Below are 57,269 nucleotides of genomic sequence, written 5' to 3'. Positions count from 1 at the left end.
GCGCCGACAGATGAGGGCGGGTTGATCGACATCAGCCGATCGAGGCCGGACGCCTCCGGCGGAAGTGCGAGCGAGCCGCCACCATTCACGACGCACTCTGTTGGAGACTCACCACCGTTCCTATGGTGGAGGAATGGCAAATGGGGTGTGGCACACCGGATATGGCATAGAGATCAATCTGTCCCTGCCTGACCTCGGTCACCCGGGGCGTCCTGATCTGTTGCGGCAGATCACCGCGAGGGTTGCTGACCGCGACCCGCAGTTGCTCGAATGCCTTGCGCACCATGACGGGCGGGACTGTCTATCGGAGTCGGGCGGCAAGTCCCCGTGGATGTTCGTCCGCCGAGGGCGCGTTGGGGGCCGACGGCCGCTCGTCGCATCGCACCTGCCGGTCACGCACAAAGCCACACCGGCGGAGAGTGAGCAGCACAAGGCCACGAAGGAGCGGATCGTCGTGACCGCTTCGCGCTACGGCCTGGAGGCCGATGCCGAGGTGCCCACGGCAAACCGCCGGAGCGTCTCAGACGCCCTCGTCACCGGTCCTGGAGGTATACGGATCGGGTGGGAGGTCCAGTATCACCATCTCAGTCCGAGCAGTGTGCATCGTCGCTCGGTCAACGCTGTGCAGCAGGACATCACACCGTTGTGGGTCGCGAAGGACCGCACAGCTTCCTTGATCGACCGGGCGCCCTGGGCGCGCGTGGACGACATGCCCTGGAGGGATATCGCTGGCGGGAAGGAGATGGTGATCCGCGGTGGCTACCGCCACCTTCAGGTCTGGAGATGTGTGGCCAGCAGCGACCGTCACTGTCTGCTGACCGATGGCGCCGGTCACTGTGGCGAGGTTCACTCGGACTGGTTCCTGCCCGCCCTGTGCCTGCCGGAGAAGAAGGCCGTGCACCTCGAAGACCTCGTGTTGTCGAGTGCGACAGGGGAAAGCGTGCCGGTCTACGTGCCCAATCGGGGAAGCGGTCGGGCAGGACGGCACATGTGGGTTTCGGCGGCCGACTGCGAGCGCTGGCGGGAGATGGTCGGCGAGAAGACTCCTCTCCCCGAGGTACCGGGGCAGGAGGAGGGCGACGAGATCACCTTCGCCGGGCAGGAGATCGACAGAAACTGCCGCGCGGGTGAGGAGGGCTGGTTCGTCAGCGACGCACGGCCCATCCGAGACCTTGGCCAGCCGACCGGCGGATTCACCCTGCCGCGCATGCCGGCGCAACGGTCTGGCAGGTCCACGCTGATCTTGCCCGTCGAGCGGGCTGCCGCCTCTGCGGCTCTGGGCTGCCCGCCATGGGAGCTGGGGCCGTGTGCCGAGTGTGGCCAGCTGATGCGCCGGTACGGGCGCGACACGGCTATGTTCTGCGGCGTGTGCCGCGAGGCGCTGAACGGCCGGTAGGTGCCAGCAGCCCGTTGGCGACAACTGCAACCAGAACTGCAACCACGAACGTCGAAGGCCCCCGCAGCAAGCTGCGGGGGCCTTCGACGTATTGCCCGGTGAGAGCAATGGCGGAGGATACGAGATTCGAACTCGTGAGGGGTTGCCCCCAACACGCTTTCCAACTGTCCGCGCGGCCGTACAGGGGCGTTCACAGGGGTCCGCGCGGCAGGTCAGATGGGGTGCGCGTACGACGGTGAACTGGGGCGGCCGTCAGCGCACTGGACAAAGATCAGGACAACGAGTGGGGTGGGGGAGCCTGGCCCACACGCGGCCTGCAAAGCCCGGTTTTCGCGCTCTGCGGGCCGCGCTGGCGCGGGAACCAGGCAGTACTTGCGGAAAGGAGAGCATGGCAGGCTTGAGACAACTACGACGGAGAGAGGGAAGACGCGTGTCGCAGCAGGCCAGCCCCCGCGGGACCTTCCTGAAGATCGCTGATGTTGTCAGAGCTCAGATTGAAGCCGACGAAGAGATGACCGAGCTGCCGTCGGCTGCGGAACTGATGCGCGACCACGGTGTGTCCCGCGGCGTCGCGCTCCGGGTCTTCGGCGCTCTCCAGAAGGAGGGGGCCGCAGAACCGGTGCCTGGTGGGCGCTGGCGGGTGGTGCGGCGTGGGGAGTCCATTGACCGCCGGCCACTGGCCGAACGTCTCGCCGACGTGATCACGGATGACAAGCTCTCCGTGGGGGCGACCTTCCCCAGCACGTCGGCCTTGTCCGCGCGCTTCAACGTCTCGCGGCCGACGGTGAGCAAGGCACTCGACAAGCTGCAAGCTGCCGGACTGGTATCGGAAGGAAAGCAGGGAAAGCAGCGTACGGTGCTGGCCCTGCCGGGAGAGGAGAGTGTGAAACCTTGAGTTCCACGACGTTGACCGACTGGGCCTACCCCCTCGCCGAATCGCTGCTCTCGGAGACCCTGCCCCGCCGTTGGGCCCACTCACAGGGGGTGGCGGAGCGGGCCCGCACGATCGCCTCGATCCTGGGCTCGGACGCAGACCTCACGGAGGCGGCCGCAGTTCTGCACGACATCGGCTACTCGCCCGACCTCGCCAAGACCGGCTTCCACCCGCTGGACGGGGCGCGATATCTCCGAGACGTCGCCCACGCCGACGAACGCCTGGTGCGCCTTGTCGCGCACCATTCCTGTGCGTGGATGGAGGCAGAGGCGCGCGGCATGCGTGACGAGCTGGAGAGCGAGTTTCCTCGGGAGGAACCTCACCTTGCGGACGCTCTCTGCTACTGCGACATGAACACCACGCCGGACGGCACCCCGACAAACCCTGTGGACCGCGTGAACGAGATCGCAGGCCGCTACGGTCCGGACAGCTTGATCGGGAAGTTCATCAGGCGTGCCGAGCCCGAGATCCTTGCCAGCACAGCACGCGTCGTAGAGAAGCTTTCCGCCGCGAAGCGTCAGCCGATGTAGGGCGCGGTGCGTGTCCGGTCCATCGCGTGCTCGATCCTGAGCCGCATGGTGGGGTGAATGTCGAATTCTGTGAGGTCCGCCGGGGAGACCCAGCGGACCTGCGTGGTTTCGTCGCTCGTACGGACCGCACCACCGACCGGGCGGGCCCGGAAGCAGATGCTGAACTGCTGCCGGGCTTCGCCGTCGTCGTACAGCATCACGTGGCCGGGGTCGGTGTAGATCCCCGACATGTCGACGACCTCAGCTTTGATCCCGGTCTCTTCCCAGACCTCGCGCACAACCGTGTCGCTGATGGACTCGCCCACGTCGTGGCCGCCTCCGGGCAACGCCCAGCGTCCGTTGTCCGAGCGTTGGATGAGCAGGACGTCTCCGACGTCGTTCTGCACGAAGGCGACGACAGAGGGCACGACCGAGTTGGCCGGCGGGGCGTCGGGGTCGTGCAGATAGTCGATGCGTCCCATGCTCAAGCTCCTGTGATGTCGTGATCAGTGACCGGGCGTGCGCCGCCCCACGCCTGTTCGATGCTATTCGCGTAGGTGTCGAAGAGCCCACCGCCGGGCAGTCGCCGCAGGTGCAGGACAGGCGCCATGTACGCCCCGATTCCATACACGTGGGTGTTCACGAGTAGCTCGTCATCGGAGCGAAAGAGCGAGTTGTAGAGGGTTCCGTCGTGCAGACGGAAGCCGATGCCCGGGTGGCTCGTGAAGAGCGGCCGGTAATTCACCAGGGCGTTGCGAATCTTGCCGTCCATGATGCGGTGGCCTTCGTCTATCCCGCGCTGATGCACCGCAGCGCAGTCAGGGTCACCGAGCAGGATTCGTACCTGGGTCGCCCCCACCTTCCTCCTCAGGAGGTCGTGAAAGAGAGGGTCTTCCGACAGCCAAAGTCCGGAGTAGACGAGAACGTCGATGTGCGATTCGGCTCGTTCGTAGAACTCGCGCCACAGGGTGTTGGGCACCATGTGGCGGTGCGGATAGATCGTGACGATCTCCGCCTTGCTCAAGTCGGCCGCCGTATCGACGGCACGCGAGTCGTTCCACAGCGTCGTCACGTCGACGCCGAGCTCGGACGCCGCGGCGTACTGGTGCCTTCGGTATGGAACCTTGCCCTGGGTGATCCAGCGCTCGATGGTCTTCGGGTTGACCTCGATCGCGTCAGCCAGGTCCTGCACGGTCATGCCCTGCGCCAGCAGAGCCGACCGGAGGCGTTCGTTGGACATCTCAACCCCCGGGGACGTCTTGGGACCTCTTGAAGGTATCCAGATGACTTCAAGGTGTCCACGTATGGGGTAACCAACGCCCCTGACCAGCAGCGATGCTGATGGTGCGCCAGGAAATCCCCGGCGCGAACCCAAGAAGTTCCGACGCCCCGCTTGACGGACACCCGATGTAGGACCTGTAATACAGGTATCGCATCAGCCGTGAGGCGGAAGCGACGAGAGGGCCCTTCTTTGGGCTGCTTCGAGTTGCACGACCGCAGAGCGCCCGGCGGGTCTCGTGAGGACGAGAGCCCCTCTGACCAGGGGTTACCGCGCTTGTCGGGGAGGACCTGCTGTTTGAAAACTGAAGATCTGCTGTGTCCCGCTGGTGACGACCCCACAGGTGATGTGGGAGGTGACAGCGGTTGAGCTGGTCGGTGCGCTAGGTCGCGCTGGGAGCGAGCAGGGCAGGTCGTAGCGGCTACCGGGAAGGCCGGAGATTTCCCGGGAGCAGCGTGGCGCGTGGTGGTCTCTGGGTGAAACCGGGGCCGCCGGGCTGAGTGAGCGGACCATCCCCGTACCCGCAAGGGCAGACGGGCGCGATGACCGAGGCGAGCGGGCCACGCTGCCGAAAGGGCGGCACACGGGCACCTGGAGAGGGCCTGTCGGGATGCCGCACCTGCGAAAGGCGATCCCCGCGTGATGAGCACCGGATCGCCCTCGTCATGCAGGCAGGAAGGCACCCCTGCCGGGGCTGCTGGCCCTGCCTGCTTGATGAGGCACCACTACCAAACCTGAACACCGGAGGGGAACGTCCATGGAGATTGCTGCTGCTGTTGTCGCGGTCGTCGGCACCGTGCTGGGGGCCGCCGTGGTCGGCGTCCAGCAGTACTACACGGTCAGGGCCCAGCGCCGGCAGGCGCTGCGGGACCGGGCCATGACCGCCCTGGGTGACCTGAGCGCCCGGCTCGCGGATCACCGCCGCGCAATGTGGACGCGGGAGGACCTGCGCCTGTCCGGCGCAACCCCGGGTGAGGTGGCCGAGGCCCGCGAGGCGAGCCACGTCACCCGCTCCGCCGTCACCGCCCCGCAGGTCGCCCTCACGGTGCTCCTGCCGACACTTCGGCTCGACATCGACGCGGCCGTCCGCGCCACGTACGACATGCGCAATGCCGAGACTGCCGAGGTTCTGGGCTCGTGTCGCGAGGCGGCCGTAGCTGCGGCTGACGCGCTGACCGCCACGGCAGCGCGTGTTTTGTCCCGCCCCTGATCAGGAGGACCTATGGACCCCGTCGACGAAGCAATCGCCTGGGCCGCTCAGCGGCGGCAGGAACTGGACGAGATGAACGCCGCCTACGAAGAGATCGACGCCCGCGAGTACGAGGAGTTCAACCGCGAGATGGACGTCCGCGACGCCGACCTCTCCGAGCGCTACCCGAGCTGATCACCACCGCCCCGGCATCCACGCCGTGAGGGCGCCGGATCGAATCCGGCCCGGGGCACCACGGCCACCGCTGGTGGCCGGACCGCTCGCAACGTCGGGCGGAACCACTGAACGGCCCGCGGCCCCGGTGCTGACACACCGGGGCCGCCTTTCGGGCCGTCCCACCGTCTAGGAGAAAACGACCCATGAAGAACATCGTTGCTGGTCGCGAGCCCGTTACCGCGACCGAGTTCACCGAGCTGGCCCTGGGCATCGACCTGGAACTGTTCACCGGCCCGGCTGTCGAGTCCGCCATGGAGCGGGCGGCGCGGCTGGACGTGGCGCACGAGGTCCTCGCGGAGCTGCGCGAGAGTGACCCGGAGACCGCCGCCTACGCCGAGTCCCTGCTCCGCACCCTGCCCATGAAGACGCAGCGGCCGGACGGCCGGCGCCCGCGCCGCACGGTCCGCCGCCCGCTCAAGGCCCTCGCGGCCGGTTCGGCGGTGGCCGCGTGAGGGGGCACACCGCGCAGATCTCCAACCGTGGCGGCCGGTGGCGCCTGTACGTCGTGCTGATGGGTGACCTGGTCTCCGAATGGCCGGAGCACCACTTCGGTCCCACGCCCACCGTGCCGACGGCGGCCGAGCGCTCACGGGTGCTCACCGCGCTCGGGTTCGTGGCCGTCGACGGGGCCGAGTGGGGGTGGACGGAGGGCAACGAGACGTACGGCGACGACACGTCGCCGGTCCTGCTGCTGGCCTCCATCCCGGTCCGCCCGGCGGGCCCGGCCGACGGGGGTGCGGCGTGAAGCGCATCAACCCCCGCGTGCTCCTGGTCGTCGCGCTGGTCGCCGTGGTCGGCATGGCGTTCCGGGTGTCCTGGAACGCCATGCGTGACATCGCCCGTGCGGTCGGTGCTGATCCGGCCGCGGCGACCCTCTACCCGTTCGTCGTGGACGGCCTGATGGCTCTCGCCCTGATCGCCACCCTGATCCTGGTCGACAAGGACCGGCAGTTCGCCCTCAAGGTTCTGGGCGGGTACACGGTCGCGTCGCTGGTCCTCAACTACGTGCACGGCCTGGTCCCCGCGCTGCACCAGCCGGACGCGGGTATGGTCCGCCTCGCTCACTGGGACAGCGCGCACTACGCACTCGTCCTCGTCGCGACGTCACTGCCGGTCGGTGCGATCTTCTTCGGGTCGGATCTGGTCGCGAAGGTGCTGCACCAACGCACCGCCGCCGAGGCCGTGCGGGTGCCGGACGGGCAGGAATCCGCACCCGCCGCGCATACCCCCGCACACCCCGCGCAGACACCCGCCGCCGAGGCGGCCGAATCACCTGCCCCGCTGCCCGTCATGGAGCCGTCTGCGCAGGTCGCGGCCCATGCGGACGCTGTGCAGGCGCCTGATCCGTACACCCCGCACACCGACCGCACCCCGGAGGAAGAGACCACCGATGCGGCCCTGTCCCGGGACCAGTTCGAGGAAGCGGAACTGGAGAGGATGCGGCAGGACGCCCGCCGTGCGTACGGCGAATCCGTACAGGCGGGCCGCCCGCTCAGTGCCCGTGCGCTGGGCGAGGCGTTCGGGATGAGCGAGTCGTGGGGACGCAAGCAGATCCTCGCCGTCCGCGACGACGAGGAGCCGTCCCGCCCGCGCCTGCGGGCCGTCGAAGCCGAGGCCATGTGATGACGATTCGCTCGATCAGTTATGGCGGCGGTGTCCAGTCGACGGCGCTGCTGGTGCTGGCCGCGCAGGGCCGCATCGACTTCCGTACCTTCCTGATGGCCAATGTCGGGGATGACTCGGAGCATCCGGGGACGCTGCGCTACCTGGACGAGTACGCCCGGCCGTTCGCGGCTGAGCATGGGATTGACCTTGTGCTGTTGGACCGTGTCATGGTCCGCAGCGGTGAGACCCGGACGCTGTATGGCCAGCTCACCAAGGAGGGAAGCCGGTCCCTCGCCATCCCCGTACGGATGTCGAACGGGGCACCCGGTACCCGCTCCTGCACCGCTGATTTCAAGATCAAGGTCATCGGCCGGGAGCTGAAGCGGCGGGGCGCCACCAAGGAGGCCCCGGCCACGATCGGCATCGGGATCAGCCTGGACGAGATCCACCGCGCGAACAACCGACGCTGTGAGTCGCATGAGCAGATCGTCTACCCGCTGCTCGAACTGGGGCTGAGGCGCATCGACTGTGCCCGGATCATCCGGGATGCCGGTCTTCCTGTCCCGCCCAAATCGTCGTGCTGGTTCTGCCCGTTCCACCGGCCCGAGACCTGGCACGACATGCGCCGTCGCGAGCCCGACCTCTTCGAGAGGTCGTGCCAGCTCGAAGAGCTCCTCAACGCCCGGCGCGACGCTCTCGGCAAGGACCACGTCTACCTCACCCGGTTCGGCAGGCCCCTGCGCGACGCCATCCCCGACGGCGTGGACGTACTGCCGGGATTCGACGAGGTCGACGGCCTGTGCGACTCCGGCTGGTGCATGACATGACGCGGCCCGCCACCGCGCACCGCTGCCGCTGAACCCGTTCTCGCTGGTACGGGGATGCCCGGCCCTGAGAAGCAGGCCGGGCATCCCCGCCCTTTTCACTCCAGACAAGGAGCCCGACCAGTGTCTACCACTGAGGCGAGCACGAAAGCCCCGCCCGACACAACCAGCCCGCAGCCCGAACCCGCAGCGTCAACGGTGGTCGACGGCCCGGACGGGCAGTCCCTCCCGATCGAGATCACCCTCAACCAGGGCCCGGACGACACCGGGTCTTCTTCGACCCCGCGGGGGCCGCGCAGTTCGCTGCGTGCGTGGCCGCTGGCTCTGTTCGGCACCGAGGCTGCGTCGACCGGGGCGTCCGCTCTGTATGCGTCGGCCGGGACGGTCGGTGTTCTGACCGCGGCCAGTGTGGCCGCCGGGGGTGGCCTGGTCGCTGCCGGTGTCGCCGCCCGGAAGGCACGCAAGTCCCAGACCACGGGTTCTGGTGGGCGGGTCCTGCGGTCCTCCGGGCACCGGTCGACGCTCGGCAGTACCGGCACCGGCCGCAGTGGTGGCCGTTCCGGGGGCGGCGGGTCGGGCCCGGGTTCCGCGGGCCGGGGTGGCCGGTCCGGCGGCCAGGGTCGCTCCTCCACGCTCGGCGCGGTGAGCTCCGGAGCGTCCACTCCTCGCACCAGTGCCCGCCACTCTCCGACCTCGCGGAACGGGGCATCCGTGCCGAAGAAGCCCACCCAGTCCGGCAACACCACGTCCGCGGGGGGTGGTTCTGCCGGCCGGGGCTCGCTGTTCGGGAAGTCCGGGGCCGGGGCCGGGTCCCGGGGTCGGGACGCTGCTGGTGGGCGGGGCGGCATATTGCGCCGTCTCAGCCAGCGCCGCGGCGGCACCGGGCCGTCCGGCACCGGCACCCAGAACGGACCGCATGGCAAGGGGCCGAGCAGCCCGAACTCCCCCGGCGCCAAGGGTGGCGGGCGCGGGCGGTCGACGGTCAGGGCTTGGGTGCGCAAGGCTGCCCGGTCCGGGATGCGCGGCGTCGCCCTGGCCCGCCGTCTGGGCCGTCAGATGGCCGAGTCTCCGGCCGGTCAGGCGTTGCGGGAGCGGATCAGGTCCGCACGTCGTGCCCTGGCCAAGAAGGCCGCGGCGGGGGCCCGGTATGTGCTGCGCAGTGCCGTGGCGAAGGTCGCGGCGGGTGCGGTCGGGGCCGTGGTCCTGATCCCCGGCCTGCTGCTGCGCGCGCTCGCGGCTACGGCGGGTGGTGTCTTGCGGTTCCTGCACCTGGCGCCCCGCAACGGGGCCAAGTGGGGCGCGTACTTCACCCGCTGGTCCAGGCTCGCGGCCACCGCCGTGCACCGGCGCCTGATGCGCCGCGCCAAGGACGGCTGGGACAAGGCCACCCGGCCGGATGTCCTGACCGACTTCGATGAACCCGGCCACATCCGGCCCGCCGCCGATGAGTTCGGCACCGACCACTTCGGAGGAAACCTCGTGTCCGTGTTCAAGCAGGAGACCGAGGCCGTGCGCGACGCGTACGCCACCTACGACCCGCCGATGATGCTCGCCGTCGCCGCCGAGTACTGGGGCCTGCCCGAGGGTGTGGCGTCGGCCGCCGAGGCGGTGCGGCAGCTCGCGGTCAACACCGCCGACAAGTACCCGGCCGACGCGGCGATGGCCGATCTGGTCGCCCAGGTCTACGCCCTGCTCCACCAGGCCGTTCAGAAGGCGCAGGAGATCGGGCCGCTGTTCGCCAAGGTCCACGAGAACGACCTGCGCCGCTACGAGGAGCCGAGGCCGGGCGAGCACATGTGGAACATCCTGGAGCGCCGCCAGGACGGCCAGGGCTTCGACCAGCGTCAGCCGTCGCAGTTCGTCGCGGTCGCGCAGGATGTCGCGCACGTCTACTCCCGCTACGAGCCCGGTCACATGAGCCAGGTCGCCGCCGAGTACGAGGGCATCCCGGACGGGATCGAGAACATCGCCGCCGCGATCAACCTCCTTCAGGTCCGTTCCAACGACCGCTACCCCGTCGACAAGGCCGTCGTAGACGCGATCGCGGACGTGCATCAGCTCCTGATGTCCGCCGCGTCCGCCGCGCAGGAACTGATGCCGAACTTCCGGCGCCTGCACGCCCCGGACATCTCCCGCCACGAGGCCCCTCGCAACGGCGAGGAGTCCGAGGCCATGTGGGACGTCTGACCGAAGAAACCACAGCTCATCCCCGCCGTGGGGCCGCACACAGGATCGGTGTGCGGCCCCACGGCGCTCCACCCTGCCCTTGCTCGCGTTCCTGAAGGAGCCCTTGATGGCTGCCAAGTCCGATGCCCCGTCCCTGGACTGGAGCTGGAACCACTCCGCCGCTACCTCTGCTGCTCTGGTCGCGGGCGGCGCCTACACCGTCGCGACCGTCGGGTCGGTCGCCGGTCTGCCCGCCTCGCACGCCCTGCTGGTCGCCGGGGCCGGGGCCGTCGCCCAGGCCGGGGCCGACCTCTACCAGCACCGCCCCGCCGGCCACACCGTCGCCCGGTGCGCGGCCTGGCTCGCCGCCGGGGGCTGGACCGCGTCCGCCCTGGCCGATCACACCGCCCTGACCTGGTCGTCCGCCGGGTGGTGGGCGGCCGGGACCGCGGCCGGGATGACCCTGGCCCGCGGCCTGGTCCAAGCTGAGGAAACCGCCCGCACCGAACGCCACCAAAGGCGGCTGCAGAAGTGGGCGAACAAGCAGGCCGGTGAATGGCACGACCGCCTGGAACGGCTCTTCCGCCTCGAAGGACACGAGGTCGAAGGGGTCCGGCCGTGGAAGGGCGACGTCGGCTACACCGTCCGCGTCCGCATGCCCTCCGACACCCCGGAACTCCCCGCCGACGCGGTACGGAAGCTGGCCGTGGACCTGCGGCTGCCCAAGGGGGGTGGCATCCAGATCCTCGACGGCGAGGTCTACGGACAGACCCTCATCCGCGTCACTGCCGTTGACGTCCTCGCCAAGGACCTCGACCTCCCCGACACCTCGGACGAGACCACCGTCACCAGCATCTACGACGGCATCCCCCTCGGACTCAAGCCCGACGCCGAAGAAGCCCGGATCGCCGTCGTCGACGAATGCGCCCTGGTCGTCGGCCAGACCGGCTCCGGCAAGACCAACACCATCAACGTCGCCAACGCCGGGGCCCTGCGCACGAACAACACGGTGGTGATGCACATCGACGTCACCGGCGCCGGGATCAGCCTTCCGTGGCTGCACGCGTGGGCGGTCGACGGGACCGCGGCCGTGCCGCTGATCGACTGGACCGCCGACACCGTCGAAGAGGCCCACATCCTGTGTGACACGGTCATCGCCGGGATCGGCGCCCGCAAGACGGGGCATCAGGACCGGCTCACCGAGGACGACAAGCTCACCGTCACCCACGAGCTGCCCGAAGTCCTGGTCGTGGTCGATGAGATCGCCGAGCTGCCGCCCGTCCTGCTTCGCAAGCTGGACACCATCGTCAACACCGGCCGCGCTGTGCGGGTCCGGGTGGTGATCTGCGGGTTGCGCGCCACCCAGGATGTCATCACCGCCGCCATGAAGAAGCAGAGCAGGGTACGGGTCGGGATGCGCGTCTCCGACCCCGAGGAGCTCAGCCACTTGTTCCCGACCGGCGGGGCCCGCATCAACCCCAAGTCGGCGCCGTACAGGGGCTGCGGGTTCTACTCCTCGCCCGACGAGGAGGACGTCGTGTCCGAACCGACCGCGTTCAAGGCGTACCGGATCAAGCCCAAGCAGATCAGGGCCCTGAGTACCGTCTACGCCGACCGCCGGCCGAAGCTCGAAGCGGTGTTCCTCGACAGCGAGCCGGGCGAGTACTACGAGAGCCGGTGGGGCCGCATCCTGCCCCGCCTCTACAAGGCCAAGCAGCTTGCTCCGACCACCATCCCCTACACCGACATGGACACCCTCTACCCCCCGATCAACCAGCTCACCGGCATCCCGATGACCGGAGCTGCCGACCCCGAGGACGACAACGCTCCCGCCCCCCGCATCGTCGCCGCGACCGGGCAGGCACCGGCCCGGCCCGAACCGCGGGTGGGCAGCGATCTGCTGTCGACCATGCTCAACGCCGCCCGCACCACCACCGGCCAGGCCGCGCCGAGCGGCGGGAACGACGCTACGGTCATCCAAGCTGACTTCGGCCGCGTCATCCAGCAGGCCGGAACCCCCGAGAACCGGCCCAGCCCCATCCCGCAGCTCCTCGCCGAGGCCCATCAGCACGTCGTCGCCGCGGGCGGACGGATGTGGAGCAGTGACTTGGCCGCCGCCCATGGCCTCGACCCCCGCGTCTTCGGCACGGAGCTGAACCGCCTGCTGCGCGAGGTCGGCGTTGAGCGCCCCGGGGCCGGAACAGTGCGCATCGGCGACGAGTCCAAGAGCGGCTATCTCGCCGAGACCCTCGCCGAAGCCATCGAGTGCTACCGCGACACAAAGTGACAGTCGACGCCTTCTCGACCCACACAGCCGACCCACACAGACCCACACACGCCGACCCACACAGCCTGTGTGCGTCACACATCCGCGTGTAGGTCTCTGACCTGCCCGTGTGGGGCGTGTGCGTCACACAGAACGCCCCGTGAAGAAGCCCCGGAACCCGCTCTCTGGCGGCGGTTCCGGGGCCTTCCAGCGGCATGTGTGGCCCCACACCCCACACATCACCCCAGGTAACCGAAATCAACGTGAGGACGCCCCATGGCCCTGACCGTTTCCGCCGTCGTCCTGCTCCTGGTCATCGTCCTGATCCTGGTGCGCACCGGCTACCTCCGCTTCGGCCCCGCGCTCGCCGCCATCCTGCTCGGCTTCTTCCTCGCCTCGACCGGCATCGCCCCCGCCATCAACAGCGCGCTCAGCAGCATCGCCGCCGCCCTCGCCCAGATAACCACCTGACCCGCCACCCCGCCGCCCGGTTCAAAGGAGCCCCGTCGTGCATGACACCACGTACACGATCACCGCCCAAGCACCTCGCCCCACCGACAGGCCCGCCTACCTTCCCGACCCGGTCGGCCCGGTGATGCTGCCCTCCGAGATCCCGCCCGGCGTCCAGATGGTCACCCTCCCCGGTGGCATCCGCACCCTCGCCTACACCCCGCAGCAGGCCCCGCCGGCGCCGCCGGTGCCGGTCGCGCAGCCGATCCCGGCATGGGCCAAGACCACCGCCCTCCTCGTCCCCACGGTCGGCGGCGGTGTCGCCGCCGCCGGTATCGGACTCTCCTACGCAGCCCCGGGACTGATCGCCATGAGCCAAGCCCTCTGGGCGACCGTCGCCCTCATCGCCGCCGGAGCCATCGGCCTGCCCGTCCTCCTGCGCCTCGCCCGCAACGGCACCGGCACCGGCACCGGCACCTGGCGGTCGACCACCCACATCACCCAGAACATCACCGCCACCGGCCTCTTCGGCAAGGCCACCGGCACCATCAACCACCGCTAAGGAATTCAGATGCTCGACAGCCCACAGTCCGAGTCGATGCCGTGCGGTGAGTCCGGCTGCTACTGCGACAGCTTCGGTCCCGAACACGAGCAGTGCGCGTGCGGCTGCGACTGCCCCCGCTGCTGGGACTGCCTCCAGAAATCCGACAACTGCGACTGCTGACCCGAAGGGACGGCCTTGATCCGTCTGCGTATCCAGCGCGCCGCCTGGCCCCGGCCCGCGCTGATCCTCACAGCCCGCACCCCGAAGGAGCACCGACATGGACATTGACCCCAACGAGATCCTGACCATCGAACTCGACTACGCCGACTGGCCCGCCCCGTACGCCCGGGACATCACGCGTCGTCAGCTGGGCGAGCTGCTGCTCAGGCTCGACGAGATGGCAGACGACACCGCCGACGCCAACCCGTAGCTACGCCAAGGGCGGCCCCCGCCTCACCAAAGTCCGGGGCCGCCCTTGCCTGCCAGCACCTTCTACAGAACTGGAGACACCCAGCATGACCCAATCCACCCCCACCCGGCGAGCACCCGGCCTCATCGGCGTCGCCCTCGATCTCGCGCAGCAAGGTGTTCCCGTCCTGCCGTTGCGGGCGGGAAAGCTCCCGGTCGGGAACTGCGCGGCCTGCCGGGACAACGCCTGCAGCGGCCGACCGAACATGAAGAACCCTGGTTCCTGCGACTGCCCGGCACCGTGCCACGCGTGGGCCGCCGCTACCACCGACCCCGCGACCCTCACCAGCCCCGCATGGGCACCGGCCTGGAAGCAAGCCGCCGCGGTGGCCTACCACCCCGGCGGTATCGGGCTGACCGTCGTCGACCTCGACCACGCCGACGCCATCGCCTGGGCCCGCCGTACGCTGCCCGCCACCCGCACCGTGCCGACCACGCGCGGCGAGCACTGGCTGTACCGGGGCACGGTGCAGTCCGCGAACGCGGTCCGTGACGGCGTCGACATCAAGTCCACGATGGTCTACGCCCGGTGGCTCGGCCCCGGCACCGGCACCATGACCGCGCTGCCGGACACGGTGCGCGCGCTGGTCATCAAGGAGCCGTCGCCGCCACGACCCGCACCGCGCGTCGTGGCGGTGCCTGTGCCGGCCGCTGGCGGGGACTGCCCTCACCGTAGGCCCGCCTACCTGGAGCGCGGCGTCGCCATGGGCGAGCAGCGCATCACCGAGGCGAGTAGTGCCGTGCACGCCATCGTCTACCAGACGTTCCTCGCGGTGCTGTCCGCGCACGGGCGGTGTGGCTGCCTGACCGATGTCCACATGGCGCGGCTGTTCGCCGCTGCCCAGTCCAAGGGTGAGTCCGTCCGGCACTGCTCGGACGCGTGGGCCAATGCCCTCACCCGGTTGGGGCTGTGACCGTGGCTGACGACGAGAAGAACCCGGCGCGCGAGGTCATCACCGACTACGCGCAGGCGCACTTCCGGTACTTCCGCACCGCCGACGGGACCGTGTACGCGCAGAAGAACGGGCACCCCGTGGCCCGTCCGATCCGCTCGCAGGGCACGACGGGCAGCCACCGGCAGGAACTCATGGTCGGCCTGTACAAGGACGGACACGGCATGTTCAACGGCACCGCCCTCAAGGAAGCTCTGGACCTGATCGAGGCACTCGCGCTGACCGAGGACACCCAAGCCGTCCACATCCGCGTCGCCCCCGGCTTCGACGGAGCGACGTGGCTGGACCTCGGGCGCAGCGACGGGCAGTCCGTTCGTATCCACCCCACCGGCTGGGACATCGCCGTCCCCGACCCGCGCGAGGTGTGCTGGCGGCGCACCCAGCTCACCGGGGAACTCCCCCTGCCCGTCAAGGACACCGACGGCAAGGGCATCGACCTCCTGATGCGGTTGTGCAACTTCGCGGGTGCCGAGACCGAGTGCCTGGCCATCGCCTGGCTCATCGGCTGCCTCGGACCGTCCGTCCCCGTCCCGGCCCCGTTCCTCACCGGGCCGCAGGGCGCGGGCAAGTCCACCGGCGGGCGGATGCTCGTGCGGATCGTCGAGGGGATGAGCGGTGACCTGCGGCGGGCCCCGAAGGATGAGGAGAACCTGATCGCGGCCGTCGCGGCCGGGTGGGTCACCGCCCTGGACAACCTGTCCCACATGACGCCGGACCTGTCCGACGCCATGTGCTGCATCGTCACCGGAGCCGAGAACGTCAAACGCGCCCTGTTCACCGACGGCGACGTCTTCCGCGCCCGCTACCGCCGCCCCCTGCTCCTGACCGGCATCGACGTCGGAGTCATCCGGCCCGACCTCGCGGAACGGCTCCTGCCCCTGCGCCTGGAGCGGCCCCGCGTCCGGCGCACCGAAGCGGAGCTGTGGGCGGAGTACGAAGAGGTCCTGCCCATCGCCCTCGGGTCTCTGCTCGACCTCACGGTCAAGGTCCGCGCCGCCGAGGCCGAGACGCCAACCGATCTGAGGATGGCGGACTTCGCACACCTGTGCGCGCAGCTCGACGCGGCCACCGGTCTCGGAGCCCTCGCCGCCTACCGGGCCCGCCTGGACGACCTCAACGACGACGTGATCGAGGGCGACCTTCTCGCCCAGACCGTCCTCCAGCACGCGGACACCATCGACCCCAGCGGCGAGCAGCGCATGACCTCCACGCAGTGGCTCCACCTCCTCAGCCGCCTCTACAGCGGCGACGAACTACGCCCCCTGCCCAAGGGCTGGCCGACCACCGGGAAAGTCCTCTCCGACCGCCTCAAGCGCCTCCAACCCACCCTCGCCGCCCGCGGCGTCCTCATCGACACCGGCCGCACCAGCGAAGGCCGCTACCTCGAAATGACCCGCCAGGCCACCCCAAGGCCACACCAGCAGACCGGCGCGTTCTGACCCGCACGGCCCGCTCGCTTGGACAAGCAAGAAGAGCACCCGGCGCGGCGTGCTCTTCTTGCTGTTCGGCGGAACGCCGCCCAAAGGTCGCGCCGCGCAGCGGCTCCCTCTTCACGCTCTGAGGGCCACCGCACCACAACAGACGCCCCCTCTTTTGTCCTAAGAGGGAAGACCCTGCGTCATCTGCGTCATACACACCGCGAAACAGCCCCTGACCTGCGGACACGAGCATGACGCAGACAGCAGCCTCTGCGTCATCCTGCGTCATCTGCGTCACGCCGTGACGCAGCCCATGACACACCGATGACGCACCACCAAACCGCTGCGTCACACAAAACCCCAGCTCAGGCCCCCTGCATGACGCTGATGACGCAATGACGCAGAAATCCGCACCTCGGACAGACACGCCCCCGGAAAGCCTTCAGCCCTATGCCTCCGTCATCAAAGCGATGGACGACAAAAGGAGCGTCACATGGAGACCGCCCAAATCGCTGACAGCACCCTCGTTCTCCTCACCGTTGAGGAAGCCGCGCGCCGCCTCCAGATCGGCCGCACCACCTGCTTCACCCTCATCCGCTCGGGGGCTCTGGAATCCCTGATGATCGGCCGACTCCGCCGGGTGCCTGCCGACGCCCCGGCCGCGTACATCGCGCGCCGCCGCGCTGAGGGCTTCGCAGCCTGACCTGCTCAACACCGGAGCGCCGCCCCCGCTGGGGCGGCGCTCCGGTCGTTCTGCCCCACCGATTTAAGGAGATCCCGCCCGTGGCGGAGAAGAAGCGAACTCGCCGGGCCAATGGCGAAACGGCCATCTACTTTGGCAAGGACGGCCGTTGGCACGCCCGGGTGCCGATGGGTTACAAGGACAATGGCGAGCCCTACCGCAGGCACATCACCCGCACCTCTGAAGACGCCCTGACCGCAGAGGTCAAGCGGCTGGAAAAGCAGCGCGACCAGGGAACCGCACAGCAGCCCGGCAAGCTGTGGACGGTCGAGAAGTGGCTGTGGCACTGGGTCGAGAACATCGCCAAGGACGTCGTCAGCGAGAACACCTATGACGGCTACGAGGTTGCGGTTCGCGTGCACCTCGTTCCCGGCATCGGTAGGCACCGCATCGACCGCCTGGAGCCGGAGCACCTGGAGAGCCTGTATCGCCGGATGCAGAAGAACGGCAGCAAGCCTGCTACGGCCCACCAGGCGCACCGCACCGCTCGTACTGCCCTTGGTGAGGCGGTGCGACGTGGCCACGCCGCGAAGAACGCCGCCGCGCTGGCCAAACCGCCGCGAGTGGAGGAACCGGAGGAGGAGATCGATCCCTACTCGGTCGAAGAGGTGCAGAGTCTGCTGATCGAGGTGAACAAGCGACGCAACAGCGCCCGTTGGATGCTGGCACTGGCGCTCGGTCTGCGGCAGGGGGAGACGCTGGGGCTGCGCTGGTCCGACGTGGACCTGAACCACGAGTACCTGAAGCTCCGCCGGAACCGACTACGCCCGAAGTACGAGCACGGGTGCAAGGAGGCAGATACATGCGGCCGGAAGGCCGGGTACTGCCCGGACCGCAAGCAGGTGCGGCGCGAGACGAAGAACACAAAGTCGCGCGCCGGCCGCCGTGCGGTTCCCCTGCCGGGCCCCCTGGTCGTGATGCTGCGAACGCACAGGGAAGCCCAGGCCCGGGAGCGCAAGACTGCCGGAAACCTGTGGACCGAGTCGGACTACGTGTTCACGAAACCGCTCGGCGGACCGCTGAGCCCGAACACGGACTACCACGATTGGAAAAGGCTGCTGAACGATGCGGGGGTACGCGACGCGCGCCTGCACGACGCCCGGCACACCGCCGCGACCGTCCTCATGCTGCTTGGCGTCCCGGACCGTGTGATTGACCAGATCATGGGGTGGGAGGCGGGCACGTCTGCCCGGATGCGCGCGCGGTACCTGCATGTGCCCGACGCCATGCTGAAGGACGTGGCGCGGAAGCTCGCGGACGCCATCTGGGGGCCCTCACCGAACGGCCTTGTGGACAAAGACCAGAACAACGAGGGCTGAGAGAACGTCGAAGGACCCCACCGCGAACGATGGGGCCCTTCGACGTATTGCCCGGTGAGAGCAATGGCGGAGGATACGAGATTCGAACTCGTGAGGGGTTGCCCCCAACACGCTTTCCAAGCGTGCGCCCTAGGCCACTAGGCGAATCCTCCGCGGCAAACAATACAAGACGTTGAGGAGTGCTCGCGAACCCGTTCCCTTCCGGCTCCCCTCCCGCTCCCCTCCGGCTCGTCCGGGGCGGTTGTGGAAGGCGGGGGAGTGGACTGGCAGGGGTGGGGATCGGCTAAGGTGGGCTTCAGCCCCTCACGTGGCGCTATCTGACTGAACTCCCCCAGGGCCGGAAGGCAGCAAGGGTAGGTTGGCTCTGGCGGGTGCGTGAGGGGCCCTTGTGTTTCCAGGGGGCGGGGCGGCGCTTCGCCGGTCCGGGGCCGGTTGTCGGTCCGCCCGGATAACCTCGTATGTGTGTCGTCCCTTGCGCTGTATCGCCGCTATCGCCCCGAGTCGTTCGCCGAGGTCATCGGGCAGGAGCATGTCACTGACCCGCTGCAGCAGGCCCTGCGGAACAACCGGGTCAATCACGCGTACCTGTTCAGTGGTCCGCGCGGCTGCGGCAAGACGACCAGCGCGCGCATCCTCGCCCGCTGTCTGAACTGCGAGCAGGGGCCGACGCCCACGCCGTGCGGGGAGTGCCAGTCCTGCCGCGACCTCGCACGCAACGGGCCGGGATCGATCGACGTCATCGAGATCGACGCCGCATCGCACGGGGGCGTGGACGACGCCCGCGATCTGCGGGAGAAGGCGTTCTTCGGGCCCGCGTCGAGTCGTTACAAGATCTACATCATCGACGAGGCGCACATGGTCACATCGGCGGGGTTCAACGCCCTGCTGAAGGTGGTCGAGGAGCCGCCCGAGCACCTCAAGTTCATCTTCGCGACCACCGAGCCCGAGAAGGTCATCGGCACCATCCGGTCGCGTACACACCACTACCCGTTCCGTCTTGTACCGCCGGGGACGCTGCGCGAATATCTCGCCGAGGTCTGCGGCAAGGAGAACAGCCCGGTCGAGGACGGCGTGCTGCCGCTCGTCGTGCGGGCCGGGGCCGGGTCCGTGCGTGACTCGATGTCGGTGATGGACCAGCTGCTGGCCGGCGCGGGCGACGACGGTGTGACATACGCCATGGCGACCTCGCTGCTCGGTTATACGGACGGCTCGCTGCTCGACTCGATCGTGGACGCCTTCGCGGCGGGGGACGGGGCCGCGGCCTTCGAGGTTGTGGACCGGGTGATCGAGGGGGGAAACGACCCGCGCCGCTTTGTCGCCGACCTATTGGAGCGACTGCGTGACCTGGTGATCCTGGCCGCCGTGCCGGACGCCGGGGAGAAGGGCCTCATCGACGCACCCGCCGATGTCGTCGAGCGGATGCAGGCCCAGGCGTCCGTCTTCGGTGCCGCCGAGCTGAGCCGCGCCGCCGACCTGGTCAACGAGGGGCTGACGGAGATGCGCGGGGCGACCTCGCCGCGCCTCCAGGTCGAGCTGATCTGCGCGCGGGTGCTGCTGCCCGCGGCCTTCGACGACGAGCGTTCGCTGCAGGCCCGGCTCGACCGGCTGGAGCGCGGCGCTTCCTTCGCGACCGCCGGTACGGGGCCCGCCATGGGGTACGTACCGGGGCCGGAGGCCCTGGCCCATGCCCCCGCCCCCGTCGCCCCGGCCGTGCAGCCCGGCGCCGGACCCGCTGCCGCGCGTGCGGCGGTACGGGGAGAGGCGCCCGCCCCCGCGGCATCGCCCGCCCCCGCCGCAATGCCCCCGGCACCCGCGCAGCCCATGACGCCCGTTGCTCCCACGGCTCCGCAGCCGCCGACCGAGACCCCGGCCCCGGCTCCCGCGGGCGGCCAGCGCCCCGGTGCCTGGCCCACCGCCGCCGCGCCGGAATCGGGCCGTCGTCCCGGTGGCTGGCCGACCGCATCCGCCCCCGGGCAGTCGCCGGTCCCGCAGGCGGCCCCGGCCACTGCCCCGGCCCAGGCCGTGCCCGCGGCACCGGTACCCGCCGCCGAGCCGAGCCCGGGGATGACACAGGGGGCCGGCCAGGTACGGAACATGTGGCCGGACATCCTGGAGGCCGTGAAGAACCGGCGCCGGTTCACCTGGATCCTGCTCAGTCAGAACGCCCAGGTCACCGGCTTCGACGGCACCACCCTGCAGATCGGCTTCCTGAACGCGGGCGCGCGCGACAACTTCGCGAGCAGCGGCAGCGAGGACGTGCTGAAGCAGGCCCTCGCCGAGCGGTTCAACGCACAGTGGAAGATCGAGGCGATCGTCGACCCGTCGGGAGGTGCGGGTGCACCTCCGCAGACCGGTGGCGGCCGCCCCTCCGCCGCACCGCCCACGCCGCATCGTCCGGCCCCCGCGCCCCAGCAGAGTTACGAACCCCGGCCCGCCCCCGCACCGCACCAGCAGCCGAGCGCCGCACCCGCCGCGGAGCCCGTACCGCAGTCGTATTCCGCGCCCGAACCCCCGCGGTCGGTCGCTCCCGAGGACGACACCCCGGAGGCGGACGACCCGGACCTCGTCGACTCGGCGCTCTCCGGGCACGACCTGATCGTCCGAGAGCTGGGTGCCACGGTGGTCGAGGAGTTCACCAACGAGTAGCAACGACTGGCACTGGCAACGGGTAGCGGACGGAGTGCCCGGGTCGCCCGGCCGGGGTGCCCGGGTGTTCACGGAGCGGAGTCCGTCAAGGCCGCCGTGCCCCGGCGGCTAGGCTGCACACCGTGAAGGTCCTCGTCATCGGCGGCGGCGCCCGCGAACACGCCCTGTGCCGCTCTCTCTCCCTCGACCCTGCGGTCACCGCTCTGTACTGCGCCCCCGGCAACGCCGGCATCGCAGAGGTGGCCGAACTGCACCCGGTCGACGCACTCGACGGCGACGCCGTCGCGCGCCTCGCCACCGACCTGGGCGCCGAGCTGGTGGTCGTCGGCCCGGAGGCGCCCCTCGTCGCCGGCGTCGCGGACGCCGTGCGTGCCGTCGGCATCCCCTGCTTCGGCCCCTCCGGCGAGGCGGCCCAGCTGGAGGGCTCCAAGGCGTTCGCCAAGGACGTGATGGCTGGGGCCGGCGTCCCGACCGCCCGCAGCTACGTCTGCACCACTCCCGCTGAGATCGACGCCGCCCTCGATGCCTTTGGCGCCCCGTACGTCGTCAAGGACGACGGTCTCGCCGCCGGCAAGGGCGTCGTCGTCACCGACGACATCGAGGCTGCCCGCGCTCACGCCCTGGCCTGCGAGCGCGTGGTGATCGAGGAGTTCCTCGACGGCCCCGAGGTCAGCCTCTTCGCGATCACGGACGGCATCACCGTGCTGCCGCTCCAGCCCGCACAGGACTTCAAGCGCGCCCTGGACAACGACGAGGGCCCGAACACCGGCGGCATGGGCGCGTACTCCCCGCTCCCGTGGGCCGACCCCAAGCTGGTCGACGCTGTCATGCAGTCGGTGCTCCAGCCGACCGTCGACGAGCTCCGCCGCCGTGGCACCCCGTTCTCCGGGCTGTTGTACGCGGGGCTTGCGATCACGTCGCGCGGCGTCAGGGTGATCGAGTTCAACGCCCGGTTCGGTGACCCCGAGACCCAGGTGGTCCTGGCCCGTCTGAAGACTCCGCTGGCCGGTGTCCTGCTGGGTTCCGCCAACGGCACCCTGGACGAGCTGCCCCCGCTCAAGTGGCGCGACGAGGCCGCTGTCACCGTGGTCATCGCCTCGCACAACTACCCGGGTACGCCGCGCACGGGTGACTCCGTCGAAGGGCTCGACGATGTGGCGGCGCAGGATGCCCCGCATGCGTACGTCCTGCATGCCGGGACCAGGCGGGACGGCGACACGATTGTCAGCGCGGGCGGCCGGGTACTGTCCGTGACCGCGACCGGCAAGGACCTCGCGGGCGCCCGTGAGCGTGCCTACACGGCGGTGGCCCGGATCCGGCTCGACGGATCGCAGTTCCGTACGGACATCGCCCAGAAGGCCGCGGAGGCCTGAGACCGGAACGGACCGGACCGGACGCGTCAGACCCGGAACGGACGAGTCCGCCCCGGACCGGACGGGTCAGCCCGGGACCGGCGCGCGGGGGCCGGGTGCGTCACCCGATCTGCCCGCCCCGGCCGCGGCTCGAGCCCGCCCCGCCCCCTGTCGACACCCACTGACGTGCCGCTGCCTCAAGGAAAGCGGCGCGTCAGCAGCTTTACCCAAAGCCATTCCATCGAGTGACGGCTGTGCCATCCGGATGACGCCCGCCGAGGCCCCAACTAGGGTGCGGCGCAAGCATTCCGGCACTTGGCCCACCGGCATTGCGATGTCGGTGACGGGTGCCACAGTGGGGGAGTGAACAACACCGCCGCGGGGGCAGAGGGGGTGACGTCCGGCAGTGTCCGGTACCGGTACAAGTGAGGAGCTGGGTGCGCAGAGCGCGCGCGCCCGCGCTCTGGCTCTGCTGCGTATCCGCAGCAGAGCGACCGCCGCAGCCATCCTGCCGGCGGCGGTGGCCGTCGTGCTGCTTGTCGCCGGTGCACAGGGCCATGCCGTCGGCAGCGGCTGGGACACGGCGCGCTGGGCCGTGACGGCCTGTGCGGCCGTCGTGCTCCTGCTCGCCGCGGCGGTCGCGGTCGCGATCGTGCGGGCGAGGCCGGCGGTCAGTCCGACCGTCCCGCTCCCGGAGGACGCCGCCCCCGATCTCTACTGCCTGGTCAGGGACCTCGCCGAACGGCTCGGGGTTCCCGCGCCCTCGGCGATAGCACTCACGCCCGACTGCGACAGCTGGCTGGAGGACCGTACACACCCCTCGGTGCGGCCCGTAGCGGATCGGGGAACGCGTTCCGCGGGCCGGGCCCGCCGTCGGGTCCGGGCGGCGCCCGTGCTGGTCATCGGTTCGCCGTTCCTGTGGTGGATGCGGGTCGCGGAGCTACGGGCGGTGCTCGCCCCGGTCGTCGCGGGCACGGGCCCCTCCGCGCATCCCGACATAGCCGCGGCGCGTCGTTTCGTACGAGGGCTGGACGGAGCGGTCGCCGACGCTGCCGCGCCCGTTTCCGGGCCGCTGCCAGGGGTGCGCAGAGTGCCGCGGGCCTTCGTCGGCCGGGTCGCCCTGTTGCTGCTGCGCAGTTGTCGCACCCATGCCGTGGAGATGGAGCGGGGCGTCGCCGCCGCCGCGTCGGTCCGTGCACAGGGTGTGGATTACGGGCTGCGGATCGTCGCCCAGGAGCAGGTCGGCCTCGCCTACGCGGGCTGGGACCGGCTGCTCACCCGCGTCGCGCTGCCCGCCTGGCAGATGGGCCGCTGGCCGTCCCGGCTGGACGCGGGTGTCGTGTCCGCCCTCGCCGAGCTCTCCCGTCGCGACCGGCTTGCCGACGGATTCACCTCGCGGCTCGGTGAGCGCCCTGCCTGTGACCTCCTGGAGGAGCCGGGTGCGGCTGACGAGGCGGCATCGCTGCTGGCGGCCCGGCTCTTCCACGGCGGCCCGGCGGAGGCCGGTCCCGACTGGTCGCCGGTCGACTGGCAGCAGTATCCGGAAGAGGTGGTCGACCGGAAGTGGCGCACCGAGGCCGCACGGCTGCACCGTGTCCTCGACCTGATGGGTACGGCCCCCGCGTCGTCCGCCGGCGGCTCCTCGGGCGATCTCGACCGTCCCGCGTTTCCCATCGACGCCACAGTGCCCACGCTGGCCCGTGTCGTCGAGCATCTGGCAGGCCGGTGCGGGAGCGGCGAGGAGCTCGCGGCCGGGATCAGCGCCGCGGTGGCCCGTGAGGAGGCGGCGGCCGGGCAGTCCCCGGCCGGCGGCACATCGAGCCGGGCGGGCGCCAGGAGCGCCGCTCGCACGGGCGGGGACGTCCTGGATTTCTGGGGCCCCGGTCTGCTCCCGCTCTTCCCGCTCCAACCACCCCGTACGGGTACGGAACTGCTCGCCGACCACGTCGCGGCGATGGTCTGCTGCGCTGCCGTCGACACGGCTGGCGCGGCGCCCGGACTCGACTGGCTCGACGGTCCCGCGCTGCTGGTCGGCGGCGAGCGCCGGGCGGATCTGGGCAGTCCCGTCCTCAGTCTGGTGGAGGACGGTGACGCGGGGCCGCTGCGTTCCTGGCTCGCCTCGGTCGGTGTGCGCACCGACAAACCCGTCCGTCTCGTCTGACCCACGGACCTCGACGACAGGACCTCGATGGCAGGGCCTCGACGACAGGGCCGAGGTGTCGTTGGCCGGCACCGGCGAACTGGAGCACGCCTTGTATCAGGCGGGGCTCCGGGTACTGCATATCCAGACCAGGCTGCGCTGTTGGGCGGGCCGGCCAATGGGCGCACGACAGCGCTGTCGGAGGCCGCGGCACCCCAATACCCGGAAGGGTGCGTTCCGTTCACGTCAATTCGCGACGAACGGTGACGGAGTGCATGCGTTATGTGATGTGCTGGGGACCGACGCTGACAGTCGGCGCAGCCCTGTCGGCGCATCGATGACGCACGGCCGGTGACGTACGGCCGGTGACGTTCGCCGTTGATCACCGGTGGCGATCAACTTTGTGACGGTCAACTCTGTCTCGCTGTTGTCTCGGGGGACCAGAGGGAGGGAAGCGGTATGGGGGCGGAGCAGATTCGCCGGTGGGAGTCGGGCGCCCTCGCGCACGCGGTCTCCGATCCCTTCGGCCAGGGCCCGCTGCCCTGGCTGCGCGGCAGTGAGAACTACCTCGACGACACCGGACATGTCGTCCCCTGGTACGCGGACCCCACCCTGGCCCGCGGCTCCACCGACGGCGGCACCCGTACGGCCGACGACGTGCACCGCCAGATCAAGGGCTTCACTTCCACGGGCGCCGCGGCCCCCGGAGAGGCGATCGACTTCCACATCACCGTGGACCCGCCCCAGCAGTTCTCCGTGGACATCTACCGCATCGGTCACTACGGGGGCGACGGCGCAGCCAAGATCACCACGAGCCCCCGGCTCTCCGGCATCGTCCAGCCCGCCCCGCTCACCGCCGACCGCACGGTCTCCTGCCACAACTGGTGGCAGTCCTGGCGGCTGCAGATCCCCGCCTACTGGTCGATCGGCGCGTACGTCGCCGTGCTCACCACGGTCGACGGATACCGTTCCCACATCCCGTTCACGGTCCGCGACGACCACCCGGCCGATCTGCTGCTCGTCCTGCCGGACATCACCTGGCAGGCGTACAACCTCTACCCGGAGGACGGCCACACCGGCGCCAGCCTCTACCACGCCTGGGACGAGCAGGGCTGCCTCCTGGGCGAGGAGGACGCCGCGGTCACCGTCTCCTTCGACCGGCCGTACGCGGGCGCCGGTCTGCCGCTCCACGTCGGTCATGCCTATGACTTCATCCGCTGGGCCGAGCGCTACGGCTACGACATCGCGTACGCCGACACCCGCGATCTGCACGCGGGCCGGATCGACCCGGGCCGCTACCGGGGCCTGGTCTTCCCCGGCCACGACGAGTACTGGTCGGTGCCCATGCGCCGTACCGCCGAACTCGCCCGCGACGGCGGCACCTCGCTCGTCTTCCTCTCCGCCAACACCATGTACTGGCAGGTCAGCCTCTCCCCGTCGCCGTCCGGCGTCCCGGACCGCCTGCTCACCTGCCGCAAGCGCCACGGCCCGGGAAAGCCCGCGCTCTGGCGCGAGATCGACCGCCCCGAGCAGCAGCTTCTCGGCATTCAGTACGCGGGCCGGGTCCCCGATCCGCACCCTCTGGTCGTACGGAACGCCGAGCACTGGCTGTGGGACGCGACGGGCGCCGGCGAGGGCGACGAGATCGACGGCCTGGTCGCGGGCGAGGCCGACCGCTACTTCCCGCGCACCGCACTCCCCGAGCACGAGAACCGCATCCTGCTCGCCCACTCCCCGTACCAGGACAGCGAAGGAGTCAAGCGCCACCAGGAGACCTCCCTGTACCGGGCCCCGTCCGGCGCACTCGTCTTCGCATCCGGCACCTTCGCCTGGTCCCCGGCGCTGGACCGTCCCGGCCATGTGGATCCCCGCATTCAGCAGGCCACAGCCAATCTCCTCGACCGCATCTGCAAACGCGCCTGAAACGCCACCGAGGCCACTGCACCCGGCGCCATGGACGCCCCCGCTCCGCCCCACTGCACGCCGATACGGGAGAATCGGTACGACTCCTGGATCAACCTACGCGGAGGCAGCGTGTCCGGATTTGTAGAAAAGCCCGAGCCAGTGCAGGTCCCGGGGCTCACCCACCTCCACACCGGCAAGGTGCGCGACCTGTACCGGAACGAGGCGGGCGACCTCGTCATGGTCGCCAGCGACCGTATGTCCGCGTACGACTGGGTCCTGCCCACCGAGATCCCCGACAAGGGCCGGGTTCTCACCCGGCTCTCGCTGTGGTGGTTCGACCAGCTCGCCGATCTCGTACCGAACCACGTCCTGTCCACGGAGCTCCCCGCCGGAGCCCCTGCGGACTGGGCCGGCCGCACGCTGATCTGCAAGTCGCTGCGGATGGTCCCCGTCGAGTGCGTCGCCCGCGGATACCTCACCGGCTCGGGCCTCGTCGAGTACAACGAGTCCCGCACGGTCTGCGGCCTCGCGCTGCCCGAGGGCCTCGTCGACGGCTCCGAACTCCCGGCGCCGATCTTCACCCCCGCCACCAAGGCGGCCGTCGGCGACCACGACGAGAACGTGAGCTACGAGGAGGTGGCCCGCCAGGTCGGCGCGGAGACCGCCGCCCAGCTGCGCCGCACCACACTGGACGTGTACAGCAGGGCCCGTGACATCGCGCGCCGGCGCGGCATCATCCTCGCCGACACGAAGTTCGAGTTCGGCTTCGCTCCCACGGCCGACGGCGGTGAGGAGCTGATCATCGCGGACGAGGTGCTGACCCCGGACTCCTCCCGTTTCTGGCCCGCGGCCACCTGGGAGCCGGGCAAGGCCCAGCCCAGTTACGACAAGCAGTTCGTGCGCGACTGGCTGACCTCGCCGGCCTCCGGCTGGGACCGCAGGAGTGAGCAGCCGCCCCCGGCGCTGCCCCAGGAGATCGTGGACGCGACCAGGGCGAAGTACCTGGAGGCGTACGAACTTCTCACCGGCACGCCCTGGCAGTAGGGCCGACCGGCATAGGGGGCAGCAGCTCCCGGAACACGAAGAAGCCCCCGGCCGAAAGGCCGGGGGCTTCTTGCTGAACCGAGCGGACGACCAGGTTCGAACTGGCGACCTCAACCTTGGCAAGGTTGCGCTCTACCAACTGAGCTACGTCCGCAAGCGCCGAAGCGCGATGCCTACTATACCCATCCGCGCTCGCGTGCGAGACGCACCGCCGCATGACGGTTCTCCGCCCCGAGCTTCGAGGCGGCCGCCGAGAGGTAGTTCCGTACGGTTCCCTGCGACAGCGACGCCCGCTCCGCGATCTCCGCGACCGGCGCTCCGTCAGTCGCCAGCTCCAGCACCTCGGCCTCTCGCGCGGTCAGCGGTGAGTCCCCGGCCGAGATCGCATCGGCCGCCAACTCCGGGTCCACATAACGGTTTCCGCCGTGCACGGTACGGATTATCCCTGCCAGCTGCCGGGCACTGACGGTCTTCGGCACGAAGGCCCGCACGCCTGCCGCGAGTGCCCGTTTCAGATGTCCCGGCCGGCCGTGACTCGTCACGATCATCGTCCGGCAGCCGGGCAGTTCGGCCCGCAGGGATGTGGCAACACTCACACCGTCGGCACCCGGCATCTCCAGATCGAGGACCGCCACATCGGGGCGATGGGCCCGCGCCATGGCCAGGGCCTCCGGGCCGGTCGCCGCCTCCGCGACCACCACGAGGTCGTCCTCCAGGGCGAGCAGCGCGGCCAGAGCGCCCCGGATCAGATGCTCGTCGTCGGCGAGCAGCACTCGTACGGCCGTCATCGCAGCTCCTCCTGAAGAGCCGGGGCAAGGGCCGGGTCCGTGCGCGGCAGCGGGATCGTGGCCGTCAGCCGGAACAGCCCGTTCCCCGCCGGACCTGCGCCCAGCGAACCGTCGAGTGCGTGAAGGCGCTCCCGCAGCCCGGCCAGCCCGGAACCGCCCGGCCCGGCGACGGCCCGCGGCGCCCCGTCGTTCTCCACGTCCAGCACCACCGCGTCCGCCGAAGCGCGGAGCCGGATCGTGCAGTGCCGCGGATCGCCGTGCCGCAGCACATTGGTCGCCGCCTCTCGCACCACCCAGCCGAGCGCCGACTGCACGGGCGCGGGCAGCGGACCGCCGTCATGGCCCTCCACCGAGCATTCGATCCCGGCCGCCCGCAACACGCTCCGTGCGCCCACGAGTTCGGTACTCGGATCGGCCTCCCGGTATCCACGTACGACATCGCGCACCTCCTGCTGGGAGGCGCGGGCGATGCGCATCACTTCGACCATCTGGTCCACGGCCGCCGGCTTGCCGCGCTGGGCCAGCTCCACCGCCAGCTCGCTCTTCAGCGCGATCACGGCCAGATTCCGGCCCAGGACGTCGTGCATGTCCCGGCCGAACCGCAGCAGTCCGGGCCGCTCGGGCGCGCCGAGACCGAAGAAGACCGCACCGGCCAGGACCACCAGCACCGTCTGCGCCAGCGCCAGTGCGGCCGACGGCAGCGCGGTCCCGGCGAGGATCTCCCGGTCGGTGACCTCGCCGGTACGCAGCCGCTTCAGGACCAGTTCCTCGCGCCGCGCCACATAGGCGGCGACCAGGTTCATGTACACGACCTGCATCAGCACCATGCCGATGCCGCCGCTGAGCGCTGCCCCGGCCACGGTCAGCCCGGTCCCGCCCAGATCGATCTGTTCCAGCGTCGACTTCATGGCCGCGATCATCGCCAGGGGCACCAGCAGCGCGACAAAGACCGCCGTCCTGTTCCGTGCGAGCAGGGTCAGCTCGGCCCGCCCGAGAGCGTTCAGCCGCCCGGACATCGTCGTGCGCGTCATGCGGCAGCCACCTTCTCCGACTCCGACGCGCTCTGCGCGATATCGAGAAATGCCTCCTCGAGCGAGGCCGACCGTGCATCGAGCCCGAGCAGCCGTACGTCCGACTCCCGCGCCCAGCTCAGCAGTTCATCCAGCGAATCCTGCAGCCGGCGGGTACGGATCTCGATCCGGCGGCCGTAGGCCGCGGCCTGCAGAGCCAGCGGAAGCCGGGCCGCCGGGACCCCTTCGGGCAGCTCGAACCGGATACGGGCGGGGCGGGCCGCCGTCACCTCGGCGGTGGTGCCCGCCGTCACGATCCGCCCCCGGTGCATGATCGCCAGCCGGTCGGCGAGCGCCTCGGCCTCTTCCAGGTAGTGCGTGGTGAGCAGGACGGTGATCCCGCCGTCGCCGAGTCCCCGTACCAACTCCCAGGTGTCGCGCCGCCCCTCGGCGTCGAGTCCGGTGGTCGGCTCGTCCAGAAACAGCACCTCGGGCCGGCCGAGCAGGGCCAGTGCGAGGTCGAGGCGGCGCCGCTCGCCGCCGGAGAGCTGCTTGACCCGTACGCGCGCCCGATGGGTGAGCCCGACCAGGTCCAGCGCCTCGCCGGTCGGCCGGGCGCCGCTGGTGCACCCCGCCCACATCCGTACGGTCTCGGTGACCGTCAGCTCGGACGGGAAGCCGCCCTCCTGGAGCATCACCCCGATCCGCGGCCGGACGGCGGCGCGCTCGCGGTACGGGTCGTGGCCGAGCACCCGCACCGTGCCGCCATCGGGTTTGGCCAGCCCCTCCAGCAGTTCGACCGTGGAGGTCTTTCCGGCGCCGTTCGTGCCGAGCAGAGCGAAGAGTTCGCCGCGCGCCACCGAGAAGGAGACACCGGTCACGGCCTCGAAACCCCCGGCGTAGCGCCGCCGCACATCGCTCGCCTCGATCACGGGATCCATCGCCGAACCGGTCGTGGAAACGATCACGGGGTCCGTCGTGAAACCGCTTGCGGGATCGTCTGTGATGTCTGCCGCGGCGCCGCCCGCGTGGTCGCTGGGAATGTCGTCGCTGATCATGCCTACAGATTTCCGCCGGATCGTCGCCGCGAGCAGTGCGAGCTGTCACTACTGCTCATGACAAACGTCATGAGCAAGAGGCAAGGAGCACAGGCTGGAATACGACGAAGGTCCTGGTCGATACCGACCAGGACCTTCGAACAAACCGATCAAGAGCGGACGACGAGATTCGAACTCGCGACCCTCACCTTGGCAAGGTGATGCTCTACCAACTGAGCCACGTCCGCAATGCTGCCGCCGATTGTACTCCCCCTGAGAGGAGATTCATCGAGCGGTGTGAGCACTACTCTACCCGATTCACCGGAGTGGTCGGTAAGAGCGATGCAGAGCGGGTGACAGGAATTGCACACTGCGCCTTCCCCCTGGAAGGGGGATGTTCTGCTACTGAACTACACCCGCACGCTGCGTGAGGTTCGGCTTTGCGGCCTTGCCCCTCGGCGTGCTCCAGACTTTAGCCGACCTGCAGGGGGGTAGTGCAAGTCGGTGGCCGCGGGGTGTCGCCGAGGCGTGCGCCGGAGTGTTGGCCGGCGCTTGCCGACCGGTCCCGGAGCCCAGCCCCGGCGGCCGGTCCGGGTGACCGGTCCGCGGGCCGGGTTCTCAACTGGCTTCGCGGAACGCCTCGTAGACCTTCTTGGGGATCCGGCCGCGGGCCGGCACCTCCATCTGGTGGGAGCGGGCCCAGGCGCGCACAGCTGCCGGGTCCGGTGCGAGTGAGGTGTGCCGGTACGACGCAGGTGACTTGCCGCGCCTACGGGCATTTGTCTGCTTTCGGCCGGCCGCCATGTACGGCGCCAGAACCTTGCGCAATTTCTTTGCATTGGACGGGTTGAGGTCGATCTCGTACGACTTCCCGTCCAGGGCGAAGCTAACCGTTTCCGCCGCTGCTCCCCCGTCGATGTCGTCGAAGAGCGTGACCACTACGCGCTGAGCCACGGATATCGGTCCTTTCCTACGGCATCGGCGCGTCCGGACATGCGCTGATGCCGGCCTTCCGGCTGTTAGGTGTATGCGAGCCGACCGGTGTCGACTGTTTAGAGGCAATACTGCATTCCCCGGTAATCATTTGTACAGCGGTGGGTGCCGCATTGTGAAGCCCGCCCAATTACCTCCGCGTGTCAGTCTTCTATGTGTGCTACCGGTGACGTTTTTTTGCAGGACTTTCCCCATGTGTTGTCACGGCCGATATCCGGGCGTGACCGGGGCTCTCGATATCTACCCGCGTAGAATTTCTGGCCAGGTAGGCTGAGGGGACCTGCGGGGGTCTGGGGAGCCCCCCGGAGAAACAGCCGCACCACACCACCACCGGGAGTGCCAGTGGCACGCGTCGTAGTCGACGTCATGCTCAAGCCCGAGATCCTCGACCCGCAGGGACAGGCGGTGCAGCGCGCACTGCCCCGTCTCGGCTTCGAGGGAATCGCGGACGTACGTCAGGGAAAGCGTTTCGAGCTCGAGATCGAGGGGCCGGTCGACGACGCCGCCCTCAGCCGTATTCACGAGATGGCCGAGACTTTCCTCGCCAACACCGTCATCGAGGACTTCACCGTGAAGGTGGAGAAGGCCGAGGAGTCGAAGTGACTTCCCGCCCGTCTCCCACCACCCGTGAGGGAGGCCCTTCGGGCCGCAGTAACACCCGAATCGGAGTCGTCACCTTTCCCGGAACGCTCGACGACAAGGACAGCCTGAGGGCCGTACGGGTCGCGGGTGCCGAACCCGTACCGCTGTGGCACCGCGACAAGAACCTGCACCAGGTCGACGCGGTCATCCTGGCGGGCGGCTTCTCCTACGGCGACTACCTGCGGGCCGGAGCCATCTCCCGCTTCTCGCCGGTCATGGAGACCATCATCGAGCAGGCCAAGGCAGGGATGCCGGTTCTCGGTATCTGCAACGGCTTCCAGATTCTGACCGAGGCGCATCTGCTGCCCGGCGCGATGCTGCGGAACAATCACCTGCACTTCATCTGCCGCGACCAGAAGCTGCGCGTCGAGAACGCGGAGACGGCCTGGACCTCGGACTACTCCGCGGGCCAGGAGATCTCCGTACCGCTCAAGAACATGGACGGGCGATATGTCGCCGACGAGCGCGTGCTCGACGAGCTGGAGGCGGAGGGCCGGGTCGCCTTCCGCTACCTGGACATGAACCCCAACGGCTCGCTGCGCGACATCGCCGGCATCACCAACGCCGCGGGCAATGTCGTCGGTCTGATGCCGCACCCGGAGCACGCCGTCGAGCCGCTGATCGGAACCGGTCGTACCGACGGCCTCGGTTTCTTCACCTCGATCATCAAGAAGCTGGTCAACGCATGAGCCTGGATACGGTCAAGCACGCGGCCGAGACCCCGGACGTCGCGCAGCCCTGGAAGGAGCTCGGCCTCAAGGAGGACGAGTACGCCCGGATCCGCGAGATCCTGGGCCGCCGTCCCACCGGCGCCGAGCTCGCCATGTACTCCGTGATGTGGTCCGAGCACTGCTCGTACAAGAGCAGCAAGGTCCACCTCAAGCAGTTCGGCGAGAAGGTCCCCGCCAACGACGCGATGCTCGTCGGCATCGGCGAGAACGCCGGTGTGGTCGACGTCGGTCAGGGTTACGCGGTCACCTTCAAGGTCGAGTCGCACAACCACCCCTCGTACATCGAGCCCTACCAGGGCGCCGCGACCGGCGTCGGCGGCATCGTCCGCGACATCCTCGCCATGGGTGCCCGCCCGGTCGCGGTCGTCGACCCGCTGCGCTTCGGCGCCGCCGACCACCCCGACACCAAGCGCGTCCTGCCGGGCGTCGTCGCCGGCATCGGTGGCTACGGCAACTGCCTGGGCCTGCCGAACATCGGCGGCGAGGTCGTCTTCGACGCCTGCTACCAGGGCAACCCGCTGGTCAACGCCGGCTGCATCGGCGTGATGAAGCACGAGGACATCCACCTGGCCAAGGCTTCCGGCCCCGGCAACAAGGTGATCCTCTACGGCGCCCGCACCGGCGGCGACGGCATCGGCGGCGTCTCGGTGCTGGCCTCCGAGACCTTCGACGACACGAAGCCCGCCAAGCGCCCCGCCGTCCAGGTCGGTGACCCGTTCCAGGAGAAGCTCCTCATCGAGTGCACTCTGGAGGTCTTCAAGGAGAAGCTCGTCGCGGGCATCCAGGACCTCGGCGGCGCCGGGCTCTCCTGCGCCACGTCCGAGCTGGCCTCGGCCGGTTCCGGCGGGATGCGCGTCGAACTGGACACGGTTCCGCTGCGCGACTCCTCCCTCTCGCCCGAGGAAATCCTCATGAGCGAGTCGCAGGAGCGCATGTGCGCGATCGTCGAGCCGCAGCACGTCGAGCGCTTCCTGGAGATCTGCGAGAAGTGGGACGTCATCGCCACCGTCATCGGTGAGGTGACCGAGGGCTCGCAGCTGGAGATCTTCTGGCACGGCGAGCAGATCGTGGACGTGCCGCCGCGGTCCGTCGCCCACGAGGGTCCGACGTACCACCGCCCGTTCGCCCGCCCGTCCTGGCAGGACGCGCTGCAGGCCGACGACGCGGGCAGGCTGGCCCGGCCGGCGAACGGTGCCGAGCTGCGCGAGCAGGTCCTCAAGCTGGTCGCCTCGCCGAACCAGGCGTCGAAGTCCTGGATCACGGACCAGTACGACCGGTTCGTGCAGGGCAACACCGTGCTCGCGATGCCCGAGGACGCCGGCATGGTCAGGATCGATGAGAAGTCGAACCTGGGCGTGGCCATGGCGACCGACGGCAACGGCCGGTACGCCAAGCTCGACCCGTACACCGGTGCGCAGCTCGCGCTGGCGGAGTCGTACCGCAATGTCGCCGCCTCCGGTGCCAAGCCGCTCGCGATCTCGGACTGCCTGAACTTCGGTTCGCCCGAGGACCCGGATGTCATGTGGCAGTTCGCCGAGGCCACCCGCGGTCTCGCGGACGGCTGCCTGGAGCTGGGCACCCCGGTCACCGGCGGCAATGTGTCGCTGTACAACCAGACCGGTGAGACGGCGATCCACCCGACACCGGTCGTGGCCGTGCTCGGTGTGATCGACGATGTCACCCGGCGTACGCCGGTCGCCTTCGCGGAAGAGGGCCAGCTCCTCTACCTGCTGGGCGACACGCGTGAGGAGTTCGGCGGCTCGGCGTGGTCCGAGGTCGTCCACGGCCACCTGGGCGGCATGCCGCCCAAGGTCGACCTGGGCCGCGAGAAGCTGCTCGGCGAGATCCTGATCTCGGCCTCCCGCGACGGCATGATCGACGCGGCGCACGACCTCTCGGACGGCGGTCTGATCCAGGCGGTCACCGAGTCCTGCCTGCGCGGCGGCAAGGGTGCCCGGCTGGTCGTGCCGGACGGTCTGGACGCGTTCACCTTCCTCTTCTCCGAGTCGGCGGGGCGCGCGGTCGTCTCCGTTCCGCGCAGTGAGGAGCTCCGCTTCAACGACATGTGCGGGGCGCGCGGTCTGCCCGTCGCCCGTATCGGTGTCGTGGACGGCGAGGAGATCGAGATCCAGGGCGAGTTCAGCATTCCGCTGAGCGAGCTGCGCACGGCGCACGAGGAGACCATTCCGGGTCTGCTCGCCTGACGCCTGATCCTGTTCGAGGACGGCCCCGCCCGGTTCATGGGTGGGGCCGTCCTCGTTCCGTCCTGTTCGGCGGATCCGGAACTCCGGGAATTCCGCCGGGCCGCATGCGCATTTCCGGCTGATGGACTATTGGGGTGCGGGGGTGAACAGCCCGCAGAATTCCGTTCAGCCGTGGGTCGGCGGTGGTGTTCCGGTGAATGGGCCGGCATTCGCCTTCGGCGGAAGGGGAGCAGCGCCGTGCTGCTGTGGTCGCGCCACCATGCCATTGAAATGCATCGAGTCAAAATTTGATCCGGGAGTAATTTTCATCCTTGTACAGTGATGCCATGACTGAGGGGATGAGTCTGCGCGAGCGCAAGAAGCTCCGGACGCGACACCGTCTGCTGACCGCGGCCACCGAACTCTTCGCCGAGCGCGGCTTCGACAAGGTCTCGGTCGCCGAGATCGCCGAGGCGGCCGAGGTGTCGAAGATGACCGTCTTCAACTACTTCGCCGGCAAGGAGGACTTGGTCCTCGCTCCCTTGGAGGAGCACATCGGCGATGTCGCGCGAGTGGTACGGGACCGGGCCCCCGGCGAGTCGGCGGCGGCCGCCGTGCGGCGGCAGTTCCTGGCAGCCCTCGAGGCCCGTGACCCCTCCTCCGGGCTGAGCGATACCCCGGTGGCGCTCGGGCTGAGCCGGCTGATCCAGGAGACCCCGGCGCTGCTCATCCGGGCCCAGGCGTTCTCCATGCGCTCCTTCGACCTGCTCGCCGAAGTCCTGGCCGAGGAGGGGGAGGATCCGTCCATCGCCCGGATCGCGTCCGCCCAGCTGATCAGCACCCGCAGCGCCCTCATCGCCGCGAATCAAATGCGGCTGCTGGCGGGGGAGTCGGCGGACGCGGTCGCGCCGGATGCCGTCGCGCTCGCCGAGCGCGGTTTCGACCTGCTCGACAAGGGGCTGGGCGACTTCGCCACCAGGCCCTGAGGCCGCCGGTCCGAGAGGGCTCAGAGCCTGTCCGCTCCTTCTCCCACTGCCAATCGTGGGCGAGATCGTTAGGCTCCTGGACCATGCCGCCGTCCCAGAAACGAGCCCGCCGCTACGACCCGGTCAGGACCCGCACCGCGGTCCTGGCGCAGTTCGCCCATGTCCGGGAGGCCGTCCGCGCTCTGACGCCCGAACAGCTCGCGCTGCCGACCCGGCTGGGGGACTGGACCGTGCGCGACCTGGCTGTCCATCTGACCATGGCGCTCTCGCACGTCACGCGGAACCTGGAGCTGCCCGAACCCGCCTCGCCCAAGCCCGATCTGACGCTCCTCGAATGGCCGTTCTCGACCGCGGACCGGGCCGCCCGCATCGCCGACGCCACCAAGGCGCTCGCCGCGGACCGTCTGGACCTGGACGCGCTGTACGGGGAGGTCGCCGGGCGGTTCGAGGAGTTGGTGCCCGAGGCCCCTGCGGAGCGGCTGCTGCCGACCCGCGTCGGCGCGATGCGGCTGGCCGACTTCCTGGTCACGCGTACCGTCGAACTCGTCGTGCACACCGACGACCTGAACGAGGCGGCCGGCCTCGGTATCCCTTACGACCGGCAGGCGTTCGCCGCCTGCACCCGGCTGCTCGCCGACGCCCTCGCGGAGAAGGCGCCGGGCGGCTCGGTCGAGGTGCGCGTCCCGCCGTTCGCCGTCGTCCAGTGCGTCCAGGGCCCCAGGCACACCCGTGGTACGCCGCCCAATGTCGTCGAGACCGATCCGCTCACCTGGATCCGGCTGGCCACCGGGCGTACCGAGTGGGCCCGGGAGCTCGACGCGGCGAAGGTCGGCGCCAGCGGTGAGCGGGCCGATCTCGCCGCGCTGCTGCCCCTGATGAAGTGAGCGGGAACCGGACGACGGCCCGTCGGGTACGGCAGCAGGCCGGCGTGGCCCCGATGGCTCCGCGATGGGCTGGTGCCGCGACGGGGCAAACCTTGCCGGTCGCGGCACCAGGTGAGCGTTCGTGCGGCCCGGAGAAGGCGTCCCGAGGCCCCCGAGAAGCCACATACCGGGCTTCCAGGTGTGAGGCTCGCCACGAAACGGACGTTCGGCCGGACTCCGCGCCTGGGCGCCGACCCGTTCACCGAGCGCCACCATTCGACCCGGCTGATTCCATGCCCCGAGTGGCCGGAACTAGTCGGTAACCGGCCGCTGGTCCGGGCAACCGCCGCCCTGTAGCCGTTCCGCGTCCCTCTCGCACCTCACCGGACCCCGGGAACGATCACTCCGAGTGGCCGCCAGGGCCGGCCCCTGGGCCGCCCTCGGGAGCGCTTCCCCGGTGCTCCGGCCCGGTATCCCGAATTCGGACCAGTGGTCGATCTCGCCTACACTCGGTGGCGTGCCCCGTGGTGATGGACGACTCAACCACGACCTGCTCCCCGGAGAAAAAGGCCCCCAGGACGCTTGCGGCGTCTTCGGTGTCTGGGCTCCGGGTGAAGAGGTCGCCAAGCTCACCTATTTCGGCCTGTATGCCCTGCAGCACCGTGGACAGGAGTCCGCGGGTATCGCAGTGAGCAACGGGTCCCAGATCCTGGTCTTCAAGGACATGGGACTGGTCTCGCAGGTCTTCGACGAAACGTCTCTGGGGTCTCTCCAGGGCCATATCGCGGTCGGTCATGCCCGCTACTCCACCACCGGCGCCTCGGTGTGGGAGAACGCGCAGCCGACGTTCCGTGCGACCGCGCACGGCTCGATCGCCCTGGGACACAACGGCAACCTGGTCAATACGGCCCAGCTCGCCGAGATGGTCGCCGAGCTTCCCCGCAAGGACGGTCGCGCCACCCAGGTCGCCGCGACGAACGACACCGATCTGGTGACCGCGCTACTCGCCGGCCAGACCGATGAGGACGACAAGCCGCTCACCATCGAGGAGGCCGCCGCGAAGGTGCTCCCCGACGTGAAGGGCGCCTTCTCTCTCGTCTTCATGGACGAGCACACCCTTTACGCCGCCCGCGACCCGCAGGGCATCCGCCCGCTGGTTCTCGGCCGCCTCGAGCGCGGCTGGGTGGTGGCCTCCGAGTCCGCCGCCCTCGACATCTGCGGTGCCAGCTTCGTCCGTGAGATCGAGCCGGGCGAGCTCGTCGCCATCGACGAGAACGGCCTGCGATCCTCGCGCTTCGCGGAAGCGAAGCCCAAGGGCTGTGTCTTCGAGTACGTCTACCTGGCCCGCCCCGACACCGACATCGCCGGACGCAACGTCTACCTCTCCCGCGTGGAGATGGGCCGCAAGCTGGCCGCCGAGGCGCCCGTCGAAGCCGATCTGGTGATAGCGACTCCGGAGTCCGGCACCCCCGCCGCCATCGGTTACGCGGAGGCCAGCGGCATCCCGTTCGGCGCCGGACTGGTGAAGAACGCCTATGTCGGCCGGACCTTCATCCAGCCGTCCCAGACCATTCGCCAGCTCGGTATCCGCCTCAAGCTGAACCCGCTCAAGGAAGTCATCAAGGGCAAGCGCCTGGTGGTCGTCGACGACTCGATCGTCCGCGGCAACACCCAGCGCGCACTGGTCAGGATGCTCCGCGAGGCCGGCGCCGCCGAGATCCACATCCGGATCTCGTCCCCGCCGGTGAAGTGGCCCTGCTTCTTCGGCATCGACTTCGCGACCCGCGCCGAGCTGATCGCCAACGGCATGACGGTCGACGAGATCTGTACGTCGATGGGCGCCGACTCGCTCGCGTACATCTCGCTGGACGCCATGGTCGAAGCGACGACGATCGCCAAGCCGAACCTGTGCCGCGCCTGCTTCGACGGCGAGTACCCGATGGAGCTGCCGGACCCGGAGCTGCTCGGCAAACAGCTGCTGGAGACCGAGCTGGCGGCAGGCCCCGCGGCCACCGCCGCGTCCGACGCCCTGCGTCGTCCGTGACGGCCCAGCCGTACCGCCCTGGCCACCAGCCCCGTATTTCCACACGAAAGATCCCAGGCAATGTCTGAGACAACAGGTGCTTCCTACGCGGCAGCGGGCGTCGACATCGAGGCCGGCGACCGTGCCGTCGAGCTGATGAAGGAGTGGGTGAAGAAGACGCAGCGCCCCGAGGTCGCGGGCCTTGGAGGCCTGGGCGGGTTCGCCGGACTCTTCGACGCCTCGGCCCTCAAGCGTTATGAGCGTCCGCTGCTCGCCTCCGCCACCGACGGCGTCGGCACGAAGGTGGACCTCGCCCGCAAGATGGGCGTGTACGACACCATCGGCCACGACCTCGTCGGCATGGTTGTCGACGACCTGGTCGTCTGCGGTGCCGAGCCGCTCTTCATGACCGATTACATCTGTGTCGGCAAGGTGCACCCCGAGCGTGTCGCGTCCATCGTGAAGGGCATCGCCGAAGGCTGTGTCCTCGCCGGCTGCGCCCTGGTCGGCGGCGAGACCGCCGAGCACCCGGGTCTCCTCGGTCCGGACGACTTCGATGTCGCGGGCGCCGGTACGGGTGTGGTCGAGGCCGACCATCTGCTCGGCCCGGAACGTATCCGTAAGGGTGACGTCGTGATCGCCATGGCGTCGTCCGGTCTTCACTCCAACGGGTACTCGCTCGTCCGTCACGTGTTCTTCGACCGGGCCGGCTGGGCGCTGGACCGCGAGGTCGAGGAGTTCGGCCGGACGCTCGGCGAGGAGCTCCTGGAGCCCACCAGAATCTACTCGCTGGACTGCCTGGCCCTCACCCGTACGACCGAGGTGCACGGCTTCAGCCACGTCACCGGCGGCGGCCTCGCCAACAACCTGGCCCGGGTCATCCCGGACGGACTGCATGCCAGGGTCGACCGCTCCACCTGGACGCCCGGTGCGGTCTTCGACCTGGTCGGCAAGGCCGGGCAGGTCGAGCAGCTGGAGCTGGAGAAGACGCTGAACATGGGCGTCGGCATGATCGCGATCGTCCCGGCCCAGTCCGTGGACGCCGCCCTGACGACGCTGGCCGACCGCGGGGTCGATTCCTGGGTCGCGGGCGAGATCACTGAGCGCGGGGCGCACACCTCGGGTGCGGAGCTGGTGGGCGGCTACGCGCGATAGAGCGGAGCGGATGGGTGACCGGGGCCGCGCCCGGTTGCCGCTCCGTCGTCGGAAGCCGGACGGGCTCGATGCGCTGAAGCATGCCCTCGATCGCCGGGCGGGCCGGTTGCTGCCGCTCGGCGTGGAGATCGAGCCCACTGTCGTCGTCCGCAGACGGGTACCGAAATCTGCCCGAGCGGCCTCACCGGATCGGGGTAGCACAGAACCCGGTCCGGGACAGGCCCGGACCGGGTTGATGTGTCAGCGCGAGGTCAAGCGCCGCGGCGCTTGGACGACGGACCGGACTTGTCGTCCTCGTCCTCGTCCTCGTCGTTGTTGTACAGATCCGCGTACTGTGCGTACGGGTCATCTTCCTCGTCGTCGTCCTCGAACGGCTCTGCGTTCGGTGGCTGACTTGAAGGCGATGCGCCCAGCTCACTGGCCAGACGCGACAGGTCAGTCCCGCCGGTGCTGTACTTCAGCTGGCGGGCGACCTTGGCCTGCTTGGCCTTTGCCCGGCCGCGCCCCATGGCTCGACCCCCTCGGTGACGGGGCTCGACGGCCCCAGAGTCTTGACACGCGTTCATGTTTCAGGACGGACTCTCAGTAGAGAGACCGTGCCCGTAGGGCTTTAACGGTACCTGCTTCCGCGACCATACGGTACGCCGCCCGCATCACATGCCCCGGAAGAGGACCGGCGAGAAGCCCCGTCCTCGCTGGTCAACTGCGATTTTAACCTCTTTTTGGCACGCGACCCGCCGACCGGCGTGAGTCTTGTCTCGCCGGTCGGCGGGTCGCATGCCAAAAAGAGGCGGGGACGCCGGGTGACGCCCCCGCGACCGTCAGCTACGGCGCGCTTCGGCCATTCGCTGTTCGGCGATCCGGTCGGCCGCTGCAGCAGGCGGAATGCCATCATCCTTCGCACGTGCGAATATGGCGAGCGTGGTGTCGAAGATCTTCGACGCCTTGGCCTTGCACCGGTCGAAGTCGAAGCCGTGGAGCTCGTCGGCGACCTGGATGACACCGCCCGCGTTCACCACGTAGTCGGGTGCGTACAGGATCGACCGGTCCGAGAGGTCCTTCTCGACACCGGCGTGCGCGAGCTGGTTGTTGGCCGCGCCGCACACCACCTTGGCGGTGAGCACCGGAACGGTGTCGTCGTTCAGCGCGCCGCCGAGCGCGCACGGGGCGTAGATGTCGAGGCCCTTGGTACGGATCAGCGCCTCGGTGTCCGCGGCGACGGCGACCTCGGGGTGCTGATCGGTGATGCGGCGGACGGATTCCTCCCGGACATCCGTGATCACGACCTCCGCGCCGTCCGACAGCAGATGCTCGACCAGGTGGCGGCCGACCTTGCCGACTCCGGCGACCCCCACTTTTCGGCCACGCAGCGTCGGGTCGCCCCAGAGGTGCTGGGCGGAGGCCCGCATGCCCTGGAAAACACCGAACGCGGTGAGGACCGAGGAGTCGCCGGCGCCACCGTTCTCCGGGGAGCGGCCGGTGGTCCAGCGGCACTCGCGGGCGACGACGTCCATGTCGGCGACATAGGTGCCGACGTCGCAGGCCGTCACGTAGCGGCCGCCGAGCGAAGCCACGAACCGGCCGTAGGCCAGCAGCAGGTCTTCGGACTTGATCGTCTCGGGGTCTCCGATGATGACGGCCTTGCCGCCGCCGTGGTCGAGACCGGCCATGGCGTTCTTGTACGACATACCGCGCGAGAGGTTCAGCGCATCGGCGACGGCCTCCTCCTCGGAGGCGTACGGATAGAAGCGGGTGCCGCCGAGGGCCGGGCCCAGAGCGGTGGAGTGGATGGCGATGACGGCCTTGAGGCCGCTGGCACGGTCCTGGCAGAGCACGACTTGCTCGTGGCCTCCCTGATCCGAGTGGAACAGGGTGTGCAGGACGCCGTCGGTCACATTGGTCACTGTGGTGACTCCCAAGGAAGCGGCGGAGGACCCTCCTGAAGGTGGGGAGGGCCGCGGACCGGCCGGCACGGCCGGTCCGACTGGGCAAGAGCGTAAGTCCTACGCGGACGTAGATCTGTTCCAGTGCCGAGGATCACCCCCCGGCGGAGTACGGGCATGACACGATTTGCTGCATGTCGGTGGTGTCTTCAGTGCTCGTCCCTTACGCGTCCTATCTCCGGGTGTACGAGCCGCTGGCCGCCTTCCCGGAGCCCGAACGCGGTCACTGGGCCCGTTACGCGGGGCGATCCCGTATCCCCACGGCCCAGGACGAACTGCGTCGTTCGCTCGCCGACTTGGTGGCCACGCCGCCGGTCGGCGTGCCGGTGCACGAGAGCGCGGACGCGTTCGTCGCCGAGATGGACGGTGTGGTGTGCGTCTGTCCGTGGCGGACCAGGCTGCGCGGCTGGCTGGCGCTGGACGAGCTGGTGGAGATGTTCCCCGGACCGGTGCTTGACGCGGTGCTGCCACCGGTGGTGCGCGGGCAGGCCGTCGCGGACCACGAGCGGTGGGCGGAGCGCAACCCGGACGCCAGGCCCTGGATCCTCACCTCGGTGTGGCAGGTCCCGGTGCGCTGGTTCGTGCTCTTCTCCGACGAGGAGCGGGAGTACGCGGAGGCCGGCGAGGACGGTGAGCCGCCCGTACTGCGCTACCGGACGCCGATGGTCCAGGCCCGGCGCCGGCTGGCCCGGGCGCTGAGGACGCTGCGGGAGGCCGTGGACGAAGGGCCGCTGACCGAGGGGCTCGTGGACGTGGGGCGCTGGCTGGAGGAGTTCCATCCGCGTGCACTGGTCGAGTTGGACTACGCGGGTCTGGTGCACGCACTGCCGGCGGAGCAGCTGGCCGGGGACCGCTCGGCCGCCGATGTGGCCGAGGGCATCGCGGCGCTGCAGGCCGGAGACTCCGAAGGGGCGAGTGAGGCGTACGGGCGGCTGGCGGAGCGCTGGCGGGCGGTAAGAAATCGTCAATTCGCGAACTGACGAGGCCTCATCCGCGTCTGAACCTACGACCGGTCTGGCACGTGAGGATGAAGAGGCGGAAGCGTACCTCAGTGGTCTTAGGACCTACGTCCCGAACCGGGCCTTTGCCTCAAGCGTGATGGATAGCACTAACTGGGCCCTTGCGTCCTTCCCTGCCCCTCGTGCCAAAATAGGACAAGGGGCCCGGGGAGGTCTCCATCCGTCCAACTAAGGGCGGAATGCTCAGCATTGCACGCTATGGGGGGTCTGATGGCTCCTGGTCACTCTGTGACTGATTGTCACGGGGGTGTGACTGTCCGCTATGGCATGGTCCATCGGCTTCCGTCGCTGATGAACACCTGGGAGGGCAATTCCATCGGTTTGGCCGACGCGGCTGGACGGATGGTGTAGTTGTAGTGCCGAGGACAAGCCGTTCGTCCTATAACCGACTCGGCCTGCGTCTGCCATTTCGGGCAACGCGGGTCAAGGTGCAGAATTTAGAGGAAAGAACCGAGATTGTTCGGTTCTCCCGAGGAGGCCGCTCATGACCGCTCGCACCCCTGATGCCGAGCCGCTGCTGACCCCGGCTGAGGTTGCCACGATGTTCCGCGTGGACCCGAAGACGGTTACCCGCTGGGCCAAGGCGGGCAAGCTCACGTCCATCCGCACGCTCGGTGGGCATCGCCGGTACCGCGAGGCAGAGGTCCGCGCACTGCTTGCGGGTATTCCGCAGCAGCGCAGCGAGGCCTGAGACACCCCTGTCGCCGCGCCACAACCGGGCTTCCGGGTCCCCCAGCCCATGAAGGCCCACCCATAGCTCCAAATGACGGGCGCCCGCCCCAACGGGCGCCATACCTGTGCAATACGGGTACGTCGTTCGATCGCGCTGGACTCCGCCGGGTCCAGCGCGATTTTTTTGTGCCCTCACGGCCTCGGAGGCATTCCCTGTCCGCGCCGCCCCCCGGCGGCTCGGGGGCTGCTGGAAACCGGGCGTCCGGTTGGCTCCCGGCCGGGGTGCCGTGCGGGCTTGCGCGGGTCTGTTCGGGACTGTTCCCGACCGCCCCGGGGAAGCCGGGCCGGGCGGCTCGCAAGGACCCCCGGTGCTCCCGTTCGAGTGGTGCAATTGCACATATTAAATTCGCTAGTTGTAGGAAGGGTGTAAGGTCGCTTCCTTCTCAAAACTCATTCAGTGACTCCCGTCACACTGCATGAGTCTTGCCGGTCGGGGGACTTTCGCCCTGGGGCTCCTGGCCTTCCTGGGCGCCGTTGTGGCGCCCCGCGCGCAGGACCGGCGGCTCGGGCGAAGCGGTGGTCCGGGAGGCCGTCACAGGCTCCATGGCGAGCCGCAGGAGCCGATGGCAGATCGGACAGTGGCGAGTGAGGTGGCGATAGCCGGAAGCGGCGGCCAGATGGGCACGCAGAAGCGCGCGGGTCTCGTGCTCAGTGGATACCGCCATAAGCGCCACCTCCCGGTGGACCGCCGCCCCGCGCCGGCGAACAGGGGCAGCCCCTGTTGTCTGAGTACTCGTCGGCAGTTGCCGGAGTCAAGACGCGCGAAAGCCCGGATCCAGAAGGATCCGGGCTTTCGTTACTGCGGTCCTGACGGGATTTGAACCCGCGGCCTCCACCTTGACAGGGTGGCGAGCACTCCAAACTGCTCCACAGGACCAGGTTTTCGCGGCTGCCTTGCGGCTGGCTGCGAACCAGACTGTACAGCAGGTCAGCGGGTCCGGTCGAACTCACCGAAGGTGGCGGTTCCGTTACGGCTTGGACCCGGGGCGTCTTACGACCTCGCCCACGATTGTCAGCGGCGTCCAATCGTGGGCGAGGTCGCTACGGGGCCACCGCGTCGATCGCCTTCACGATCCGCTTGTCGGAGACGGGGTAGGCCGTCCCCAGAGCGTGCGCGAAATAGCTGACCCTGAGCTCCTCGATCATCCAGCGGATGTCCAGGACCTCCTGCGGAACGGGCCTGCCCTGCGGCATCTGTTCAAGCAGCCAGGCGTACTCGTCCTGCATTTCGTGGACCTTCTCCATGCGCGTGGTGTCGCGCTGGACAGCCGTCGGCATCTGCTGGAGCCGGCGGTCCACGGCGACCAGATAGCGCATCAGGTCGGGCAGCCGGCGCAGCCCGGTCGCTGTGACGAAGCCCGGCGGCATGAGGGCCGCGAGCTGGTCCCGTGCATCGGTGACGTTGTTGACCAGGACGAGGCTGTTGGTGGCCTTCAGGCGCCGCTCGCAGGCCTGCCAGGCGGCCAGCACCTGCTGCACCTGCTTGACCGTGTGCTCGGTCAGCGCGACGAGGTCGGCGCGCACCTTGTCGTACAGCTTGCGGAACGACTCCTCGTCCCAGGCCGGGCCGCCGTGCGCGCCGATCAGCCGGTCGGCGGCCGCCGTCGCGCAGTCCTCGAAGAGCGCCTGGATGGAGCCGTGCGGATTGCGGGACAGGGCCAGCTTCTGCTGGTTCGTCAGCTTGTCCGAGACGAACTTCGCCGGGTTCACCGGGATGTTCAGCAGGATCAGCTTCCGGGTGCCGCGCCACATCGCTTGCTGCTGCTCGGCCTCGGTGTCGAAGAGCCGTACGGCCACTGTGCCCGTCGCGGCTCCCTCCTGGTCGACGAGCGCCGGGTACGCCTTGACCGGCTGGCCGGCCCGGCGCGTCTCGAAGACCCGGTTCAGCGTGCCGATCGTCCAGTCCGTGAGGCCCGAACGCTCGATGGACTCGCCAGAGGGCCCCGCGGTGGCCGCAGCGGCCTTGGAGAGGGCCTGACGGGCCTTGGGGCGCAGCTGGAGCTTCAGCGCCTCCAGATCCTTGTCCTCGGCCACCTTGCGGCGCCGCTCGTCGACGATCCGGAAAGTGATCTTCAGGTGGTCCGGGATGCGGGTCAGGTCGAAGTCGTCGGCGTCGACCGGGACGCCGACCATGCGCTGGAGCTCCCGGGCCAGCGTGACCGGCAGCGGCTCCTGCTGTGACGTCGGGCTGCCGGAGGCGGACGGGACCGCCCGGTCCAGGAACTTGCCCGCGTAGTTCGGCGCGGGGACGTAGTGCCGGCGGATCGGCTTGGGCAGCGAGCGGATCAGCTCGGTGACCATTTCCTCGCGCAGGCCCGGGATCTGCCAGTCGAAGCCCTCGGCGGTGACCTGGTTGAGCACCTGGAGCGGGATATGGACGGTCACACCGTCCGCGTCCGCGCCGGGCTCGAACTGGTACGTCACCCTGAACTTGAGCTTCCCTTGCCGCCAGGAGTCGGGGTAGTCGTCCTTGGTGACGGCCCCGGCCTTCTCATTGATGAGCATCGAGCGCTCGAAGTCCAGCGCGTCCGGCTCGTCGCGGCGCTTGTGCTTCCACCAGGAGTCGAAGTGCGCCCCGGAGACCACGTGCTCGGGGATGCGCTGGTCGTAGAAGTCGAAGAGCGTCTCGTCGTCCACGAGGATGTCGCGGCGCCGGGCGCGGTGCTCCAGCTCCTCGACCTCGCCGAGGAGCTTGCGGTTGTCGTGGAAGAACTGGTGGTGCGTCCGCCAGTCGCCCTCGACCAGGGCGTTGCGGATGAACAGATCGCGGGAGGTCTCGGCGTCGATACGGCCAAAATTGATCTTGCGCTGGGCGACGAGCGGTACCCCGTACAGCGTGACCCGCTCGTAAGCCATCACCGCCGCCTGGTCCTTCTCCCAGTGCGGTTCGCTGTAGGTGCGCTTCAGCAGATGCTGGGCCAGCGGCTCGATCCACTCCGGCTCGACCCTGGCATTGACCCGTGCCCACAGCCGGGACGTCTCGACCAGCTCGGCCGACATCACGAACCGCGGCTGCTTCTTGAAGAGCGCCGAGCCCGGGAAGATCGCGAACTTGGCGTTGCGCGCGCCCAGGTACTCGTTCTTCTCGGTGTCCTTCAGCCCGATGTGCGACAGCAGCCCGGCCAGCAGCGAGGTGTGCACCGCCTGCTCCGGCGCGGCCAGGTCCGCCGAGGACTCCCCGGGGTGCATGCCCATCTGCTTGGCGACCGTGCGCAGCTGCGTGTAGATGTCCTGCCATTCGCGGATGCGCAGGAAGTTCAGATACTCCTGCTTGCACATCCGGCGGAAGCTGGACGAGCCGCGCTCCTTCTGCTGCTCGCGGATGTACCGCCACAGATTCAGGAACGCCAGGAAGTCCGACGTCTCGTCCTTGAAGCGGGCGTGCTGCTGATCGGCCTGCGTCTGCTTGTCCGAGGGCCGCTCGCGCGGGTCCTGGATGGAGAGCGCGGCGGCGATCACCAGGACCTCACGCGTGCAGCCGTTGCGGTCGGCCTCGATGACCATGCGGGCGAGGCGCGGGTCGAGGGGCAGCTGCGCGAGCTTCCGTCCCAGCTGGGTCAGCCGCTTCTTCGGATCCTTCTCCTGCGGGTCGAGCGCACCGAGCTCCTGGAGGAGCTGGATGCCGTCGCGGATGTTGCGGTGGTCCGGCGGGTCGATGAAGGGGAACTTCTCGATGTCGCCCAGGCCGGCCGCGGTCATCTGGAGGATGACGGAGGCCAGGTTCGTACGCAGGATCTCGGGGTCGGTGAACTCCGGACGGGTCAGGAAGTCGTCCTCGGAGTACAGCCGGATGCAGATGCCGTCCGACGTACGGCCGCAGCGGCCCTTGCGCTGGTTGGCGCTGGCCTGCGAGATCCGCTCGATCGGCAGCCGCTGGACCTTGGTGCGGTGGCTGTAGCGGGAGATCCGGGCGTTGCCCGGGTCGATCACGTACTTGATGCCGGGGACGGTCAGCGAGGTCTCGGCGACGTTGGTCGCCAGCACGATCCTCCGGACGACGCCGCCCGGAGGCCGCTGGAAGACCCGGTGCTGCTCGGCGTGCGAGAGGCGGGCGTAGAGGGGGAGCACCTCGGTGTGGCGGAGGTTCTTCTTGTTCAGCGCGTCCGCGGTGTCGCGGATCTCGCGCTCGCCGGAGAGGAAGACCAGGACATCGCCCGGGCCCTGTGACTGGAGCTCGTCGACGGCGTCGCAGATCGCGGTGATCTGGTCGCGGTCGGAGTCGTCCGTGTCTTCGGCGTCCCCCTCCACCAGAGGGCGGTAACGCACCTCGACCGGGTACGTACGTCCGCTGACCTCGACGATCGGCGCATCGCCGAAGTGGCGCGCGAACCGCTCGGGGTCGATCGTCGCCGAGGTGATGACGACCTTCAGATCCGGGCGCCTGGGCAGCAGCCTGGCCAGATAGCCGAGCAGGAAGTCGATGTTCAGCGACCGCTCGTGGGCCTCGTCGATGATGATCGTGTCGTACGAGCGCAGCTCGCGGTCCGTCTGGATCTCGGCGAGCAGGATGCCGTCCGTCATCAGCTTGACGAATGTCGCGTCGGGGTTCACCTGGTCGGTGAAGCGGACCTTCCAGCCGACGGCCTCGCCCAGCGGGGTCTTCAGCTCGTCGGCGACGCGCTCGGCGACCGTGCGCGCCGCGATCCGGCGTGGCTGGGTGTGCCCGATCATGCCCCGGACACCACGTCCCAGCTCCATACAGATCTTGGGGATCTGCGTGGTCTTGCCGGAGCCGGTCTCCCCGGCGACGATCACGACCTGGTGGTCGCGTATCGCCTTGAGGATCTCGTCCTTCTTCTGACTGACCGGGAGCTGTTCCGGGTACGACACTGCGGGCATCCGCTCGGCGCGCAGCGCGAGCCGCTCGGCTGCCTTTCCGGCCTCGGTGGCGATCTCGTCCAGCACGGACTGCCGGGCCTCGGGCTTACGGATGCGGCGCGCCCCTTCGAGACGGCGGCCGAGCCGGTGTGCATCGCGGAGCGAGAGCTGTCCGAGCTGGGACTGGAGATCAGCGAAGGAAGTAGACATACGGAGCCCAGGATCTCACCCGGGCCCGAAGAACGGCGAACGTATTTCGTGCGGTCCGGGTCACCCCGCATCGGCACTGCTCGGAGGCGTGGGATCACAGCACGTACCATTTCCGGCAGCTGACCAACCGTTGCCCCCGTCCGGAAAGGCCGGTCGCCGTGTCCCGTACGCAGTGGTGCTGCCTGGTGGCGGTGCTCGCGGTCGCACTGGGGCTGTTCTGCGGCCCGGCGACGGCCGGCGCGGGGGATGCAGGGCGTACGGCTGCGGCCGGCGCAGAACATACGGTTGCCGCGGCTGCCGGGGCCGGCGCCGGAAGGGTGGCCGCCTCGGACAGCCCCGCCCTGGCCACCGCGTCGGCCGCGGACCGGCACGAGGCCCCGGGGTGCGGCAAGAGCCGGAAGCACGAGGACGGTGAGCCCGCTCTGCCGGGCCGGGCCCGTGCGGCGTTCGACCAGGCGCCCGGCCTCGCCGAGTGGGGCCTGCCCGCCGCCACCGGACAGGGACTCGTCCGCCCGCCCGTACGGATAAAGCTGCGCGGCCCCGCGGCTGTCGCGCCCACTCCGGTCGAGCTCTCCGTGCTGAGGGTGTAGACGGCCGCTCTCCGACCGGCCGTACCTCTTCCCTCCCTCCCGCATCACCAGCACGGAGTTCCACATGTCCAAGTCCACGTCCTCACGTAAGCCGTCGTCCAGGAAGCCGCTGGTCTACGGCGCCGGAGTCGTCCTCGCCGCAGCCCTGCTCGGTTTCGTCTCCTACCGAGCCACCGCCCCCGACCACTCGGGTACTTCTTCTTCTTCCTCCTCCTCGCCGGTCGCCGATGCCACCGCGGACCCGGACGCCGACGGCTATGCGGAGCTGGCGAAGCTCGCCCGGCGCGACCCCGGTGACAAGCTCGCGCAGGGCCGGGTGGACGCGCCCGTCGTCCTCATCGAGTACGCCGACTTCAAGTGCAGCTACTGCGGCAAATTCGCCCGCGACACCGAACCCGCCCTGGTGAAGAAGTACGTCGACGACGGCACCCTGCGCATCGAGTGGCGCAACTTCCCGATCTTCGGCGCCGAGTCCGAGGCCGCGGCCCGCGCCGCCTGGGCCGCCGGGCAGCAGGGCCGCTTCTGGGAGTTTCACCGTGCCGCGTACGCCGAGGGGGCCATGGAGAAGGGGTTCGGCAAGGACCGGCTGAAGGAGCTCGCCCAGCAGGCCGGGGTCCCGGACCTCGACCGGTTCGTGCGCGACGCCGACAGCGCCGCCGCCTCCGCCGCGGTGCGCAAGGACCAGGAACAGGGATACGAGATCGGCGCGACCTCCACCCCGTCGTTTCTGATCAACGGCCGCCCGATCGCCGGCGCCCAGCCGGTGGAGACCTTCAGCCAGGCCATCGAGGCGGCGGCCGAGGAGGCCCGCGAGACCGAGGACGCCAAGGGCGGCGAAGGCGCCGAGGGCAGCGCGAAATGACGGCTGACATCGGCTACTTCGCGGCCTTTCTCGGCGGACTGCTCGCCCTGGTCAGCCCGTGCAGCGCGCTGCTGCTGCCCGCCTTCTTCGCGTACTCCATCGACTCCACCTCGCGGCTCCTGGCCCGTACCGGCATCTTCTACGCCGGTCTGGCTACCACCCTGGTCCCGCTCGGCGCCGCGGGCTCGTACGCCGGACGGCTCTTCTACAGCCACCGTGACGCGCTCGTCCTCGGCGCCGGGTGGCTGATCATCGTGCTCGGCATCGCGCAGATCGTGGGTCTGGGCTTCGCCTCGCGCCGGATCGCCGCCCTCAGCGGCAGAATCCGTCCGACCACCGCCGTATCCGTCTATGCGCTGGGCGCCGTATACGGACTGGCCGGGTTCTGCGCCGGCCCGATCCTCGGCAGCGTCCTCACCGTGGCGGCGGTCAGCGGCAGCCCGGTCTACGGCGGACTGCTGCTCGCCGTCTACGCCCTCGGCATGGCGGTCCCGCTCTTTCTGCTCGCGCTGCTCTGGGAACGCTTCGACCTGGGCCGGCGGGCCTGGCTGCGGGGTCGTACCTTCCGGCTCGGCCGCTTCGAGCTGCACACCACGACGCTGCTGTCGGGGCTCTTCTTCATCGGCCTCGGCGTGCTGTTCCTCGTGTACGACGGGACGACGGCGCTGCCCGGGCTGCTGGATGTGGACAAATCATTCGCCGTCGAGCAGTGGGCCCGGAGCATCGGAGAACATGTGTCGGACGCGATGGTGCTGGTGGCCGCGGTCGCGGTGGTGCTGCTGGTGCTGGCGGTACGGGCGTGGCGCGGCCGGGGCGTGAACTCGGAGGGTCGCGAAGAGGCCTGACACGACGAAGGCCCCGTCCGGTGGACGGGGCCTTCGGGTGGTGGCTGGGGCCGGGATCGAACCGGCGACCTATCGCTTTTCAGGCGATCGCTCGTACCAACTGAGCTACCCAGCCACGCAGCTCATAAGGCTGCAGCGGTCCTGACGGGATTTGAACCCGCGGCCTCCACCTTGACAGGGTGGCGAGCACTCCAAACTGCTCCACAGGACCAAGCTGTTGTGCGACTAAGTGTCGCACAAGGTGGTGCGTGCCCCCAACGGGATTCGAACCCGTGCTACCGCCTTGAAAGGGCGGCGTCCTGGGCCACTAGACGATGAGGGCAGAACTACTGGTGCTACTGCTTCTGCGTCCCCCGAGAGGTTCCGCTTCTCCTTCAACCTCTAGGGTCTCAGAACGGTCAAGCCCTGACCGGCGCCCTTGGGCACGTCGGAGACTGTACTACGGCGTTTCGGCGTCAGCCAAACCGAATAGGCGAAGGGTCGCTCCGGTCGGGTTCTCCTCCAGCAGATGGCGGCTGACCTCGGCCGTCGTCGGGCCAGGACTGCCCGGGGCGATCTTGGCCCGGCGTGTGGGCGGCGGCGACCGGGCCCGGGGCGCGGCCGTACGGGACAATGGCGGGGTGCTGGAGATGACGCGCGAAGAGTTCGAAGAACTGGTCGCCGAGGCGCTGGACCGGATCCCGCCGGAGCTGACGCGGCTGATGGACAACGTCGCGGTGTTTGTCGAGGACGAACCGGACCCGGGCGATCCGGAGCTGCTCGGGCTCTACGAGGGCACACCGCTGACCGATCGCGGCGAGTGGTACGCGGGGGTGCTGCCGGACCGGATCACCATCTATCGCGGGCCGACCCTGCGGATGTGCGAGTCGCGCGAGGATGTCGTCGCCGAGACCGAGATCACGGTCGTCCATGAGATCGCCCATCACTTCGGCATCGATGACGAGAGGCTGCACGCGCTCGGCTACGGATGAGCGCGCGGGCGCGGTGCGGGCGTGGTGCGGGAGGTGTGCGGGCCGGGCGCGGGGCGTGTCCCCGGCAGGGCAGAGGGAGTTGGGCACGGCGCCCCCCGCTTCTTCCCGTACCGCTCCGCGCTCTCTTCGTACCCCCGGAGGTGCCTCCCGTGCGCCAGTTGTCCGCTCCCGTCCGTTGGGCAGCCGTCATCGCAGTGACGGTCGCCGCGTCCACAGGCTGCATGAGCGTCGGCGGCGACGGAGGGAAACCGGCGCCGTCGCCGTCCTCCGAGCCGAAGGGGAGCGCGGCGGGGCCGGACGGCGGCACCGTGGCGGGCACGGGCGGCGCCCGCACCGGTGGTGGCGGCGGCGACGTGCACTCCGAACGGGAGCCGGCCGAATCTCCGGGGCCGAGCGGCTCTGCCGGCCCTTCGGGCTCGCCCGGCGGGGTGCGCCCCGGCGCGAAGCCGGGTGATCCGGGGCCGACGCCGGTGCCCTCGGTCTCGCAGCCGGTGCCCGGGGCGCCGCAGCCCGAATCCCCGCCGCCGTCCGAGCCGGCCGGCCCCGAGCCGCCCGCCTCTCCGGAGCCGGAGCCCTCGGAGCCGTCGCCGCAGCCGTCCGCCTCGTCGGCGGCCCGGCTCCGCCACCACGCGATGAGTGCGCCCAGGGGGCCGTGGGCGCTGCGGACGCCGGACGTCTCGCCGCAGGTGGGGCCGGTGTAACGGGGGGCGAAGGGGGCGGTTTGCGCAATGTGGGGGGGAGTGCGTATGGTGGCAGATCGTTTGATCCCATTGCCCGGCGCCGAAACAGAAGCGCGCCGTGTGGCGCGTACTCTCCCTTGCCGTGGCTGGACCGCATTGAGGCGGTCGAAATTGCGAATCACGGAGTTACGGGCGCGTGCCGAGACTCCGGAAGGTTTCGCATTTCGCATGTCAATTTCCAGTTCTGACCACACCGTCATGCCCGAGAGCATCGAGAACGACGAGCTCGCCGAAGCCGTCGTCGCCGAGTCCAACGACTCCATCGAGGCCGACGCCCCGCAGGCCGACACCGACTCCGCCGTCGACGCGGCTGCCGAGCCGACCGTCACCTTCGCCGACCTGGGCCTGCCCGAGGGCATCGTCCGCAAGCTCGCGCAGAACGGTGTGACCGCGCCCTTCCCGATCCAGGCCGCGACCATTCCGGACGCCCTGGCCGGCAAGGACATCCTGGGCCGCGGCCGTACCGGCTCCGGCAAGACCCTCTCCTTCGGTCTGCCGACCCTGGCCACGCTGGCCGGCGGCCACACCGAGAAGAAGAAGCCCCGCGCGGTCATCCTCACCCCGACCCGTGAGCTCGCGATGCAGGTCGCGGACGCGCTTCAGCCGTACGGCGATGTGCTCGGCCTGAAGATGAAGGTCGTCTGCGGCGGTACGTCGATGGGCAACCAGATCTACGCGTTGGAGCGCGGTGTCGACATCCTCGTCGCCACCCCGGGCCGACTGCGCGACATCATCAACCGGGGCGCCTGTTCCCTGGAGAACGTCCAGGTCGCCGTCCTCGACGAGGCCGACCAGATGTCCGACCTGGGCTTCCTGCCCGAGGTCACCGAGCTGCTCGACCAGGTTCCGGTCGGCGGTCAGCGCATGCTCTTCTCCGCCACGATGGAGAACGAGATCGGCACGCTGGTCAAGCGCTATCTGGACAACCCGGTGAGCCACGAGGTCGACAGCGCCCAGGGCAACGTCACGACCATGACGCACCACGTCCTCGTCGTGAAGCCGAAGGACAAGGCGCCGGTCACCTCCGCCATCGCCGCCCGCAAGGGCCGCACCATCATCTTCGTCCGCACCCAGCTGGGCGCCGACCGCATCGCCGAGCAGCTCGTCGAGGCGGGCGTGAAGGCGGACGCGCTGCACGGCGGCATGACGCAGGGTGCCCGTACCCGCGTGCTCGCCGACTTCAAGGACGGTTACGTCAACGCGCTCGTCGCGACCGACGTCGCCGCCCGCGGTATCCACGTCGACGGCATCGACCTGGTGCTGAACGTGGACCCGGCCGGTGACCACAAGGACTACCTGCACCGCTCGGGCCGTACCGCCCGTGCCGGCAAGTCCGGTGTCGTCGTCTCGCTGGCGCTGCCGCACCAGCGCCGTCAGATCTTCCGCCTCATGGAGGACGCGGGCGTCGACGCCTCGCGCCACATCGTGGGCGGCGCGGGTGCCTTCGACCCCGAGGTCGCCGAGATCACCGGCGCCCGTTCGCTGACCGAGGTCCAGGCCGACTCCGCGACCAACGCCGCCAAGCAGGCCGAGCGCGAGGTCGCCGACCTGACCAAGCAGCTGGAGCGCGTCCAGCGCCGCGCCGGTGAGCTCCGTGAGGAGGCCGACCGCCTGGTCGCCCGTGCCGCGCGCGAGCGGGGCGACGACCCCGAGGTCGCGGTGGCCGAGGCCGCCGCCGAGGCGGAGGCCGCGATCGAGGCCGCCGTCTCCGTACCGGAGCAGCCCGCCGCCCGTGACGACCGTCGCGACGACCGCGGCAACTTCGAACGCCGGGACAACCGCGGCGGCGACCGTGGCGGCTACCGCGGCGGCAACGACCGCCGGGACGACCGCGGTGGCGACCGTGGTGGTTTCCAGCGTCGTGACGACCGTCCGTCGGGTGGCTTCCGCCGCGACAACGACCGTCCGTCCTTCAGCCGGGACCGCGGTGGCGACCGTGGTGGTTTCCCGCGTCGTGACGACCGTCCGTCGGGTGGCTTCCGCCGCGACAACGACCGTCCGTCCTTCAGCCGGGACCGCCGTGACGACCGTCCGTCGGGCGGCTTCCGCTCCAACGACCGCCGTGACGACCGTGGTGGCCGTTCCTTCGACCGCCGCGACAACGACCGTCCGTCGTTCAACCGCGACCGTCGTGACGACCGCCCCTCGGGCGGCTTCCGCTCCGGTGGCAGCGACCGTCCGTTCAACCGCGACCGTCGTGACGACCGTCCCTCGGGCGGCTTCCGCTCCGGTGGCGGCGACCGTCCGACCGGCCGCCGCGACGACCACCGTGGCACGGGCACCGGTTCCTTCGGCCGCCGCGACGACAAGCCGCGCTGGAAGCGCAACGGCTGAGCGCAGCTGCCTGACTGACTGACCGGGATGCCCCGCCGAAGCTTCGGCGGGGCATCCCGGCTTTTTGATGTTGCGGATCCGGCCTCGCTGGTAAACGGCGACCGGCAAGGTGACCCGGACGCTCGGCACCGGCTCCAGAGCAGACGCACGATGGAGGACCCGCGGTGAGCCGTCGTGCGCGCCGTGGGGCTGTCGTGGGGCATTGTTTTTGGGGCAGGATCCGGCACATGTCATGCCCCCGGTGAGGGAATCGCTGGGGGCATGACAATCAACTCCCCAGTGCCACCGGCGAGTTCATCCGGGTCCGACGAGGCGAGGCTCGCCGAACTCGGATACACCCAGGTCCTCGCCCGTCGGATGTCGGCGTTCTCCAACTACGCCGTCTCGTTCACGATCATCTCGGTGCTCTCCGGCTGCCTGACGCTCTATCTCTTCGGCATGAAGACCGGCGGTCCCGCCGTCATGACCTGGGGCTGGGTCGGTGTCGGCCTGATGACGCTGTTCGTCGGCCTGGCGATGGCCGAGATCTGTTCGGCGTACCCGACCTCCGCCGGCCTCTACTTCTGGGCCCACCGGCTGGCCCCGCCGCGCTCAGCGGCGGCCTGGGCCTGGTTCACGGGCTGGTTCAACGTCCTCGGCCAGGTCGCCGTTACGGCCGGCATCGACTTCGGGGCGGCGTCCTTTCTGGGCGCGTATCTGAACCTCCAGTTCGACTTCGAGGTCACTCCCACCCGTACGATCCTGCTCTTCGCCGCGATCCTGCTGCTGCACGGCCTGCTCAACACCTTCGGCGTACGGATCGTCGCCATCCTGAACAGCGTGAGCGTCTGGTGGCATGTCATCGGCGTCGCCGTCATCGTCGGCGCCCTGACCTTCGTGCCGGACTCGCATCGGTCGGCGTCGTTCGTCTTCACCGGGTTCGTCAACAACACCGGCTGGGGCAGCGGCTTCTACGTCGTGATGCTCGGCCTGCTGATGGCCCAGTACACCTTCACCGGCTACGACGCCTCGGCCCATATGACGGAGGAGACCCACGACGCGGCCACGGCGGGCCCGCGCGGCATCGTCCGGTCGATCTGGACCTCATGGATCGCCGGCTTCGTCCTCCTCCTCGGCTTCACGTTCGCCATCCAGTCGTACGACGGGGCGTTGAACTCCCCGACCGGCGCCCCGCCCGCCCAGATCCTCCTGGACGCCCTCGGCGCCACCACCGGAAAGCTCCTGCTGCTGGTCGTGATCGGCGCCCAGCTCTTCTGCGGCATGGCGTCCGTGACCGCCAACAGCCGCATGATCTACGCCTTTTCCCGGGACGGGGCCCTGCCCTTCTCCCACATCTGGCACACGGTCAGTCCACGCACCCGCACCCCCGTCGCCGCTGTCTGGCTCGCCGCCCTCGGCGCCCTGGCCCTGGGCCTCCCGTACCTGATCAACGTCACCGCGTACGCCGCGGTGACCTCGATCGCCGTGATCGGCCTGTACATCGCCTATGTCATCCCCACCCTGCTCCGCCTGCTCCGGGGCGACGGCTTCACCCCGGGCCCCTGGCACTTGGGCCGCTGGTCCCGCCCGATCGGCGTCGTCGCGGTGACCTGGGTCCTGATCATCACGGCTCTCTTCATGCTGCCGCAGGTCTCGCCGGTCACCTGGGAGACGTTCAACTACGCCCCCGTCGCGGTCCTGGTGGTCCTCGGCTTCGCCGCGACGTGGTGGCTGGCCTCCGCCCGCCACTGGTTCCTCAACCCGAATCACAAACGCACGACCACACCCGACGAAGCTCGCGGTGGCCCCTCTGACACTTCATTGAAGCCCCTCTGACGTCTCCGGATCGCGTCGCGACGGGGCCCGGTATCCGATACCCGATCGGCAGCCGGGCCCCGGCGGGCTATGCTCAGGGGTGATTCGCCGAGGGCCGTTAGCTCAATTGGCAGAGCAGCGGACTTTTAATTCATTGGGTGCAACGGGCGGCCGGACCGCCGAGCCACCGCCGAGTCGCGCTGGAACCCCCTCTGACCTGCTGCTAAGCGGTAACGCCTAGGCTCTGTCTGATCACTGTGCCGAGTGCTCGAAGGCCAGGGGAGCGCGAGGGGAGCGCATTCGGACAGGGGTTGTGCGGATGGGGCGCGCGGCCTGATCTGCTGAGTTCCCTCGCCTCCGCAGCCGTTCGAGCGGTCCACCTGCCTCCTCGTTGTGGAGCTCCGACAACAGCTGATCGGGGCGGGGCCCCGGGCTCGGCTCGCGGCATCGTGGATAAGGCTGTGAGGGCGGCCCGACCGTAGGGCTATGCTGGGGCGCGCGGGCCGCTAGCTCAATTGGTCAGAGCAGCAGACTTTTAATCTGTTGGTTGTGGGTTCGAGTCCCACGCGGCCTACCGCTCGCCCCCAGGCCAGGGACGCTCTGGCCTAGGGGCG

The 57,269-nt window shown here is 69.5% G+C and carries 50 protein-coding genes, 9 tRNA genes and 1 other RNA gene; 42 read left to right on the top strand and 18 right to left on the bottom strand.

What is annotated here, in order from left to right:
* The first annotated feature begins 220 nt into the window (after window positions 1-220).
* From ACH4EW_RS05035 to ACH4EW_RS05025, 3 genes are all read left to right on the top strand, one after another.
* On the top strand, window positions 221-1,396 hold the full coding sequence (locus tag ACH4EW_RS05035; protein WP_398251540.1) for a hypothetical protein: 1,176 nt from the start codon (window positions 221-223) through the stop codon (window positions 1,394-1,396).
* 430 nt (window positions 1,397-1,826) lie between these two features.
* Window positions 1,827-2,291 carry a GntR family transcriptional regulator gene (locus ACH4EW_RS05030; protein WP_398251537.1) on the top strand — a complete coding sequence of 155 codons (465 nt, stop codon included), beginning with the start codon at window positions 1,827-1,829 and terminating at the stop codon, window positions 2,289-2,291.
* On the top strand, window positions 2,288-2,860 hold the full coding sequence (locus ACH4EW_RS05025; RefSeq protein WP_398251534.1) for an HD domain-containing protein: 573 nt from the start codon (window positions 2,288-2,290) through the stop codon (window positions 2,858-2,860). Before ACH4EW_RS05030 ends, ACH4EW_RS05025 begins: the two co-directional genes overlap by 4 nt.
* Here the strand turns inward: ACH4EW_RS05025 and ACH4EW_RS05020 are convergent.
* Window positions 2,848-3,321, bottom strand: coding sequence for an NUDIX domain-containing protein (locus ACH4EW_RS05020; protein WP_398251531.1), 474 nt, complete (start codon window positions 3,319-3,321; stop codon window positions 2,848-2,850). The two genes, ACH4EW_RS05025 and ACH4EW_RS05020, sit on opposite strands and share 13 nt — an antisense overlap.
* Window positions 3,322-3,323: 2 nt before the next feature.
* Window positions 3,324-4,079, bottom strand: coding sequence for a helix-turn-helix domain-containing protein (locus ACH4EW_RS05015; RefSeq protein ID WP_398251528.1), 756 nt, complete (start codon window positions 4,077-4,079; stop codon window positions 3,324-3,326).
* A gap of 796 nt (window positions 4,080-4,875) precedes the next feature.
* On the opposite strand from ACH4EW_RS05015, the gene ACH4EW_RS05010 reads away from it, so the two are divergent.
* From ACH4EW_RS05010 to ACH4EW_RS04935, 16 genes are all read left to right on the top strand, one after another.
* Window positions 4,876-5,328, top strand: a complete 453-nt coding sequence (locus ACH4EW_RS05010; RefSeq protein WP_398251525.1) for a protein kilB — start codon at window positions 4,876-4,878, stop codon at window positions 5,326-5,328.
* Between the two features lie 12 nt (window positions 5,329-5,340).
* Window positions 5,341-5,502, top strand: coding sequence for a hypothetical protein (locus ACH4EW_RS05005; protein WP_398251522.1), 162 nt, complete (start codon window positions 5,341-5,343; stop codon window positions 5,500-5,502).
* 185 nt (window positions 5,503-5,687) lie between these two features.
* Window positions 5,688-5,996, top strand: coding sequence for a hypothetical protein (locus ACH4EW_RS05000; RefSeq protein ID WP_398251519.1), 309 nt, complete (start codon window positions 5,688-5,690; stop codon window positions 5,994-5,996).
* The gene (locus tag ACH4EW_RS04995) at window positions 5,993-6,289 is read left to right on the top strand and encodes a DUF6303 family protein (RefSeq protein WP_398251517.1); all 297 of its coding nucleotides are present in this window, start codon (window positions 5,993-5,995) and stop codon (window positions 6,287-6,289) included. Before ACH4EW_RS05000 ends, ACH4EW_RS04995 begins: the two co-directional genes overlap by 4 nt.
* On the top strand, window positions 6,286-7,167 hold the full coding sequence (locus ACH4EW_RS04990; RefSeq protein WP_398251514.1) for a DUF2637 domain-containing protein: 882 nt from the start codon (window positions 6,286-6,288) through the stop codon (window positions 7,165-7,167). Before ACH4EW_RS04995 ends, ACH4EW_RS04990 begins: the two co-directional genes overlap by 4 nt.
* Window positions 7,167-7,976: a phosphoadenosine phosphosulfate reductase gene (locus ACH4EW_RS04985; protein ID WP_398251511.1), complete on the top strand. Its 810-nt coding sequence runs from the start codon at window positions 7,167-7,169 to the stop codon at window positions 7,974-7,976. Before ACH4EW_RS04990 ends, ACH4EW_RS04985 begins: the two co-directional genes overlap by 1 nt.
* Window positions 7,977-8,096: 120 nt before the next feature.
* A complete protein-coding gene (locus tag ACH4EW_RS04980; RefSeq protein WP_398251508.1) occupies window positions 8,097-10,160 on the top strand; it encodes a hypothetical protein in 2,064 nt (687 codons plus the stop codon).
* Between the two features lie 106 nt (window positions 10,161-10,266).
* Window positions 10,267-12,426 carry a hypothetical protein gene (locus tag ACH4EW_RS04975; RefSeq protein ID WP_398251505.1) on the top strand — a complete coding sequence of 720 codons (2,160 nt, stop codon included), beginning with the start codon at window positions 10,267-10,269 and terminating at the stop codon, window positions 12,424-12,426.
* Between the two features lie 255 nt (window positions 12,427-12,681).
* On the top strand, window positions 12,682-12,876 hold the full coding sequence (locus ACH4EW_RS04970; protein WP_398251502.1) for a hypothetical protein: 195 nt from the start codon (window positions 12,682-12,684) through the stop codon (window positions 12,874-12,876).
* Between the two features lie 37 nt (window positions 12,877-12,913).
* A complete protein-coding gene (locus tag ACH4EW_RS04965) occupies window positions 12,914-13,417 on the top strand; it encodes a hypothetical protein (protein WP_398251499.1) in 504 nt (167 codons plus the stop codon).
* A 9-nt stretch (window positions 13,418-13,426) separates the two neighbouring features.
* Window positions 13,427-13,579: a hypothetical protein gene (locus tag ACH4EW_RS04960; RefSeq protein ID WP_398251497.1), complete on the top strand. Its 153-nt coding sequence runs from the start codon at window positions 13,427-13,429 to the stop codon at window positions 13,577-13,579.
* A 97-nt stretch (window positions 13,580-13,676) separates the two neighbouring features.
* A complete protein-coding gene (locus ACH4EW_RS04955) occupies window positions 13,677-13,829 on the top strand; it encodes a hypothetical protein (protein ID WP_398251494.1) in 153 nt (50 codons plus the stop codon).
* An 85-nt stretch (window positions 13,830-13,914) separates the two neighbouring features.
* Entirely contained in the window at window positions 13,915-14,781 is an 867-nt protein-coding gene (locus ACH4EW_RS04950) for a bifunctional DNA primase/polymerase (RefSeq protein WP_398251491.1), read from the top strand.
* A gap of 2 nt (window positions 14,782-14,783) precedes the next feature.
* Window positions 14,784-16,259, top strand: coding sequence for an ATP-binding protein (locus ACH4EW_RS04945; RefSeq protein ID WP_398253259.1), 1,476 nt, complete (start codon window positions 14,784-14,786; stop codon window positions 16,257-16,259).
* A gap of 472 nt (window positions 16,260-16,731) precedes the next feature.
* Window positions 16,732-16,941: an excisionase family DNA-binding protein gene (locus ACH4EW_RS04940; RefSeq protein ID WP_398251488.1), complete on the top strand. Its 210-nt coding sequence runs from the start codon at window positions 16,732-16,734 to the stop codon at window positions 16,939-16,941.
* 80 nt (window positions 16,942-17,021) lie between these two features.
* The gene (locus ACH4EW_RS04935; protein ID WP_398251485.1) at window positions 17,022-18,299 is read left to right on the top strand and encodes a tyrosine-type recombinase/integrase; all 1,278 of its coding nucleotides are present in this window, start codon (window positions 17,022-17,024) and stop codon (window positions 18,297-18,299) included.
* A gap of 64 nt (window positions 18,300-18,363) precedes the next feature.
* On the opposite strand, the gene ACH4EW_RS04930 is transcribed toward ACH4EW_RS04935, so the two are convergent.
* Window positions 18,364-18,451 (bottom strand) — tRNA-Ser (locus ACH4EW_RS04930).
* 142 nt (window positions 18,452-18,593) lie between these two features.
* Here ACH4EW_RS04930 and ffs point away from each other — a divergent pair.
* From ffs to ACH4EW_RS04900, 6 genes are all read left to right on the top strand, one after another.
* Window positions 18,594-18,690, top strand: an RNA gene (gene ffs / locus ACH4EW_RS04925) — signal recognition particle sRNA small type.
* Between the two features lie 71 nt (window positions 18,691-18,761).
* Window positions 18,762-20,945, top strand: a complete 2,184-nt coding sequence (locus tag ACH4EW_RS04920) for a DNA polymerase III subunit gamma and tau (RefSeq protein ID WP_398251482.1) — start codon at window positions 18,762-18,764, stop codon at window positions 20,943-20,945.
* Between the two features lie 122 nt (window positions 20,946-21,067).
* Window positions 21,068-22,318 (top strand): phosphoribosylamine--glycine ligase, encoded by a 1,251-nt coding sequence (purD, locus tag ACH4EW_RS04915; protein WP_398251479.1) that lies wholly within the window; start codon window positions 21,068-21,070, stop codon window positions 22,316-22,318.
* Window positions 22,319-22,703: 385 nt separating this feature from the next.
* Window positions 22,704-24,458 carry a hypothetical protein gene (locus ACH4EW_RS04910; protein WP_398251477.1) on the top strand — a complete coding sequence of 585 codons (1,755 nt, stop codon included), beginning with the start codon at window positions 22,704-22,706 and terminating at the stop codon, window positions 24,456-24,458.
* A gap of 438 nt (window positions 24,459-24,896) precedes the next feature.
* On the top strand, window positions 24,897-26,360 hold the full coding sequence (locus ACH4EW_RS04905) for a N,N-dimethylformamidase beta subunit family domain-containing protein (RefSeq protein WP_398251474.1): 1,464 nt from the start codon (window positions 24,897-24,899) through the stop codon (window positions 26,358-26,360).
* Between the two features lie 111 nt (window positions 26,361-26,471).
* The gene (locus tag ACH4EW_RS04900; RefSeq protein WP_398251471.1) at window positions 26,472-27,386 is read left to right on the top strand and encodes a phosphoribosylaminoimidazolesuccinocarboxamide synthase; all 915 of its coding nucleotides are present in this window, start codon (window positions 26,472-26,474) and stop codon (window positions 27,384-27,386) included.
* Window positions 27,387-27,467: 81 nt separating this feature from the next.
* Here the strand turns inward: ACH4EW_RS04900 and ACH4EW_RS04895 are convergent.
* The 7 genes from ACH4EW_RS04895 to ACH4EW_RS04865 form a co-directional block, all read right to left on the bottom strand.
* Window positions 27,468-27,540: transfer RNA gene (locus tag ACH4EW_RS04895), tRNA-Gly, on the bottom strand.
* Between the two features lie 22 nt (window positions 27,541-27,562).
* Window positions 27,563-28,174, bottom strand: coding sequence for a response regulator (locus ACH4EW_RS04890; protein ID WP_398251468.1), 612 nt, complete (start codon window positions 28,172-28,174; stop codon window positions 27,563-27,565).
* Window positions 28,171-29,205 (bottom strand): sensor histidine kinase, encoded by a 1,035-nt coding sequence (locus ACH4EW_RS04885; protein ID WP_398251465.1) that lies wholly within the window; start codon window positions 29,203-29,205, stop codon window positions 28,171-28,173. Before ACH4EW_RS04885 ends, ACH4EW_RS04890 begins: the two co-directional genes overlap by 4 nt.
* Window positions 29,202-30,125, bottom strand: a complete 924-nt coding sequence (locus tag ACH4EW_RS04880; protein ID WP_398253257.1) for an ABC transporter ATP-binding protein — start codon at window positions 30,123-30,125, stop codon at window positions 29,202-29,204. Before ACH4EW_RS04880 ends, ACH4EW_RS04885 begins: the two co-directional genes overlap by 4 nt.
* Before the next feature lie 271 nt (window positions 30,126-30,396).
* Window positions 30,397-30,469, bottom strand: a tRNA-Gly gene (locus tag ACH4EW_RS04875).
* Window positions 30,470-30,569: 100 nt separating this feature from the next.
* Window positions 30,570-30,641: transfer RNA gene (locus ACH4EW_RS04870), tRNA-Gly, on the bottom strand.
* A 198-nt stretch (window positions 30,642-30,839) separates the two neighbouring features.
* Complete coding sequence (locus tag ACH4EW_RS04865) at window positions 30,840-31,175, bottom strand: Lsr2 family protein (RefSeq protein WP_398251463.1); 336 nt, start codon at window positions 31,173-31,175, stop codon at window positions 30,840-30,842.
* Window positions 31,176-31,556: 381 nt separating this feature from the next.
* Between ACH4EW_RS04865 and purS the strand changes: the two genes are divergently transcribed.
* From purS to purM, 7 genes are all read left to right on the top strand, one after another.
* Window positions 31,557-31,817 carry a phosphoribosylformylglycinamidine synthase subunit PurS gene (gene purS, locus ACH4EW_RS04860; RefSeq protein WP_398251460.1) on the top strand — a complete coding sequence of 87 codons (261 nt, stop codon included), beginning with the start codon at window positions 31,557-31,559 and terminating at the stop codon, window positions 31,815-31,817.
* Window positions 31,814-32,545, top strand: a complete 732-nt coding sequence (gene purQ, locus ACH4EW_RS04855; RefSeq protein ID WP_398251458.1) for a phosphoribosylformylglycinamidine synthase subunit PurQ — start codon at window positions 31,814-31,816, stop codon at window positions 32,543-32,545. The genes purS and purQ overlap by 4 nt, the downstream gene beginning before the upstream one ends.
* On the top strand, window positions 32,542-34,791 hold the full coding sequence (gene purL, locus ACH4EW_RS04850; protein WP_398251455.1) for a phosphoribosylformylglycinamidine synthase subunit PurL: 2,250 nt from the start codon (window positions 32,542-32,544) through the stop codon (window positions 34,789-34,791). Before purQ ends, purL begins: the two co-directional genes overlap by 4 nt.
* A gap of 326 nt (window positions 34,792-35,117) precedes the next feature.
* Window positions 35,118-35,756 (top strand): TetR/AcrR family transcriptional regulator, encoded by a 639-nt coding sequence (locus ACH4EW_RS04845; RefSeq protein ID WP_398251452.1) that lies wholly within the window; start codon window positions 35,118-35,120, stop codon window positions 35,754-35,756.
* Window positions 35,757-35,839: 83 nt separating this feature from the next.
* On the top strand, window positions 35,840-36,640 hold the full coding sequence (locus ACH4EW_RS04840; RefSeq protein ID WP_398251449.1) for a sterol carrier family protein: 801 nt from the start codon (window positions 35,840-35,842) through the stop codon (window positions 36,638-36,640).
* Window positions 36,641-37,136: 496 nt separating this feature from the next.
* Window positions 37,137-38,663: an amidophosphoribosyltransferase gene (gene purF / locus ACH4EW_RS04835; protein ID WP_398251446.1), complete on the top strand. Its 1,527-nt coding sequence runs from the start codon at window positions 37,137-37,139 to the stop codon at window positions 38,661-38,663.
* Between the two features lie 60 nt (window positions 38,664-38,723).
* On the top strand, window positions 38,724-39,797 hold the full coding sequence (gene purM / locus ACH4EW_RS04830) for a phosphoribosylformylglycinamidine cyclo-ligase (RefSeq protein WP_398251444.1): 1,074 nt from the start codon (window positions 38,724-38,726) through the stop codon (window positions 39,795-39,797).
* Window positions 39,798-40,048: 251 nt separating this feature from the next.
* On the opposite strand, the gene ACH4EW_RS04825 is transcribed toward purM, so the two are convergent.
* Both ACH4EW_RS04825 and ACH4EW_RS04820 read right to left on the bottom strand, forming a co-directional pair.
* Entirely contained in the window at window positions 40,049-40,306 is a 258-nt protein-coding gene (locus tag ACH4EW_RS04825) for a DUF3073 domain-containing protein (RefSeq protein WP_398251441.1), read from the bottom strand.
* A gap of 312 nt (window positions 40,307-40,618) precedes the next feature.
* Entirely contained in the window at window positions 40,619-41,701 is a 1,083-nt protein-coding gene (locus ACH4EW_RS04820; protein WP_398251438.1) for a Leu/Phe/Val dehydrogenase, read from the bottom strand.
* A gap of 173 nt (window positions 41,702-41,874) precedes the next feature.
* Between ACH4EW_RS04820 and ACH4EW_RS04815 the strand changes: the two genes are divergently transcribed.
* Both ACH4EW_RS04815 and bldC read left to right on the top strand, forming a co-directional pair.
* Window positions 41,875-42,720 carry a hypothetical protein gene (locus ACH4EW_RS04815; RefSeq protein ID WP_398251436.1) on the top strand — a complete coding sequence of 282 codons (846 nt, stop codon included), beginning with the start codon at window positions 41,875-41,877 and terminating at the stop codon, window positions 42,718-42,720.
* A gap of 523 nt (window positions 42,721-43,243) precedes the next feature.
* Window positions 43,244-43,450: a developmental transcriptional regulator BldC gene (bldC, locus tag ACH4EW_RS04810; RefSeq protein WP_003949541.1), complete on the top strand. Its 207-nt coding sequence runs from the start codon at window positions 43,244-43,246 to the stop codon at window positions 43,448-43,450.
* Between the two features lie 448 nt (window positions 43,451-43,898).
* Here the strand turns inward: bldC and ACH4EW_RS04805 are convergent, their stop codons facing one another.
* From ACH4EW_RS04805 to hrpA, 3 genes are all read right to left on the bottom strand, one after another.
* Window positions 43,899-44,156 carry a DUF6274 family protein gene (locus tag ACH4EW_RS04805; RefSeq protein WP_398251434.1) on the bottom strand — a complete coding sequence of 86 codons (258 nt, stop codon included), beginning with the start codon at window positions 44,154-44,156 and terminating at the stop codon, window positions 43,899-43,901.
* A gap of 137 nt (window positions 44,157-44,293) precedes the next feature.
* A tRNA-Asp gene (locus ACH4EW_RS04800) sits at window positions 44,294-44,368 on the bottom strand.
* 164 nt (window positions 44,369-44,532) lie between these two features.
* Window positions 44,533-48,519, bottom strand: coding sequence for an ATP-dependent RNA helicase HrpA (gene hrpA, locus ACH4EW_RS04795; protein WP_398251432.1), 3,987 nt, complete (start codon window positions 48,517-48,519; stop codon window positions 44,533-44,535).
* Window positions 48,520-48,677: 158 nt separating this feature from the next.
* Between hrpA and ACH4EW_RS04790 the strand changes: the two genes are divergently transcribed.
* From ACH4EW_RS04790 to ACH4EW_RS04780, 3 genes are all read left to right on the top strand, one after another.
* Window positions 48,678-49,109, top strand: coding sequence for a hypothetical protein (locus ACH4EW_RS04790; protein ID WP_398251430.1), 432 nt, complete (start codon window positions 48,678-48,680; stop codon window positions 49,107-49,109).
* A gap of 64 nt (window positions 49,110-49,173) precedes the next feature.
* Complete coding sequence (locus ACH4EW_RS04785) at window positions 49,174-49,971, top strand: DsbA family protein (RefSeq protein ID WP_398251428.1); 798 nt, start codon at window positions 49,174-49,176, stop codon at window positions 49,969-49,971.
* Window positions 49,968-50,816 (top strand): cytochrome c biogenesis CcdA family protein, encoded by an 849-nt coding sequence (locus tag ACH4EW_RS04780; protein ID WP_398251425.1) that lies wholly within the window; start codon window positions 49,968-49,970, stop codon window positions 50,814-50,816. Before ACH4EW_RS04785 ends, ACH4EW_RS04780 begins: the two co-directional genes overlap by 4 nt.
* A gap of 38 nt (window positions 50,817-50,854) precedes the next feature.
* On the opposite strand, the gene ACH4EW_RS04775 is transcribed toward ACH4EW_RS04780, so the two are convergent.
* The 3 genes from ACH4EW_RS04775 to ACH4EW_RS04765 all read right to left on the bottom strand — a co-directional run bounded on the left by ACH4EW_RS04775 (window position 50,855) and on the right by ACH4EW_RS04765 (window position 51,138).
* Window positions 50,855-50,931: transfer RNA gene (locus ACH4EW_RS04775), tRNA-Phe, on the bottom strand.
* Window positions 50,932-50,952: 21 nt separating this feature from the next.
* A tRNA-Asp gene (locus ACH4EW_RS04770) sits at window positions 50,953-51,027 on the bottom strand.
* A gap of 38 nt (window positions 51,028-51,065) precedes the next feature.
* Window positions 51,066-51,138, bottom strand: a tRNA-Glu gene (locus ACH4EW_RS04765).
* A 298-nt stretch (window positions 51,139-51,436) separates the two neighbouring features.
* Between ACH4EW_RS04765 and ACH4EW_RS04760 the strand changes: the two genes are divergently transcribed.
* The 5 genes from ACH4EW_RS04760 to ACH4EW_RS04740 all read left to right on the top strand — a co-directional run bounded on the left by ACH4EW_RS04760 (window position 51,437) and on the right by ACH4EW_RS04740 (window position 57,229).
* Window positions 51,437-51,787 carry a metallopeptidase family protein gene (locus tag ACH4EW_RS04760; RefSeq protein WP_030929660.1) on the top strand — a complete coding sequence of 117 codons (351 nt, stop codon included), beginning with the start codon at window positions 51,437-51,439 and terminating at the stop codon, window positions 51,785-51,787.
* 149 nt (window positions 51,788-51,936) lie between these two features.
* Window positions 51,937-52,488 carry a hypothetical protein gene (locus ACH4EW_RS04755; protein WP_398251423.1) on the top strand — a complete coding sequence of 184 codons (552 nt, stop codon included), beginning with the start codon at window positions 51,937-51,939 and terminating at the stop codon, window positions 52,486-52,488.
* Window positions 52,489-52,695: 207 nt separating this feature from the next.
* Window positions 52,696-54,861 carry a DEAD/DEAH box helicase gene (locus tag ACH4EW_RS04750; protein ID WP_398251420.1) on the top strand — a complete coding sequence of 722 codons (2,166 nt, stop codon included), beginning with the start codon at window positions 52,696-52,698 and terminating at the stop codon, window positions 54,859-54,861.
* 261 nt (window positions 54,862-55,122) lie between these two features.
* Entirely contained in the window at window positions 55,123-56,676 is a 1,554-nt protein-coding gene (locus tag ACH4EW_RS04745; protein ID WP_398251418.1) for an amino acid permease, read from the top strand.
* 479 nt (window positions 56,677-57,155) lie between these two features.
* Window positions 57,156-57,229, top strand: a tRNA-Lys gene (locus ACH4EW_RS04740).
* The last annotated feature ends 40 nt before the right edge of the window (window positions 57,230-57,269 follow it).

Origin of the sequence: Streptomyces sp. NPDC018000, assembly GCF_044328025.1 — a bacterium.
Classification (GTDB): domain Bacteria; phylum Actinomycetota; class Actinomycetes; order Streptomycetales; family Streptomycetaceae; genus Streptomyces.
The sequence above is the reverse complement of the archived record's forward strand: the minus strand, read 5'-3'. Positions and strand labels throughout refer to the sequence as shown.

Coding starts and splice junctions, on each gene's coding strand:
- ACH4EW_RS05010 (WP_398251525.1), top strand. CDS start 4,876: ATGGAGATTGCTGCTGCTGTTGTCGCGGTCGTCGGCACCGTGCTGGGG.
- ACH4EW_RS05015 (WP_398251528.1), bottom strand. CDS start 4,079: ATGTCCAACGAACGCCTCCGGTCGGCTCTGCTGGCGCAGGGCATGACC.
- ACH4EW_RS04845 (WP_398251452.1), top strand. CDS start 35,118: ATGACTGAGGGGATGAGTCTGCGCGAGCGCAAGAAGCTCCGGACGCGA.
- ACH4EW_RS04955 (WP_398251494.1), top strand. CDS start 13,677: ATGGACATTGACCCCAACGAGATCCTGACCATCGAACTCGACTACGCC.
- purM (WP_398251444.1), top strand. CDS start 38,724: ATGTCTGAGACAACAGGTGCTTCCTACGCGGCAGCGGGCGTCGACATC.
- ACH4EW_RS04905 (WP_398251474.1), top strand. CDS start 24,897: ATGGGGGCGGAGCAGATTCGCCGGTGGGAGTCGGGCGCCCTCGCGCAC.
- ACH4EW_RS04975 (WP_398251505.1), top strand. CDS start 10,267: ATGGCTGCCAAGTCCGATGCCCCGTCCCTGGACTGGAGCTGGAACCAC.
- ACH4EW_RS04970 (WP_398251502.1), top strand. CDS start 12,682: ATGGCCCTGACCGTTTCCGCCGTCGTCCTGCTCCTGGTCATCGTCCTG.
- ACH4EW_RS04950 (WP_398251491.1), top strand. CDS start 13,915: ATGACCCAATCCACCCCCACCCGGCGAGCACCCGGCCTCATCGGCGTC.
- ACH4EW_RS04750 (WP_398251420.1), top strand. CDS start 52,696: ATGTCAATTTCCAGTTCTGACCACACCGTCATGCCCGAGAGCATCGAG.
- ACH4EW_RS04890 (WP_398251468.1), bottom strand. CDS start 28,174: ATGACGGCCGTACGAGTGCTGCTCGCCGACGACGAGCATCTGATCCGG.
- ACH4EW_RS04745 (WP_398251418.1), top strand. CDS start 55,123: ATGACAATCAACTCCCCAGTGCCACCGGCGAGTTCATCCGGGTCCGAC.
- ACH4EW_RS04840 (WP_398251449.1), top strand. CDS start 35,840: ATGCCGCCGTCCCAGAAACGAGCCCGCCGCTACGACCCGGTCAGGACC.
- ACH4EW_RS04960 (WP_398251497.1), top strand. CDS start 13,427: ATGCTCGACAGCCCACAGTCCGAGTCGATGCCGTGCGGTGAGTCCGGC.
- ACH4EW_RS04780 (WP_398251425.1), top strand. CDS start 49,968: ATGACGGCTGACATCGGCTACTTCGCGGCCTTTCTCGGCGGACTGCTC.
- bldC (WP_003949541.1), top strand. CDS start 43,244: ATGACCGCTCGCACCCCTGATGCCGAGCCGCTGCTGACCCCGGCTGAG.
- hrpA (WP_398251432.1), bottom strand. CDS start 48,519: ATGTCTACTTCCTTCGCTGATCTCCAGTCCCAGCTCGGACAGCTCTCG.
- ACH4EW_RS05005 (WP_398251522.1), top strand. CDS start 5,341: ATGGACCCCGTCGACGAAGCAATCGCCTGGGCCGCTCAGCGGCGGCAG.
- ACH4EW_RS04785 (WP_398251428.1), top strand. CDS start 49,174: ATGTCCAAGTCCACGTCCTCACGTAAGCCGTCGTCCAGGAAGCCGCTG.
- ACH4EW_RS05020 (WP_398251531.1), bottom strand. CDS start 3,321: ATGGGACGCATCGACTATCTGCACGACCCCGACGCCCCGCCGGCCAAC.
- ACH4EW_RS04815 (WP_398251436.1), top strand. CDS start 41,875: ATGTCGGTGGTGTCTTCAGTGCTCGTCCCTTACGCGTCCTATCTCCGG.
- ACH4EW_RS04825 (WP_398251441.1), bottom strand. CDS start 40,306: ATGGGGCGCGGCCGGGCAAAGGCCAAGCAGGCCAAGGTCGCCCGCCAG.
- ACH4EW_RS04885 (WP_398251465.1), bottom strand. CDS start 29,205: ATGACGCGCACGACGATGTCCGGGCGGCTGAACGCTCTCGGGCGGGCC.
- purL (WP_398251455.1), top strand. CDS start 32,542: ATGAGCCTGGATACGGTCAAGCACGCGGCCGAGACCCCGGACGTCGCG.
- ACH4EW_RS05000 (WP_398251519.1), top strand. CDS start 5,688: ATGAAGAACATCGTTGCTGGTCGCGAGCCCGTTACCGCGACCGAGTTC.
- ACH4EW_RS04880 (WP_398253257.1), bottom strand. CDS start 30,125: ATGGATCCCGTGATCGAGGCGAGCGATGTGCGGCGGCGCTACGCCGGG.
- ACH4EW_RS04805 (WP_398251434.1), bottom strand. CDS start 44,156: ATGGCGGTATCCACTGAGCACGAGACCCGCGCGCTTCTGCGTGCCCAT.
- ACH4EW_RS04940 (WP_398251488.1), top strand. CDS start 16,732: ATGGAGACCGCCCAAATCGCTGACAGCACCCTCGTTCTCCTCACCGTT.
- ACH4EW_RS04985 (WP_398251511.1), top strand. CDS start 7,167: ATGACGATTCGCTCGATCAGTTATGGCGGCGGTGTCCAGTCGACGGCG.